Origin of the sequence: Streptomyces sp. NPDC008086 (genome assembly GCF_042957325.1) — a bacterium.
GTDB lineage: Bacteria > Actinomycetota > Actinomycetes > Streptomycetales > Streptomycetaceae > Streptomyces.
This window is the reverse complement of record NZ_JBIBIA010000014.1, coordinates 112839-168346: the sequence shown is the minus strand read 5'-3', so window position 1 is coordinate 168346 and position 55508 is coordinate 112839. Positions and strand designations below refer to the sequence as shown.

General features: G+C 69.9%; 51 protein-coding genes and 7 pseudogenes (2 of these 58 cut by a window edge). 21 read left to right on the top strand and 37 right to left on the bottom strand.

Going from position 1 to position 55508, the window contains the following annotated elements; translation table 11 throughout:
• From ACFZBP_RS38040 to ACFZBP_RS37965, 16 genes and pseudogenes are all read right to left on the bottom strand, one after another.
• On the bottom strand, positions 1–161 hold the beginning of the coding sequence (locus ACFZBP_RS38040) for a PQQ-dependent sugar dehydrogenase (protein ID WP_391420379.1). The gene continues 1960 nt to the left of window position 1, outside the view; 161 of the gene's 2121 nt are visible here — the first part of the coding sequence; the start codon lies at positions 159–161; its stop codon lies beyond the left edge, outside the window.
• Between the two features lie 143 nt (positions 162–304).
• Positions 305–1468, bottom strand: a complete 1164-nt coding sequence (locus ACFZBP_RS38035) for a TIM barrel protein (protein WP_391420377.1) — start codon at positions 1466–1468, stop codon at positions 305–307.
• A gap of 53 nt (positions 1469–1521) precedes the next feature.
• Positions 1522–1755 (bottom strand): annotated as a pseudogene (locus ACFZBP_RS38030) (alkaline phosphatase family protein); the annotation flags it as partial.
• Between the two features lie 4 nt (positions 1756–1759).
• A pseudogene (locus tag ACFZBP_RS38025) lies at positions 1760–2299 on the bottom strand (xylose isomerase); the annotation flags it as partial.
• 4 nt (positions 2300–2303) lie between these two features.
• Positions 2304–3152, bottom strand: coding sequence for a TatD family hydrolase (locus ACFZBP_RS38020; RefSeq protein WP_391420375.1), 849 nt, complete (start codon positions 3150–3152; stop codon positions 2304–2306).
• Positions 3152–3790 (bottom strand): EboA domain-containing protein, encoded by a 639-nt coding sequence (locus ACFZBP_RS38015; protein ID WP_391420373.1) that lies wholly within the window; start codon positions 3788–3790, stop codon positions 3152–3154. The genes ACFZBP_RS38020 and ACFZBP_RS38015 overlap by 1 nt, the downstream gene beginning before the upstream one ends.
• A complete protein-coding gene (locus ACFZBP_RS38010; RefSeq protein WP_391420371.1) occupies positions 3787–4662 on the bottom strand; it encodes a TIM barrel protein in 876 nt (291 codons plus the stop codon). The genes ACFZBP_RS38015 and ACFZBP_RS38010 overlap by 4 nt, the downstream gene beginning before the upstream one ends.
• Positions 4659–5795, bottom strand: coding sequence for an SCO3242 family prenyltransferase (locus ACFZBP_RS38005; RefSeq protein ID WP_391420369.1), 1137 nt, complete (start codon positions 5793–5795; stop codon positions 4659–4661). Before ACFZBP_RS38005 ends, ACFZBP_RS38010 begins: the two co-directional genes overlap by 4 nt.
• The gene (locus tag ACFZBP_RS38000) at positions 5792–6961 is read right to left on the bottom strand and encodes an inositol-3-phosphate synthase (RefSeq protein WP_391420367.1); all 1170 of its coding nucleotides are present in this window, start codon (positions 6959–6961) and stop codon (positions 5792–5794) included. The genes ACFZBP_RS38005 and ACFZBP_RS38000 overlap by 4 nt, the downstream gene beginning before the upstream one ends.
• Before the next feature lie 480 nt (positions 6962–7441).
• A complete protein-coding gene (locus ACFZBP_RS37995; protein WP_391420365.1) occupies positions 7442–8449 on the bottom strand; it encodes a TIM barrel protein in 1008 nt (335 codons plus the stop codon).
• A gap of 31 nt (positions 8450–8480) precedes the next feature.
• A complete protein-coding gene (locus ACFZBP_RS37990; protein WP_391420363.1) occupies positions 8481–9695 on the bottom strand; it encodes a Gfo/Idh/MocA family oxidoreductase in 1215 nt (404 codons plus the stop codon).
• Positions 9696–9763: 68 nt separating this feature from the next.
• On the bottom strand, positions 9764–10813 hold the full coding sequence (locus ACFZBP_RS37985; RefSeq protein ID WP_391420361.1) for a substrate-binding domain-containing protein: 1050 nt from the start codon (positions 10811–10813) through the stop codon (positions 9764–9766).
• Between the two features lie 102 nt (positions 10814–10915).
• Positions 10916–11944, bottom strand: coding sequence for an ABC transporter permease (locus ACFZBP_RS37980; protein WP_391420359.1), 1029 nt, complete (start codon positions 11942–11944; stop codon positions 10916–10918).
• Positions 11941–13464, bottom strand: a complete 1524-nt coding sequence (locus ACFZBP_RS37975; RefSeq protein WP_383460945.1) for a sugar ABC transporter ATP-binding protein — start codon at positions 13462–13464, stop codon at positions 11941–11943. The genes ACFZBP_RS37980 and ACFZBP_RS37975 overlap by 4 nt, the downstream gene beginning before the upstream one ends.
• 338 nt (positions 13465–13802) lie before the next feature.
• Positions 13803–14984 (bottom strand): ROK family protein, encoded by a 1182-nt coding sequence (locus tag ACFZBP_RS37970; RefSeq protein ID WP_391420356.1) that lies wholly within the window; start codon positions 14982–14984, stop codon positions 13803–13805.
• A gap of 1067 nt (positions 14985–16051) precedes the next feature.
• The gene (locus ACFZBP_RS37965; protein ID WP_391420354.1) at positions 16052–17542 is read right to left on the bottom strand and encodes a SulP family inorganic anion transporter; all 1491 of its coding nucleotides are present in this window, start codon (positions 17540–17542) and stop codon (positions 16052–16054) included.
• Between the two features lie 423 nt (positions 17543–17965).
• On the opposite strand from ACFZBP_RS37965, the gene ACFZBP_RS37960 reads away from it, so the two are divergent.
• Complete coding sequence (locus ACFZBP_RS37960; RefSeq protein WP_383460937.1) at positions 17966–18379, top strand: MerR family transcriptional regulator; 414 nt, start codon at positions 17966–17968, stop codon at positions 18377–18379.
• A gap of 422 nt (positions 18380–18801) precedes the next feature.
• Here the strand turns inward: ACFZBP_RS37960 and ACFZBP_RS37955 are convergent, their stop codons facing one another.
• Entirely contained in the window at positions 18802–19452 is a 651-nt protein-coding gene (locus ACFZBP_RS37955) for a redoxin domain-containing protein (protein ID WP_391420351.1), read from the bottom strand.
• A 260-nt stretch (positions 19453–19712) separates the two neighbouring features.
• On the opposite strand from ACFZBP_RS37955, the gene ACFZBP_RS37950 reads away from it, so the two are divergent.
• Together ACFZBP_RS37950 and ACFZBP_RS37945 are read left to right on the top strand one after the other, a co-directional pair.
• Positions 19713–20312 (top strand): TetR family transcriptional regulator C-terminal domain-containing protein, encoded by a 600-nt coding sequence (locus ACFZBP_RS37950; protein WP_391420348.1) that lies wholly within the window; start codon positions 19713–19715, stop codon positions 20310–20312.
• Between the two features lie 71 nt (positions 20313–20383).
• Positions 20384–20662 (top strand): hypothetical protein, encoded by a 279-nt coding sequence (locus ACFZBP_RS37945; RefSeq protein ID WP_391420346.1) that lies wholly within the window; start codon positions 20384–20386, stop codon positions 20660–20662.
• Positions 20663–20734: 72 nt separating this feature from the next.
• On the opposite strand, the pseudogene ACFZBP_RS37940 reads toward ACFZBP_RS37945, so the two are convergent.
• The 5 genes and pseudogenes from ACFZBP_RS37940 to ACFZBP_RS37920 form a co-directional block, all read right to left on the bottom strand.
• Positions 20735–20836: pseudogene (locus ACFZBP_RS37940) on the bottom strand (DUF6817 domain-containing protein); the annotation flags it as partial.
• A gap of 163 nt (positions 20837–20999) precedes the next feature.
• Positions 21000–21689 (bottom strand): annotated as a pseudogene (locus ACFZBP_RS37935) (NAD(P)/FAD-dependent oxidoreductase); the annotation flags it as partial.
• Positions 21690–21722: 33 nt separating this feature from the next.
• Positions 21723–21848 (bottom strand): hypothetical protein, encoded by a 126-nt coding sequence (locus tag ACFZBP_RS37930; protein WP_391420344.1) that lies wholly within the window; start codon positions 21846–21848, stop codon positions 21723–21725.
• A 55-nt stretch (positions 21849–21903) separates the two neighbouring features.
• Complete coding sequence (locus ACFZBP_RS37925) at positions 21904–22572, bottom strand: haloacid dehalogenase type II (RefSeq protein ID WP_391420342.1); 669 nt, start codon at positions 22570–22572, stop codon at positions 21904–21906.
• Between the two features lie 608 nt (positions 22573–23180).
• Complete coding sequence (locus ACFZBP_RS37920; RefSeq protein ID WP_391420339.1) at positions 23181–24398, bottom strand: helix-turn-helix domain-containing protein; 1218 nt, start codon at positions 24396–24398, stop codon at positions 23181–23183.
• A gap of 304 nt (positions 24399–24702) precedes the next feature.
• On the opposite strand from ACFZBP_RS37920, the gene ACFZBP_RS37915 reads away from it, so the two are divergent.
• The 3 genes from ACFZBP_RS37915 (at position 24703) to ACFZBP_RS37905 (ending at position 29530) form a co-directional block, all read left to right on the top strand.
• Positions 24703–24927 (top strand): hypothetical protein, encoded by a 225-nt coding sequence (locus ACFZBP_RS37915; RefSeq protein ID WP_391420337.1) that lies wholly within the window; start codon positions 24703–24705, stop codon positions 24925–24927.
• A 392-nt stretch (positions 24928–25319) separates the two neighbouring features.
• Entirely contained in the window at positions 25320–28346 is a 3027-nt protein-coding gene (locus tag ACFZBP_RS37910; protein ID WP_391420335.1) for an aminotransferase class III-fold pyridoxal phosphate-dependent enzyme, read from the top strand.
• 212 nt (positions 28347–28558) lie between these two features.
• Positions 28559–29530: a succinylglutamate desuccinylase/aspartoacylase family protein gene (locus ACFZBP_RS37905; RefSeq protein ID WP_391420333.1), complete on the top strand. Its 972-nt coding sequence runs from the start codon at positions 28559–28561 to the stop codon at positions 29528–29530.
• Between the two features lie 321 nt (positions 29531–29851).
• On the opposite strand, the gene ACFZBP_RS37900 is transcribed toward ACFZBP_RS37905, so the two are convergent.
• Complete coding sequence (locus tag ACFZBP_RS37900; RefSeq protein WP_391420331.1) at positions 29852–30025, bottom strand: hypothetical protein; 174 nt, start codon at positions 30023–30025, stop codon at positions 29852–29854.
• A gap of 173 nt (positions 30026–30198) precedes the next feature.
• Between ACFZBP_RS37900 and ACFZBP_RS37895 the strand changes: the two genes are divergently transcribed.
• Positions 30199–30672, top strand: coding sequence for a hypothetical protein (locus ACFZBP_RS37895; RefSeq protein ID WP_391420329.1), 474 nt, complete (start codon positions 30199–30201; stop codon positions 30670–30672).
• A 350-nt stretch (positions 30673–31022) separates the two neighbouring features.
• Positions 31023–31772, top strand: a complete 750-nt coding sequence (locus ACFZBP_RS37890; protein ID WP_391420327.1) for a hypothetical protein — start codon at positions 31023–31025, stop codon at positions 31770–31772.
• Positions 31773–32159: 387 nt separating this feature from the next.
• Here the strand turns inward: ACFZBP_RS37890 and ACFZBP_RS37885 are convergent, their stop codons facing one another.
• A complete protein-coding gene (locus ACFZBP_RS37885; RefSeq protein WP_391420325.1) occupies positions 32160–33653 on the bottom strand; it encodes a DUF1996 domain-containing protein in 1494 nt (497 codons plus the stop codon).
• A gap of 551 nt (positions 33654–34204) precedes the next feature.
• On the opposite strand from ACFZBP_RS37885, the gene ACFZBP_RS37880 reads away from it, so the two are divergent.
• Entirely contained in the window at positions 34205–34789 is a 585-nt protein-coding gene (locus ACFZBP_RS37880; protein ID WP_391420323.1) for a hypothetical protein, read from the top strand.
• A gap of 3 nt (positions 34790–34792) precedes the next feature.
• Here ACFZBP_RS37880 and ACFZBP_RS37875 read toward each other — a convergent pair whose 3' ends face one another.
• Positions 34793–34960, bottom strand: coding sequence for a WYL domain-containing protein (locus ACFZBP_RS37875; RefSeq protein ID WP_391420413.1), 168 nt, complete (start codon positions 34958–34960; stop codon positions 34793–34795).
• Positions 34914–35294 carry a hypothetical protein gene (locus ACFZBP_RS37870; protein ID WP_391420321.1) on the bottom strand — a complete coding sequence of 127 codons (381 nt, stop codon included), beginning with the start codon at positions 35292–35294 and terminating at the stop codon, positions 34914–34916. The genes ACFZBP_RS37875 and ACFZBP_RS37870 overlap by 47 nt, the downstream gene beginning before the upstream one ends.
• Positions 35295–35786: 492 nt before the next feature.
• On the opposite strand from ACFZBP_RS37870, the gene ACFZBP_RS37865 reads away from it, so the two are divergent.
• On the top strand, positions 35787–35963 hold the full coding sequence (locus ACFZBP_RS37865; RefSeq protein WP_391420318.1) for a LuxR C-terminal-related transcriptional regulator: 177 nt from the start codon (positions 35787–35789) through the stop codon (positions 35961–35963).
• An 11-nt stretch (positions 35964–35974) separates the two neighbouring features.
• Here ACFZBP_RS37865 and ACFZBP_RS37860 read toward each other — a convergent pair whose 3' ends face one another.
• The gene (locus tag ACFZBP_RS37860; protein ID WP_391420316.1) at positions 35975–36460 is read right to left on the bottom strand and encodes a hypothetical protein; all 486 of its coding nucleotides are present in this window, start codon (positions 36458–36460) and stop codon (positions 35975–35977) included.
• Positions 36461–36796: 336 nt separating this feature from the next.
• On the opposite strand from ACFZBP_RS37860, the gene ACFZBP_RS37855 reads away from it, so the two are divergent.
• Entirely contained in the window at positions 36797–37825 is a 1029-nt protein-coding gene (locus ACFZBP_RS37855; protein ID WP_391420314.1) for a terpene cyclase, read from the top strand.
• A gap of 330 nt (positions 37826–38155) precedes the next feature.
• Here ACFZBP_RS37855 and ACFZBP_RS37850 read toward each other — a convergent pair whose 3' ends face one another.
• Both ACFZBP_RS37850 and ACFZBP_RS37845 read right to left on the bottom strand, forming a co-directional pair.
• Entirely contained in the window at positions 38156–39469 is a 1314-nt protein-coding gene (locus ACFZBP_RS37850) for a salicylate synthase (RefSeq protein ID WP_391420311.1), read from the bottom strand.
• The gene (locus ACFZBP_RS37845; protein ID WP_391420309.1) at positions 39466–40281 is read right to left on the bottom strand and encodes a methyltransferase; all 816 of its coding nucleotides are present in this window, start codon (positions 40279–40281) and stop codon (positions 39466–39468) included. The genes ACFZBP_RS37850 and ACFZBP_RS37845 overlap by 4 nt, the downstream gene beginning before the upstream one ends.
• Positions 40282–41024: 743 nt before the next feature.
• Here ACFZBP_RS37845 and ACFZBP_RS37840 point away from each other — a divergent pair.
• Entirely contained in the window at positions 41025–41270 is a 246-nt protein-coding gene (locus ACFZBP_RS37840; RefSeq protein ID WP_391420307.1) for a glycoside hydrolase family 95-like protein, read from the top strand.
• 92 nt (positions 41271–41362) lie between these two features.
• On the opposite strand, the pseudogene ACFZBP_RS37835 reads toward ACFZBP_RS37840, so the two are convergent.
• Positions 41363–42612 (bottom strand): annotated as a pseudogene (locus tag ACFZBP_RS37835) (DUF418 domain-containing protein).
• Between the two features lie 215 nt (positions 42613–42827).
• On the opposite strand from ACFZBP_RS37835, the gene ACFZBP_RS37830 reads away from it, so the two are divergent.
• Positions 42828–43043 (top strand): hypothetical protein, encoded by a 216-nt coding sequence (locus ACFZBP_RS37830; RefSeq protein ID WP_391420304.1) that lies wholly within the window; start codon positions 42828–42830, stop codon positions 43041–43043.
• A 28-nt stretch (positions 43044–43071) separates the two neighbouring features.
• Positions 43072–43695, top strand: a pseudogene (locus ACFZBP_RS37825) (ABC transporter transmembrane domain-containing protein); the annotation flags it as partial.
• A gap of 46 nt (positions 43696–43741) precedes the next feature.
• Here ACFZBP_RS37825 and ACFZBP_RS37820 read toward each other — a convergent pair.
• The 3 genes from ACFZBP_RS37820 to ACFZBP_RS37810 all read right to left on the bottom strand — a co-directional run bounded on the left by ACFZBP_RS37820 (position 43742) and on the right by ACFZBP_RS37810 (position 45983).
• The gene (locus tag ACFZBP_RS37820; protein ID WP_391420302.1) at positions 43742–44860 is read right to left on the bottom strand and encodes a histidine kinase; all 1119 of its coding nucleotides are present in this window, start codon (positions 44858–44860) and stop codon (positions 43742–43744) included.
• Positions 44857–45552: a response regulator gene (locus ACFZBP_RS37815; RefSeq protein ID WP_391420299.1), complete on the bottom strand. Its 696-nt coding sequence runs from the start codon at positions 45550–45552 to the stop codon at positions 44857–44859. Before ACFZBP_RS37815 ends, ACFZBP_RS37820 begins: the two co-directional genes overlap by 4 nt.
• Before the next feature lie 110 nt (positions 45553–45662).
• A complete protein-coding gene (locus tag ACFZBP_RS37810; RefSeq protein WP_391420411.1) occupies positions 45663–45983 on the bottom strand; it encodes a hypothetical protein in 321 nt (106 codons plus the stop codon).
• 178 nt (positions 45984–46161) lie between these two features.
• Here ACFZBP_RS37810 and ACFZBP_RS37805 point away from each other — a divergent pair, with 178 nt between their 5' ends.
• The 3 genes and pseudogenes from ACFZBP_RS37805 to ACFZBP_RS37795 all read left to right on the top strand — a co-directional run.
• Complete coding sequence (locus tag ACFZBP_RS37805) at positions 46162–46272, top strand: putative leader peptide (protein WP_383458130.1); 111 nt, start codon at positions 46162–46164, stop codon at positions 46270–46272.
• Positions 46273–46358: 86 nt separating this feature from the next.
• Entirely contained in the window at positions 46359–47222 is an 864-nt protein-coding gene (locus tag ACFZBP_RS37800) for a glutathione S-transferase C-terminal domain-containing protein (protein WP_391420296.1), read from the top strand.
• 205 nt (positions 47223–47427) lie between these two features.
• Positions 47428–48006, top strand: a pseudogene (locus tag ACFZBP_RS37795) (LLM class flavin-dependent oxidoreductase); the annotation flags it as partial.
• Between the two features lie 50 nt (positions 48007–48056).
• Here ACFZBP_RS37795 and ACFZBP_RS37790 read toward each other — a convergent pair.
• From ACFZBP_RS37790 to ACFZBP_RS37775, 4 genes are all read right to left on the bottom strand, one after another.
• A complete protein-coding gene (locus ACFZBP_RS37790; protein WP_383458444.1) occupies positions 48057–48485 on the bottom strand; it encodes a nuclear transport factor 2 family protein in 429 nt (142 codons plus the stop codon).
• A 5-nt stretch (positions 48486–48490) separates the two neighbouring features.
• Positions 48491–49297, bottom strand: coding sequence for an MBL fold metallo-hydrolase (locus ACFZBP_RS37785; RefSeq protein WP_391420294.1), 807 nt, complete (start codon positions 49295–49297; stop codon positions 48491–48493).
• A 50-nt stretch (positions 49298–49347) separates the two neighbouring features.
• The gene (locus tag ACFZBP_RS37780) at positions 49348–49962 is read right to left on the bottom strand and encodes a DsbA family protein (RefSeq protein ID WP_391420292.1); all 615 of its coding nucleotides are present in this window, start codon (positions 49960–49962) and stop codon (positions 49348–49350) included.
• A 114-nt stretch (positions 49963–50076) separates the two neighbouring features.
• Positions 50077–50589, bottom strand: coding sequence for a MarR family winged helix-turn-helix transcriptional regulator (locus ACFZBP_RS37775; RefSeq protein WP_383458142.1), 513 nt, complete (start codon positions 50587–50589; stop codon positions 50077–50079).
• Positions 50590–50846: 257 nt separating this feature from the next.
• Between ACFZBP_RS37775 and ACFZBP_RS37770 the strand changes: the two genes are divergently transcribed.
• From ACFZBP_RS37770 to ACFZBP_RS37755, 4 genes are all read left to right on the top strand, one after another.
• Positions 50847–51974, top strand: coding sequence for a substrate-binding domain-containing protein (locus ACFZBP_RS37770; RefSeq protein ID WP_391420289.1), 1128 nt, complete (start codon positions 50847–50849; stop codon positions 51972–51974).
• 351 nt (positions 51975–52325) lie between these two features.
• Positions 52326–53714 (top strand): extracellular solute-binding protein, encoded by a 1389-nt coding sequence (locus ACFZBP_RS37765; protein ID WP_391420287.1) that lies wholly within the window; start codon positions 52326–52328, stop codon positions 53712–53714.
• A gap of 1 nt (position 53715) precedes the next feature.
• Positions 53716–54636 carry an ABC transporter permease subunit gene (locus ACFZBP_RS37760; protein WP_391420284.1) on the top strand — a complete coding sequence of 307 codons (921 nt, stop codon included), beginning with the start codon at positions 53716–53718 and terminating at the stop codon, positions 54634–54636.
• A protein-coding gene (locus ACFZBP_RS37755) for a carbohydrate ABC transporter permease (RefSeq protein WP_383458155.1) crosses the window boundary here: on the top strand, positions 54633–55508 show its 5' portion. It continues 57 nt past the right edge of the window; 876 of the gene's 933 nt are visible here — the first part of the coding sequence; it begins with the start codon at positions 54633–54635; the stop codon falls past the right edge of the window. The genes ACFZBP_RS37760 and ACFZBP_RS37755 overlap by 4 nt, the downstream gene beginning before the upstream one ends.

Sequence of the window (55508 nt, the reverse complement as noted above, 5' to 3'; positions counted from 1 at the left end):
GGCTCCCCCGGACGGTCGTTGAGGGTGACCTTCTGGAAGTCCGACGAAGCCGGCGGCAGGGGATCCGACGGGTGGGCTTGGGCCGCCGGGACGGGCAGGAGCCCGACGGCTCCGGCCAGGGCGGCCGCCCCGACAAGGCTGACGATCCGTCTGTTGCGCACTCAAACTCCTTCGGTCTGGTCGGCGGCTGCGAAGAGCGTCCGCGGTCGGCCGACCGCTGCGGGATGGAAGTGGGTGAACGGCCAGGCGCGCTCGGTACGTCGGGCACCGAAACACACCTGGCACAAAGGCAGATGACGTGTTGTCAGTTGCAGGCGCGCAGGGCCGCGAGGTTGTCGTGTCCGACCTTGGCGAACTCAAGGGACTGGCCGGGGACGGTGGCGCTGGGTGCGTTGTCCTGCTCGACCATCGGGTTGTGGTAGTTCTTCGCGCCCACCCGGGTGAAGAACTTCCGGTAGTCGATGTCGCCCGTGCCGAACGGCACCATGTCGTACCCCAGACCGCTCTGGAGGTTCACGACGCCGTCCTTCGCGTGGAAGAGCGGGAAGCGGTTGGTGTTGCGGACCACGAGTGCGGCCGGGTCGAAGACGTCCTCACGCTGCGAGCCGTCATGGGCGGTGTAGGTGTGGAACTTGTACTGGGCCACGTGTGCCCAGAAGACGTCCAGCTCCAGATAGACGTTCTTGCGGTCCGTCATCTTCAGGAAGTACTCCAGCTTGCGGACACCGGAGCTGCGGGTCGGCCGGCCCTGGGCGTCGAGCGGGCCGCCGTCGAGCAGGAAGTCGTAGGCCGCGTCGTGGTTGTGGGTGTAGAGCTTGATGCCCTCTCGGCGGGCGATGGCGCCCAGGGTGTTCCACTTCTCCGCGGCCACGTCCCAGTCGGCCCGGTAGCGGGTGTTGGTGGGGTCGGCGCCGGTGCCCATGTGCTCCATGCCGAGGATGTTGGCGATCTCCAGGAAGCGCTTGAAGGTGTCCAGGTCGGACGAGGTCAGCGGCCAGGACGGCGGGATGTAGCCGTGGCTGCCCTGCGCCCGCAGACCGTACTCGTCGAGCCAGGAGCGCAGCTGCTTGGCGCCCGCGACGGTGCCCAGGTCGGCGCCGCCGGGCGCGTTGGCGTGCTGGCCGTAGCCGGCGAACTCCACCTGGCGGTAGCCGAAGCGCGACAGCTGCCGGAACACCTCGCGGAAACCGGAGGGCAGGTCGGAGGCCAGCGGGTCGCGGCCGATCGCGTCACGGACGGTGTAGAGGATGATGCCTCGCTTGTGCGGCGGGACCAGGGCGGAACGGCCTCTGTCGTAGCCGGCGGCCTCCGTTCTGTCCTGCGCCAGGGCGGGCGTGGCGCCGAAGACCGGGGCGGCGACCGCCGCGGCGGCGGTCGCCGTGCAGGTGCTGAGGAAACGGCGGCGGCTGACGCCGAGCGTGCGGCGCAGGTCGTCGCCGGTGACGGCTTCGTCGTTGAACGCGGTCACAGTGGGGCTCTCTTTCGTTGTCACGGTGCTGCGGGTGCTGGACGTCCGCCGCCTCAGGAAAGGCCGGCGAGCCGCAGTAGAAGGGACTTCACTTCGGTGACCGCGACGCGGCCGGACACTGCGCGGGGGGTGGAGACCAGGACGAGCGGACCTTCGTCGTCGCTCGTGGGGCGGCGGCCGTGGCTGCCGCGGATGGGTGAGGGATCAAGGGGCACGACGGCGAGCCGGTAGCGCATGCCGAGCTTCTTGCGGGCCACCGCCTTGGCCGCCTTGAGCCGCACGTAGGGAGGCGATACGGATCGATTTGCCGGTCAGCTCCTCGAGCGCGTCGAGCCGCTCGGACAGTGTGGTCAGGGCCTCACCTGCGGTGGCGGTGGCGCGCTCGTCGAAGTCGGTGCGCCAGGCGAGCGGGAGCGTGGAGATGGTGCCCTCGGTGACGTCGTCCGGCAGGAGTGCGGTCAGCAGCCGGGCCAGGTCGGTGGTGTGCTCCAGGCGTTCGGTGCTTGCCCAATCGGGTTGGTAGACGCGGTACTTGACCTCCTCGGCGCCGAAACCCTCGTAGGGAAAACCGTTCAGGGTGACCACTTCGAGGCCGCGCCGGTCCAGCTCGGCGCGCAGTCCCCGCAGCGGCACCGGGGCGGTGATCAGCGCGCGGGCGGCATCCTCGGCGAGCCACAGGCCGATGCCGAGACGGTCGCGTCCCAGGCATCTGCGGACCGGCTCGCAGTGGTCGCGCAGCTGGGCGAGGACACCGTCGAGGGCTTCGGCGGGGTGGACGTTGGTGCAGTAGGCGAGGTGGACGGTGGACCCGTCGGGGTGCCGGAAGCGCATCGCTCTACTCGCCCCCGCGCAGGATGGAGTTGCCCTCGTGCAGGTCCTGCGCCTGCGGGACGTCGAGCCGCAGCCTGCCGCTGAGTCCGTAGAAGGCGACCGGGTTGCGCCACAGCACCTGGTCGACCTCGTCCTCGCCGAAGCCGGCCATGAGCATGGCGTCGCCGACCTTGCGGGTCTTGAGCGGGTCGCTCCTTCCCCAGTCGGCGGCCGAGTTGACGAGGATCTTCTCCGGGCCGTACTCCTTCAGGACGGCGACCATGCGGTCCTCGTCCATCTTGGTGTCCGGGCAGACGGAGAAGCCGAGCCAGCAGCCGCTGTCCTTGGCGTCTCGCACGGTCGTCTCGTTGAGGTGGTCGAGCAGCACCCGGTCGGTGGGCAGGCTCGACTCGCGGAGGACGTCCACGGTGCGGTGGAGCCCGGTGAGCTTGTCGCGGTGGGGCGTGTGGACGAGGGCGGGCAGGCCGTGGTCGGCGGCGAGCTGGAGCTGGGCGGCCAGCGCGGTGTCCTCGGCCGGTGTCATGGAGTCGTATCCGATCTCGCCGACGGCGACGACACCGTCCTTGACGAGATAGCGGGGCAGGGCGTCCAGGACCGGCGTGCAGCGTGGATCGTTGGCCTCTTTGGGGTTGAGCGCGATGGTGCAGTGGTGGGCGATGCCGTACTGGGCGGCGCGGAAGGGCTCCCAGCCGAGGAGGGCGTCGAAGTAGTCGAGGAAACTGGCCGGACCCGTGCGGGGCTGACCCAGCCAGAACGACGGTTCGACGACGGCGCGCACACCGGCGGCGTGCATCGCCTCGTAGTCGTCCGTGGTGCGGGACGTCATATGGATGTGCGGGTCGAAGATGCGCATCACAGCTCCTTGGGCTCTTCGCCCGTCAGGGTCAGCACGCGACGGAGGTCGTCGGGGACGTCGCGGCCGGCGGCGGAGCGCTCGGCGGCGAAGTCGGTGAGCATGCGGGCCAGTTCGCCGTCGCCGGCCGCCCGCTGCGCCAGGTTCGCGACCGCGTCGACGGGGACGCCGGTGAACAGGCACTTCAGGACGGCGTGACGCCAGGCGTGCGGATCGAGGTGGGCGGCGGCGTACGGGCCGACGGCGGCGGCGATGAGCCGGGTGTCGTTGCTGCGCAGAGCGTCCTCGACGAGGTGGACGGCGTGTGGACCGTCGACCAGGACCGGCAGCGCCCGAAGCACGGCGCGGCGTTCGGCGGCACTGCCGTGCTGGTAGAGCCGGGTCAGGGTCTCGGCTCCCGCCCGGGCCTCGGCCAGCAGCAGCGTACGGACTGCGTCCGCGTGGTCGTGGCCGCAGTGGCGTCCGGCGGCGGCGAAGCGGAGCTCCCAGCTGTGGGCGAGATACGGGGAGGGGGCCGTCGGCGGTGTCCGTGCGGCGGCCGCGGCCTCCGCCAGCGCTTCGTCGAACCAGGCGCGCGCGGTGTCGGCGGGCAGCGAGGCGGCGACGTCGTCACGGGTCCAGGGAGCGGTGTGCGTCATGCTGCCGTCGCTCCCTTCGTGGTGGCTGCCGCGGCGCGGAGGAACTCCATGGAGGTGCGGGCCAGTTCAGGCCCGGCGTGGGAGTGGCGGGGCAGTTCGACGACGGTCAGGCCCTGGTAGCCGGTGGCGGCGAGGGCGTCCAGCACGGGCGGGAAGTCGATCTCGCCGTCGCCGAACGGCAGATGCTCGTGCACCCCGCGACGCATGTCCTCGATCTGCACATGCCGTAGCCAGGGCGCGGCCGCGCGGACGCACTCGGCGGGCGGGTGCGGCTCCAGGCACTGGCAGTGGCCGATGTCGAGGGTCAGGCCGAGCGGAGGGGGACTGTCGAGCGAGGTGCGCAGGTGATGGAAGTCGGCGAGGGTGGCCAGGAGGTGGCCCGGTTCGGGTTCGATCGCCAGCGGTACGTCGGCGGCGGCCGCGGCGTCGAGGACGGGCGCGAGCGCCTCGCACAGGCGCTGCCACGCGATGTCGTCGTCGGTGCCGGGCGGCGTGATGCCGCTGAAGCAGTGCACGGCGTGCGCTCCGAGGTCGGCCGCGACCTTGACCGCCGTGATCAGCAGCCGGGTGCGGGCGGCACGACCCTCGGGGTCCGCGTCCAGCAGCGACGGACCGTGCTTGCGGCGCGGGTCGAGCACATAGCGGGCGCCGGTCTCGACGGTCGCGGCGAGACCCAGTTCGCCGAGCCGACGGGCGACCCGGGCGGTGCGGGCGGCGAGATCGGGGGCGAGGGGGTCGAGGTGCATGTGGTCGAGCGTGAGCCCGACGCCGTCGTAGCCCAGGTCCGCGAGCAGGCCGAGGGCGTCGTCGAGGCGGAGGTCGGTGAGGCCGTTGGTGCCGTAACCGAGGCGGAGTCGCTGTCGGCGGCTCATGTCAGGCTCACCTTCCGTGCGAGGGTGCGGGCCACGGGGACGAGTCCCAGCAGGGCGAGGGCGGTGCCGTTCGCCCCGGACCGGGCGGCGAGCGCGGCCTGGAGCGGGATCAGGGCGCGGATCCCGCCGCCGACGGCACGTTGTGTGAGGGGCGGGGACGGGTTGAGAGCGGCGTGCAGGAAGGGAACGGCGGCGGTCCGGACGTACGAGGCGGCCGTCAGCGTCGGTAGCACCCCCGGCGTCGTGCGTGTCCGTCCCAGCAGGGCACCGAGCGTGGTCGTCGCGCCGAGGGCGGCGAGGGGGGTGCGTGTGGAGCCCCCGTGCGTCTCGTGCCGCGAGACGGCGGTGACGGCGTAGGTGTGGGCGGCCAGCGCGAGGGCGGGGGCCACGGTGCGTAGGGCGGTAGGGGACGCGGTGGGGCGTCGCTGCCCGTTGGCCCGCCCCTGACGGGACATCGGGAGCTGCGGCTCCCCGCTCCCGGCCCCCGCCTCTCCCCGCGGCGGGCGGCGAGCGGGCACGGGTGGTGCCGTGGCGGCAGCTCCTCGCTGCGCCCGCGTCACGTCGGCCGCCGACATGGTGGCCGTGGCGCCGAGCAGGAGGTCCAGGGCGCGGGCCGCGGCCATCGCCGCCGGGGCCGCAGGAGTGTGCTTCAGCCGCAGGTCGTACGCCCACACGGTCGCGGCCAGTGCCGACGCCACCACGAGTGCGGGGCGGCCGGCTCGGGCGGCCGAGGTCAGGCCCGCCGCGGTCAGGAGTCCGGCCGCGCCCAGCGCCGCCGTCGGGGAGATACGGCCGGAGGGTACGGGGCGATGGGGGCGGTCGAGGGCGTCCTCGTCGCGGTCGGCCCAGTCGTTGAGTGCCATGCCCGCCTCGTACAGGCAGAGCGAGGCGCCCACGGCGTACGCCGTGCCCCGGTTGGGCCGCAGTCCGCCGGTCGCGGCACCGGCGAGGGCGTCGCCGGGCACGGTGAACAGGGCGGAGACGCGCAGCAGTTCGGCCCAGTCCCGCAGCCACGCGCGCAGCCCGCGCCCCGGTTCGGCGCCCACGGGGCCCTGGCCGTTGTGGGGCCGGGCGGGCTTCGGAGTACGCATCGGGTCGGGCGGGGCGAGGCGGGCCTGCTGAACGCGGATCACCGCGCCTCCCGCAGCCGGTCGGCGAACGACAGCAGTGCGTTGAACTGCTCCGACAGGCCGGAGGGACCCGCGTCGGGATCCTTGAAGTAGAAGCCCAGTTCCGGGAGCGGACCGGACAGGCCCGCGTCGTGGGCGCGGGCGACCAGCCGGGCCAGGTCCAGTACGAGCGGTGCGGCCAGGGCGGAGTCGCAGCCCTGCCAGATGGTCTGGAGGATCATGCGCGAGCCGAGGAAGCCTTCGAAGGCGACGTGGTCCCAGGCGGTCTTCCAGTCGCCGAGCACCGGTACGTCGTCGATGTGCACCTCGCCCTGGGGTGTGTGCCCGAGGGTTTCGGTCAGGACGCGTTCCTTGCCGGCGTTCTTCGCCGCGGCGGCGCCCGGGTCGGCCAGCGCCGCCCCGTCGCCTCCGCCCAGCAGATTGGTGCCGGACCAGGCCCGTACCTGCAGGGCGCGTTGGACGAACATCGGGGCGAGCACGGCCCGCAGCAGCGTCTGGCCGGTCTTGCCGTCACGGCCCGCGTGGGGAAGTCCGCCCGCTGCGGCGGCGTCGGTGAGGCCGGGGGTGCGCAACCCGGTGGACGGGGTGAAGTTGACGTAGGGGCAGCCGGCGCGCACGGCCGCGGCCGCGTAGAGGGAGCTGGGCGGGAGCCCTTCGACGTCGGGCGCGGGCAGGGGCTCGGTGGAGGAGACGTTGATGACGACCACTCGTGCCAGTGCGTTGCGCACGCGGAACGAGGTGAGGTCGGCGGCGAAGTCCGCGATGAGCTCCTCGTCGCTGCGAGGGTCGTCCGGGAACGGCCCGCCGGTCCGTATCTCCTCGTCGGCGGCCTGGAGTTCGGCGCGCACGACGGAGGCGAGGCCGTGCGGGAGGACGCCCGCGTCGGTGAGGTGTTCGGCCCGCTTGGGGAGCGGGCAGTGGGCGGTGTCGTGGCCGCCGAAGACGAGTGAGGGCAGGGGCGGCAGGCCGGTGCCGTCGAACGGTGGTGTCTCGGTGACCATGCCGGTGGGGGCATGCAGTCCGGCGGTGACGGCCGCGCATCCGGCGACGGCGGTGGTGGCCACCGATCCACGGGCTCCCACGAACCAGACACCGGTGCGTGCGGCCCGTCCGTCGATCTGGGGCTCCGATGCGTTCCCGTCGTTGTTCACGGGCTGCCTCCCTGCCATGTCGATGTTCCGATGTGGTGTGGAGGACGGTGGGTGGGGGCCCGGGGGCCTCCCGCCCACCGCCGGCATTTGGGCGGCTTTGGCCGCGGCCTTGGAGGGCTGGCTCCGTGGTTGGCGCGGTTACGGCGTGCGAGTGGGCGGCAATGGGGCCGCCGGTGAGAAGTGCGGGATACCTGAAGGCCTTGGCCCTGCGCTGTGCGGGGCCGTCCTCCGCAGGTCGGTCGAGCGGTGTGCCGCCCGATCTGGATGAGCCGTCAGTTTCGAACCGCTGCGTGGTTCCTGTGCACGAGGGGACCGTAGTCCCGTTCGTCCCTGACCGGAACCCCTTGTGCGCGAAGAGAGCGAACTTTCTCCCGGCCCAGGACAAAGAGGTGTTGGGGCAGCCCGGATCGGCCCGGTGGCTCGCCTGCCACCGGGCACGTGCGGTCACGGGAGCGCCGCCGCACACCTTCCGCATGCGGCGCTCCGGCGGCGTAGCAGCTAGTTGTCGTCGCCCCCGAACGCCGCGTCGAAGGAGGCCGACGGCGGCTCGAAGTCGTACGCCTTGAGACGGGTCAGTGCCTCCGGGGCGCCCTGCAGCCGGTCCATGCCGGCGTCCTCCCACTCCACGGAGATCGGGCCCTTGTAGTCGATGGAGCGCAGCATCCGGAAGACGTCCTCCCAGGGGACGTCGCCGTGCCCGGCGGAAACGAAGTCCCAGCCGCGGCGCGGGTCGCCCCACGGGAGGTGGGAGCCGAGGCGGCCGTTGCGGCCGTCGAGGCGCTTGCGGGCCTCCTTGCAGTCGACGTGGTAGATGCGGTCGCGGAAGTCCCACAGGAAGCCCACCGGGTCGAGGTCCTGCCAGACGAAGTGGGAGGGGTCGAAGTTGAGGCCGAAGGCCGGGCGACGGTCGACCGCATCCAGCGTGCGGACGGTCGTCCAGTAGTCGTAGGCGATCTCGCTCGGGTGGACCTCGTGTGCGAACCGCACGCCCTCCGCGTCGAAGACGTCGAGGATCGGGTTCCAGCGGGTCGCGAAGTCCTCGTAACCGCGCTCGATCATCGACTCGGGTGCGGGCGGGAACATGGCGACCAGGTGCCAGATGGAGGAGCCGGTGAAGCCGATGACGGTGTCGACGCCGAACGCGGCCGCGGCCCGCGCGGTGTCCTTCATCCGGTCCGCCGCGCGCTGTCGTACCCCTTCGGGATCCCCGTCGGCCCAGATCGCGGACGGCAGGATCGCCTGGTGGCGTTCGTCGATGATGGCGTCGCAGACGGCCTGGCCGACCAGGTGGTTGGAGATGGCCCAGCACTTCAGACCGTACTTGTCGAGCAGTGCCTTCCTGGAGTCGATGTACGCCGGGTCGGCGAGGGCCTTGCCGACCTCGAAGTGGTCGCCCCAACAGGCGAGTTCGAGGCCGTCATAGCCGAACTCGGCGGCCAGACGGCAGACCTCCTCCAACGGCAGATCGGCCCACTGACCGGTGAACAGGGTGAACGGGCGTGGCATGGTGCCTCCGAACGGGGTTCCTGACGGCTCTCTACCGGACTTGGGCCTCGACGGCCTGGACAGGGGTGTAGACGGAGTTCTTCTGCGCACTCTCCTCCACCGCGGCGAGCACCCGCTGCACCTGCAGACCGTCGGCGAACGACGGCATCGGATCGGTGCCGGAGGCGATGGCCTCTACCAGGTCGCGGGCCTGGTGGACGAAGGTGTGCTCGTAGCCGAGCGCATGGCCCGGCGGCCACCAGCCCTCCAGGTAGGGGTGCTCGGGCTCGGTGACGACGATCCTGCGGAACCCCGCCGTGGCGGCGGGCTCCCGGTGGTCGTGGAAGCACAGCTCGTTGAGCCGCTCCAGGTCGAAGGCGAGCGAACCGGACTCGCCGTTGATCTCCAGCCGCAGGGCGTTCTTGCGGCCCGACGCCATCCGGGTCGCCTCGAACGTGGCGAGCGCCCCCGAGGCGAGCCGGCCGGTGAACACGGCCGCGTCGTCGACCGTCACCGGACCGCGCCGGGTGCCGCCGGAAGCGCTCAGGCCCGAGGAGGCACCGTCCAGGCGGGGACGTTCCTTGACGAATGTCTCCATCTGGGCGGAGACCCCGACCAGCACCTCACCCGCCAGGTACTGCGCGAGGTCGACGATGTGCGCGCCGAGGTCGCCGAGCGCCCCCGACCCCGCGTGCTCCCGCTGCAGCCGCCACGTCAGCGGGAATTCGGGGTCGACCAGCCAGTCCTGGAGGTAGCTGACCCGCACATGGCGCAGCGTGCCGAGCCTGCCGTCGGCGATGAGCCGGCGGGCGAAGGTGAGGGCGGGCACACGCCGGTAGTTGAAGCCCACCATGGCCAACTGCCCGCGCGCACGGGCCGCTTCGGCGGCCGTGACCATGGCCTCGGCCTCGGCGACCGAATTGGCCAGCGGCTTCTCGCACAGCACGTGCTTGCCCGCCTCCAGCGCCGCGATCGCGATCTCCGCATGGCTGTCGCCCGGTGTACAGATGTCGACGAGCCGCACGTCGTCGCGGACTATGAGGGCACGCCAGTCGGTCTCCGCCGCGGCCCAGCCGTGCTTGTCGGCCGCCGCCCGCACGGCGTGCGCGTCGCGGCCGGCGATCGCTGCCAGGACCGGCCGCAGCGGCAGGTCGAACACGCGCCCTGCGGTGCGCCACCCTTGTGAGTGCGCGGCGCCCATGAACGCGTAGCCCACCATGCCCACGCCGAGTGCCGGCGGTGCGGTCCGACTGTCCCTGTGTTCCATACGGATTCCTCCTCGTCGGAGTGTCACTGACTCATCGCTGTCTTCGCGGGGCGCGCGGCCCGGACCGGTCAGATGAAGCCGGTCGGCAGGTACTGGTCGACGTTGTCCTTGGTGACCACGGCCGAGTAGAGGGTCAGCGAGGACGGGATCTCGAACTCGGCGAGGCCGCCGACGCCCTTGCCCTGGCCGAGCGCCCGGGCCAGATCGATGGCGGACGCGGCCATCGTCGGCGGGTACAGGACGGTCGCCTTGAGCACGCTGTTGTCGGCCTTGATGGCGTCCATCGCGGATTTGGCACCGGCACCTCCGACCATCAGGAAGTCGTCGCGGCCGGCCTGGTCGATGGCGCGCAGCGCGCCCACGCCCTGGTCGTCGTCGTGGTTCCACAGCGCGTCGAACTGCGACTGGGCCTGCAGGAGCTGGGCCATCTTGGCCTGCCCGGACTCCACCGTGAAGTCGGCCGCCTGCCGGGCCACCTTGCGGATGTTCGGGTAGTTCTTCAGGGCGTCGTCGAAGCCCTTGGTGCGCTGCTGGGTCAGTTCGAGGTTGTCGAGGCCGGCGAGTTCGACGACCTTGGCGTTCTTCTTGTCCCTGAGCTGTTCGCCGATGTAGTGGCCGGCGTTGAGGCCCATTCCGTAGTTGTCGCCGCCGATCCAGCAGCGGTAGGCCTGCGGGGAGGCGAAGACCCGGTCCAGGTTGATGACGGGGATGCTGGCCCGCATGGCCTGCAGGCCCACCTGGGTGAGCGCCTTGCCGTCGGCCGGCAGGATCACCAGGACGTCGACCTTCTTGTTGATCAGGGTCTGGATCTGCCCGATCTGCTGGGCGGTGTCGTTGGACCCCTCGGTGATCTCCAGCGTGACGTCGGAGTACTTCTTGGCGCGGTTCTTGGCGTTGTCGTTGATGGCGTTGAGCCAGCCGTGGTCGGCCTGCGGGCCGGCGAAGCCGATGGTCACGGCCTTGCCCGGCTTGTCGTCCGCGACCGGGGCGGCGTTGTCCGCGGCCGGTTCCTGGTCCTTGGGCTCGTTGCTGGTGCAGGCCGTCAGCAGCGCGCCGGCGGACATGGCTGCGGTGCCGAACAGCAGTGCTCTGCGGCTTGTGTTGGGGGTTCCGGCCATGGTGGATCGACCCTTCGACTGGGCGGTGTGCGTCAGATGGTGGAGGTGGGGGATGCCGGACGGCGGTGTCAGGGCCGCCGTCCGGGGGTGTGCGGTACGGCGTCAGGTGTCACCGTGCAGCGAGCGGCGCTGGACGAGGACGGCGGCGACGATGATGGCGCCCTTCGCGATCTGCTGGACGGCGGTCTCCAGGTTGTTCAGGGCGAAGATGTTGGTGATCGTGGTGAAGACCAGGACACCGAGGACGGAGCCGATGATGGTGCCGCGGCCGCCGCTGAGCAGGGTGCCGCCGATGATCGCCGCGGCGATGGCGTCCAGTTCGTAGAGGTTGCCGTTGGTGTTCTGGCCCGAGCCGGCGAGCACGATCAGCATGAACGCGGCGATACCGCAGCACAGTCCGGACAGCAGGTACAGGTACAGGCGCTGGCGGCGGACGTCGATGCCGGCGAGGCGGGCCGCCTCCGCGTTTCCACCGACCGCGACGGTGCGGCGGCCGAAGGTGGTGCGGTTGAGCAGCAGCCAGCCGATGACGGTGACCGCGGCGAAGATCAGGACCAGGGGCGGGACGCCGAGGACGTAGGAGTCCCTGGCGCCGAGATCGAGCACGGACTCGACGCTCACGACCTGGGTGCTGCCGTCCGTGATCTGCAACGCCAGGCCCCGGGCGGAGGCGAGCATGGCCAGCGTCGCGATGAACGGGACCATCCTGCCGTAGGCGATCAGCACACCGTTCACGAGGCCGCAGCCCACACCGACGACCACGGCGGTGAAGAGGATGCCGGCGAAGCCGAACTCCTGGGTCGCCACGGTCGTCGCCCACACCGACGCGAGCGCCACCATCGCGCCGACCGACAGGTCGATCCCGCCGCTGGTGATGACGAAGGTCATGCCGACGGTGACGACACCGATCACGGACGCCTGGGTGAGGACGAGTTGCAGATTGCTCGTCGCCAGGAACTCGTCCGGTGCAGTGATCCCGCCGACCGCGACGAGAACAGCGAGGACTCCGAGCAAGGACAGCGTGCGCACGTCCCACCGCCGACCGATTCGGCGTGAACTGTCCTGGTCCTCCGCGGACTTGGCGGCGGACGTCGGCGCTTCCTTCTGCGCCGCAGTGGCCGGCTGCGTCATGGCGTCGGGCTCCCTTCCATCACAAGATCGAGTACACGGTGCTCGTCGAGCTCCCGGGCGTCCGCGGTGTGCACGACGCTGCCCTCACGGAGCACCAGCACCCGGTCGGCGAGACCCAGGACCTCGGGCACCTCACTGGACACGAGAAGCACGGCCAGGCCCTCGTCGGCCAGCCGGCGAATCACGGCGTAGAGCTCCGCCCGGGCGCCTATGTCGACGCCCCTGGTCGGCTCGTCCAGCAGCAGCACCTTGCAGCCCCGCAACAGCCACCGTGCGAGGACCGCCTTCTGCTGGTTGCCGCCGGACAGGGTCCTGATCGCGGAATCGGGATTGTCCGGCCGCAGGGACAGTTCCCGAACCGCCTGGTGCGTCGCGGCTCGCTCGGCACGCCGGTCGATCCAGCCCGCGCGGGCGAACCGGGACAAGGTGGAGACCGAGACGTTGCTGCTGACGGATTCCAGCATCAGCAGGCCCTGCGCCTTGCGCTCCTCGGGCGCCAGGCCGATCCCGGCGCGGACGGCGGCACGGACGCTGCCAGGGCGCAGGGGAGTGCCGTCGACGAGGACGCGGCCGCCGTCGGGTCTGCGAGCCCCGTAGATCGTCTCCAGGATCTCGCTGCGCCCGGACCCGACGAGCCCGGCGAGGCCGACGATCTCTCCGGGCCGCAGTTCCAGATCGACGGGCGCGAACTCCCCTCGCCGGGTGAGCCCCTGGACCGTCAGCACCGGTTCCTTCCCCGTGGCGAACCCGGCCTCGGGCCGCTCGGGAAAGACGTACTCCACATTCCGCCCGGTCATCAGGGCGACGACTTCATGGGTCGGCGTCGACTTGGCAGGCAGACCGCCCGCGACCGACCGGCCCTCCTTGAGGACCGTGACCCGGTCGCCGATGCGCCGGATCTCCTCGAGGCGGTGGGAGATGTAGATGACGGCGACCCCCTCGGCCGTCAGATCGCCCACGATCCTGAAGAGGTTGTCCACCTCTTCGGGGTCGAGCGCCGCCGACGGCTCGTCCATCACGATCAACCGGACCTCGTGGGACAGGGCGCGGGCCATCGAGACGATCTGCTGCTGCGCCGCGGACAACTCGCCGACCAGCCGTGTCGGATCGATCTCCGAGTGACCCAGACGTTTCAGTAGCTCCCTGGTCGCCGTACGGGCGGCGGCGCCGCGCACGACGAACCCGGCGGAGGTGGGTTCGTGGCCGAGGTAGACGTTCTCCGCGACGGACAGCCCCTCGATCAGGTCGAGTTCCTGGTAGATCGTGGCGATGCCCAGACGCATGGCGGCGATCGGTGATCCCAGAGTCACGGGCTCGCCCTGCCAGGTGATCTCACCGCCGTCGGGCTGGTGGGCTCCGGCGATCACCTTGATCAAGGTGGACTTGCCGGCGCCGTTCTGGCCGAGCAGGCAATGGACTTCACCGGCCTGGACCTCCAGGTCCACACCGTCCAGGGCGCGGACGCCCGGGAACGACTTGGTGATGCCGGACATGGTGAGCAGGGGTGGTTGTGGTGCCATGAAGGATCCCCTCGGCGGGTGCGGTCCGTGAGTGGGCAGGCTGGACAGGGTGGTTCGGGTGCGTGGGCAGCTCTGTTGAGCCCCGTGGCGTCGTGTGCGCCGGGACGTGGTAGCGCAGGGCACGGCAAGGGAGGGACGGAGGCCTGATGGCCTGGCAACCATGAGGGGCCGTCAGCCGGCGGCGACATGCGCCGGCTACGGCGGTCCTGGAGATGTTGCCAGAGGTGTTTCCGGAGGTGTTTCTGGAGGATTTGCAACGGTGCCCTGGGGTGCCGGAGTGACACCACAGGTTGTCGTGGCGTGAGTCGCGGTCCGTTGCCGACGGGGTCGGGGAGCGGTCAGGCTGGTGAGAAGACGTGGTCGCTGATGAGGCGGGCCGCGCCGATGGCTCCGGCTGCCGGTCCCAACTCGCCCAGCACAATCGGTAGGTTGCCCGTGGCCAGCGGCAACGACTGCCGGTACACCTGGGTCCGAACACTGGCCAGCAAGGTGTGCCCGAGGCCGGTCACACCGCCGCCGATCACCACCAGTCCCGGATTGAAGAAGCTGACAAGCCCGGCGATGACCTGCCCCAGCCGCCTCCCGCCTTCCCGAATCAGCTCCAGAGCCACCGCGTCCCCTGCCGCCGCGGCAGCCGAGACGTCCGCGGCTGTCAGGCGCCCCGCTGTCTCGAGCCGGGAAGCAAGCTCCACCGACCGGCCCTCGCGTGCGGCCTGCTCCGCGTCAGCGGCCAAGGCGGCACCGCTGAAGTGGGCCTCCAGGCAGCCCCGGTTGCCGCACACACACGCGCGGCCTCCCGGTTCCACCTGGATATGTCCGATGTCACCGGCACTGCCGGTCGTCCCGCGGTAGACCTGGCCACCGACGACGATGCCGCAGCCGATGCCGGTGCCGATCTTGACGCAGAGGAAGTCGCCCACGGATCGGGCGACGCCCGCGTGCTGCTCTCCCATCGCCATCAGGTTCACGTCGTTGTCGACCATGACCGGGCAGCCGAGTTCCTGGCTGAGGGCCTCCCGCACGGGGAAGCCGTCCCAGCCCGGCATGATCGGTGGCGCGACCGGAACGCCCTCGGGGAAGCGGACCGGTCCCGGGACGCCGATCCCGGCGCCGTCGAAGCCCTCCAGGAGCCCCGTGGCCCTCAACTTGGCTGCCATGGCCAGGACTTGCTCGAAGACCGCGACCGGGCCCTCACGCACGTCCATGGGCTGGTTGAGATGGCCCAGGACCTCCAACTCGGCGTTCGTCACGGCGACATCGATCGATGTGGCGCCGATGTCGACACCGAGGAAGCGCAGCGTCGGCGCGAGCCGGACGTTGTGCGACCGCCGACCACCTCGGGAGGGGGCCAGCCCGTCCGCGACAACCAGCCCGGTCTCCAGCAGCCGGTCCACCTCCACGGCCAGCTTGGACCGTGACAGTTCGACCTGATCACCCAGCTGGGCACGAGAGTTGGACCCGTGGTCACGCAGCAGACGAAGCAGTCGTGCCTGATGCGCGTTCTCAGGTCGAGCAGTCATCCGTCGCACGATCCCTCCTCTCCCTCACCCATGTTCTGGAGACTCAGCACCTGTTTGCGCCTGTCTGCACTGTCTGCGTCATCAGGCTGTCGGGGAGGAACGTAACAACGATTTTCCAGAGTGGGAAGGACTTACGCGCGAGTAGCGTGCAACTTTTTCCACGTTCAGGACAAAGTCTGAGTGGGTGGACTCCGGAAGCCCCTGGGCCCGGTACGACGGCCAGGCCAGGACCAAGCCAGGCAATCTCCCAGGTCGGAGCAGGTGAGTGGTCTCATGGCCGCAGTCGGGTTCGACGGTGCCGGTTCGAGCGACTCGCTGTACCAGTTCCGGCCCGAGGGCCTCCGCAGCCATCAGGGCCACCGACCCCGCCGCCAAGGGCCGCGCCTCGCTGACCTTCCGGGTCGGAAGCGAGACGAGCCAGAGCACCCCCGATCGACGTCGGCGCCCGCTGACCGCCACCCGTGCGCGATGGGCCGCCGTACGTGCTGCGGCCCTGGGGGAGTAGTTCGGTGTCCCCGGTCTCCTGGACATCGAAGAGATCAAGTAGGCAGGTCGGTCGGCCGCGGCAGCGAGAGCACGGAGCCTCCGACGGCGGGCACGGCGCCGCGGTTCTCCGAAGTGCAGCCGCCCCTCGTGCGGCGCGACGAGCTCCCGTCCAGCGCAGGCGCCTCACTCAACACAGGTGGTGGCGGCGGATCAGCGCGGCGGGATCGGGCATGCCGAACTGCGCTGGCCTGGTGGGTGGTGCGCTGGTGTTCGGTGCGACCCGGCATACGGACGGCGTGCATGGACGGATGTGGGCGGGAACCACGGCGGTCTACGTGGTGAGCGGCGACGTGGGCGCGGTGGCCGCCGGGTGGTCGCCGCCGGCGGCGAGGTCCTCGAAGCGCCGCACGAGGCCCGGTTCGGGTTGGGCGCGGCCGTATTCGTGTGCATGTGCAGGATCCGGAGGCCAACTTGTGGACCTTCGGCACCTACCGCGGCCCTTCGCCCGCGCAGGGCTTTTGGGTGGAGCCGACAGGGCCCCGGCCGGTTGGCCGGGGTCTCGGTGAACGCGGTGCTGGAGGTCAGTGGCTGCCGGTGAGTTCACCGCTGAGCTTCTGGTGGATCTGGGCACTGGGCTGGTTCAGACCGACGATCTCGACTTCCTTGCCGCGCTGGGCGTACTTGGTCTCGATCGAGTCCAGGGCGGCGACGGAGGAGGCGTCCCAGATGTGGGTGTCGGACAGGTCGATGACGACCTTGTCCGGGTCGGTGGCGTAGTTGAACTGCGTGACCAGGTCGTTGGAGGAGGCGAAGAACAGCTCACCCGTGACCCGGTAGACAACCGTGCTGCCGTCGGGGTCGACGACCGCGGTGACCTCGGCGAGGTGCGCGACACGCTTGGCGAAGATCACCATGGCGGTGATGGTGCCGACGACGACGCCGATGGCGAGGTTGTGCGTGGCGACCACGACGGCAACGGTGAGCGCCATGACGGTGATCTCCCCGGCCGGCATGCGCTTGAGCGTCTTGGGGGCGATGGAGTGCCAGTCGAAGGTCGCGAAGGACACCATCACCATCACGGCGACGAGCGCGGCCATGGGAATGTCGGAGACGACCGGGCCGAAGGCGATGCACAGCACCATCAGGAAGGCGCCGGCGAGGAAGGTCGAGAGCCGGGTGCGGGCTCCGGACACCCGTACGTTGATCATCGTCTGTCCGATCATGGCGCAGCCGCCCATGCCGCCGAAGAAGCCGGTGACGATGTTGGCGATGCCCTGACCGATGGACTCACGGGTCTTGTTGGATCGGGTGTCGGTGATCTCGTCGACCAGCTTGGCGGTCATCAGCGACTCCATCAGGCCGACCAGCGCCATGGCGAGGGCGTAGGGTGCGACGGTGGTGAGGGTGTCGAGGGTGAACGGCACGTCCGGCAGGCCGGGGGTGGGCAGCGAGGACGGCAGGGCCCCCTTGTCGCCGACGGTCGGCACCGAGATCCCGGCCGCCACCGTGATCACGGTGAGGATGATGATGGAGACGAGCGGCGCCGGGATCACCTTGGTGACCCTCGGGAAGAACACCATCAGCCCGAGCCCGCCGGCGATCAGCGGGTAGACGGCCCACGGCACGTCGTGCATCTCCGGCACCTGCGCCATGAAGATCAGGACGGCGAGCGCGTTGACGAAGCCGACCATCACACTGCGCGGCACGAACCGCATCAGCTTGGCGACCCCGAGCGTGCCGAGGACGACCTGGAAGACGCCGGCCAGGATGACGGCGGCCACCAGGTAGCCGAAGCCGTGTTCCCGGTTCAGCGGCGCGATGACGAGGGCAACGGCACCCGTCGCGGCGGAGATCATGGCGCGTCGGCCGCCGACGATGGAGATCGTCACGGCCATGGTGAACGACGCGAACAGTCCGATCGCCGGGTCGACCCCAGCGATGATCGAGAACGAGATCGCCTCGGGAATCAGCGCGAGGGCGACGACCAGGCCGGCCAGGACTTCGGTGCGCCAGATCTTCGGGTTGTTCAACCAGTCGGGACGCAGACCGCGCAACCGCGCGGCAGGAGACACAGCAGCAGAAGACAAGGAGATGCGTACCTGTCGTGCTCGGGCACACCCGTCGGCAACGGCCGGGGGTGTGCGGGACGCGCGGAGGCCGGGTCGGCGCTCCGCTGGCAGCCCGGGAAACGGGCCGGAAGTCACATGGGGTGCAAGCGTGTGAGGTGGGCGGTGCGCACGAGGCGGCCGGGCGACTCACGCAGGGGGCGAAGGCTCACGGCGGGCAGGCGGCGGCGATCAGCGTCATGGGATCACGCACGCTCTCTCCTGCAAGAATCGGATCATCGCCGGGGGCGCCGTCGGCCCCGGAACGGCAGTAGCGGGACGGCCGGGCCGCCCTCCGCATCAGCAACTCTACCCTAACGTTAGAGTAGAGTTCGGAGGGGTCGCGCAGGACGTGACCCGTCCCGAGGAGAAGGGCCAGGAACCGCGGGCGTGGACGGCAAGCACATGCAGATCGGCGAGGTCGCCGCGCGGACGGAGCTCTCCTTGCGGACCATCCGGCACTACGAGGAAACCGGCCTGGTCATCCCCTCTGCCCGTTCCCAGGGCGGCTTCCGCCTCTACACCGAGACCGACGTCGCCCGGCTCATGGTCATCCGCCGGATGAAACCCCTCGGCTTCACCCTGGAGGAGATGCGCGACCTGCTGGACGCCACTGACCGCCTGGACAGCGACGAGGCACTCGACGACAGCGAACGCGGGGCCCTGCTCGAGCGCATCCGCACCTACCAGCAGGCAGCCGCCGAACAGGTGGAGAAGCTGCGCGTCCAACTGGCCCGCGCCGAAGACTTCGCCGCCACCCTGGACGCCCGCTTGGAGCGGGGCTCACCGGCCGCCCACATCTAGAACAGGGGCGTCACGGAGGGCTGTATTTCGGTGAGTTGCAGTGCCGATCCCGCCGCCGAAGCCGTAGCGCCGCCGAAGCCATAACGCCGTCGAGGCCGCAGTCGACCGCCCGCGTACCTGATCGTTTTCGACGTCCTTGAGAGGGACGGTGCCGAGCTGCTCGCCCGGCCGCATCGTGAGCGGCCGGGCGATCCTGGAGCTCCTCCTCGCCCGTGGCGTGCTCGTCGCCCCGTTCACGCCGTGTCCCGTCATCTGCGACCGGGCTACGGCGCTGGACTGGCTGGCCCCTGCTTGGGGCGTGGTCGGAGCGACGGCTGTGGCATCCCTGGGGAGTTGGGATACGACCCGTACGGCCTGACCTGGTTGCGGAGTTCCTGGCTGGCGCGGCGGTTGACGAGGGCCGATACCGTCGCCCCGTCGGCTCAGTTCAGGGCGTCGAGGGCGGCGAGGATGTCGGCCGGTTCGGCGCGGGTGGTGTAGTCGGCGGTGACGAAGGCCCAGCGGATCAGGCCGTCGCGGTCGATGACGTAGGTGGCGGGTAGCGGAAGGGTGCGTGGGTGGCCGTCGTTGACGCGCTGGAGGTCGAAGCCGAGCTTGTCGTAGACGGCGGCGAGGTCGTCGGGGAGGTCGAAGGCGAGGCCGTAGCTCTTGGCGGTGTCGGAGCCGATGTCGCTGAGGACGTCGAAGGCCAGCTCGTGCTTCTCGGTCAGGGTGAGGGACTCGTCGGGGATCTGCGGGGAGACGGCCACCAGGTGGGCGCCGCGGGCGGTGATCGCCTCGTGGTGCTGCTGGAGGGAGCGCAGGGCGATGTTGCAGTACGGGCACCAGGCGCCGCGGTAGAAGGTGAGCACGACCGGTCCGCCGGTGAGCAGGTCGTCCAGGACCACGGTCTGCCCGGTCGCGGTCGGCAGGCGGAAGCGCGGGGCCTGGGCGCCGACGGTCAGGGCGCGGTCGGCCTGGCCGGAGTCGGCGAGTTCCTGGCCGGCGCGCCGCATGATCTGTCGGACCTCGGCGGGAATCTGCTGTTGGCGGGCTGCGTAGAAGGTGCGCAGTTCGGAGTTGAGGGTGGTCATGGGGTTGGTGCCTCCTGGTCGGTGACTGGAGCGGACCCATCAAATCTTGAAATGACCGTTCCAAGATAGGGGCATGAGTGGTTCCGCGCCAGTCGTGCGGAGGTGCCGGTGGGTCAGAGGCTCGTGAGCGGGCGGTGGAAGAAGCTGGATGCCTTCATGCTGGGGGGCCTGTCCCGCTCGCTCTGTACCTGTCGGCGCCTTCGCGGCGGGCTGAACCGGGAGTATCTTGGAATCCTCATTTCAGGATGGTGGAGTGAACCATGCCGGACATCAAGCACTTCGATCCGGACGCCACCCTGGAGACCGTGGTGCGGCTGTTCTGGCGGCAGGGCGTGGCCTCGACCGGGATCCAGGACGTGGTGACCGCGACCGGTCTCAACCGCTCCAGCCTGTACGCCACGTTCGGCGGCAAGCAGGAGCTCTACCTCGCCGCGCTGCGCCGCTATCTGCAGCAGCGCTCGCAGCCGATGTTCCGGCGCCTGGCCGAGGATGAGCGGGGCCTGCCGGCCGTCTTCGAGTTCTTCGACGGCCTGATCGAGGCCCGCTGCTCGGGGGAGTACGCCCGCTGGGGCTGCATGGTCTCCAACGCGCACGCCGGGGTGGAGAACAGCGACCCTGAGGTGCGCGCCGTCCTTGACCAGCACCACCAGGAGTTGCGTGACGCGCTGCATGCCGCCCTCGTCACCGCCGACGGCCAGGACCAGCTGTCGCCCGGTGCCGATCCGGGAGCGTCCGCGGATCTGCTGTCGCTGCTCGCCTACGGCGTCAACCTGCGCTCCCGCGCCGGTGCGGATGCCTCGACCCTGCGCAAGACGGTGACCGCCGCCCTGGACTCGATCGGAGCCCGGGCCGAGGCCTAGACGTGGGGGGGATCCGGCTCTCAACTGGGGTTGGGGGCAGGTGATGTGCCCGGACATATGGCGTGGTCTCCATGAGACTGCCTGTTCTCTTCAAGCTCTGCGGATGGCTGCGAGGTAAGAACGGCATCGCAGGACGACCAGGCAGGCTGGCTGAGCAGAGGGCGAAAGCGGGTGAACAGGGAGAGGAGTTCGCCTCCCCACTGTTCCCGGAAGGACGGGTCGATGCAGGCGAGGTCGAGTTCGTCGGCGGCCGCGAGCTCGGCGATGTCGTGACACCGTTGAGGTTCGGGGAGGCCGGCGTGACCGGTGAACCGGTCATGGACGTAGCCATCGGCATCCGTCAGTGCTGAATAGGTGGGTTTCCGGTCGCACGAGCCGTAGAGATCCACGATGGCTTCGGCCTCGGCTCCGATCACCGCCGCGAGTTCGGCACGGCGGTCCAGGGACAGCAGCGCGGTGGGGAAGCCGTCGGTGCCGTAGTACGCGTGGCACAGGCCCGCGAGCCGGAGGGCTGGGCGGTCGCCCCACGCCGCGAACTGCTCCTGGACACGCTGGAGGTGCGCGAGGAAGGCTCCCCTCCGGGACGGACGAGCTCCGCCGCACCGAGATCGCGCAGGAGGGGGCGAAGCGGGCCCGGCCGCCGAAGGCGAGGCGGTTGTCCGGGGTGAGGCGGATGTAGTGGCCGATGTTCTTGGAGTCCACGACCACGCGGTTGTTGGGGATGAGCTGCCGGGCCCGCTCCTCGCCCAGCGGCTCGGTGACGATGACGAAGCTGCCGACGTTGATCAGCCACTTGCGGAACCAGGGCATGGCCTTGTCGCTGTAGGCGTCGGTGGCCGCCATGACCTGCGTGGCGCGGATGGTGCCGTGCAGGGTCTCGACGAGGAAACCGCCCTCGGGCATGCGGTGCAGCGCGCTGCCGGCGTTGCGTTCGTGGATCTCAGCCCCGGCGCGTTCGGCGGCCCCGGCCAGGCCATGGACGTATTTGCCGACGTGAAGGTGCGTGCTGAGCGGGTCGAGCAGGGCTCCGTGGTAGTAGTCGGAGCCCAGCTCGGCACGCAGATCGCTCTTGCTCAGTAGCGTGGTGTCGTGGCCGAAGTTGTCGGCCAGGTCGCGCTGCTTGGCTCGCATGTTCTCGAAGTGCTGCGGCTTGAACGCGACTCCCAGACGCCCTACGCGGTGGAAGTCGCAGTCGATCTGCTCCTTGACCGTCAGCTCCTCCACAACATCCACCGCCGTGCGGAAGGCGTCGTACAGTTCCCGGGCCCGCGGCTGCCCGTAGCGCTTGCGCGCCTCGGCGGGACTGATGGTGATGCCCTGGGTACACATGCTGCCGTTGCGCCCGGAGGCGCCCGAGCCGACCTTGTCCTTCTCCACGAGGACGACGGGGGCGCCGTTGCGTGCCGCGTGCTAGGCGGTGGACAGGCCGGTGAGGCCGCCGCCGATGACCACCAGGTCCGCCTGCTCGGGCAGGGGCTTGCCGGTCCGGTCGGGGACGGCAGGAGCTGTGTCGAGCCGGTAGGGGATCTGCTTCATGACGTACGTCCTCGGGTCTTCCTGGTCGTCCAGGGTTCTTCTCTGAGGCCCGGCCTCAGCAGCCGAGCAGGGCCGGCAGGCCGGAGAGGTTGGGCAGCTCGTCGTAGGGCTGGTAGTCGGCGCTGCCGCTGTGGAATTCGTAGCGGTTGATCCACACGCGGCGTGCGAGGCCGAGGTCGCGGGTGGGGATGAGGTCGTACTCCCAGCCCTGGGCGACGTGGATGACCTGGGCGGGGTCGATATCCATGGTCTGGAAGGCGTACTCGAAGGTCTGGCGGGACGGCTTGTACGCCTTGGCCTGCTGGGCGGTGATGACATGGTCGAACTCGACGCCGATGTTGGTCAGGTTCTGGGCGATGAGGTCGTCGTCCGTGTTGGAGATGATGGCGATCTCGTACCGGGACTTCAGCGCCCGTAGGGCGGCCGGGACCTCGGGGTGGGGGCCGAAGGTGGGCACGGCCGCGACCAGGGCCTCGCCGTCGGACTTCCGGTACTCCAGGCCGTGGAGACGCATGGCTGCCTCCAGGCTCGAGTGCAGCACCTCGCGGAAGGGGCGGTAGGCCTCCAGGATGGCCTGGAACCGCATGACGCGGAAGTCGTCGAGGAACTCGTCGACGTTCAGGCCGTCCAGGTCCAGCCGGTCGGCCAGTACCTTCAGGGTGGTGGGGCCGAGCTGGAAGTCAACCAGGGTGCCGTAGGCATCGAAGGTGACGATCTGACGCATGGTATTCAACCTCTTTCCAGGCATATCGGACACTCCATTCCATGGGAGTCACGATCTCGTCGAGTGCGGCCAGGTCCGCCGCATCGGGAGTTCAGGCGGCTGCTGCGGCGTTGGCGGCGACCTGTTCAGGGGGCAGGGGGGGCTTGAGGGGGTGCCCGAGGGGTCGCCGCTGGAGGACGAGCCCCCGGACAGGGCCGGGGACGGTGAATGCTGCTCAGGTAGTCGGCGGCAGCAGCATTACTGCTCCGAGTGCGATGAGCCTTTCTCCGACCCGAGGTGATGCGTCAGTGAAGCACCGTGAACAATCCGGCAACAAGGGACGTGAGGCTGCGAGATCGACCGCGTATTTTGTGCCTGTGCACAATTTCCTGTCAGGAACCTGGTGCGGTCCCCGCCCGAACCGGCTGAGTCTCTGGGAGGCACCGCGAGCGGCTCCGGCACGAACTGCCGCCGCTTCGCGCTGCCGCCCGGCGGCGTGACCGGGCTGTCGGCCGCCAAGGCCGCCGTCCTCATGAGGGGCCTTTGGCCTCTGACCGCCGCGCTTCGGCTCCGGCTCTCTCGGTCGTCGTCCCCGGCCGGTTTCCGCAACCCGTCCAGCCATCGGTGGATCAGGACACCGTCGCCCGGAAGCGGGCGCCCGCGTCCGTATCCAGCCAGGCCAGGGCGAGGACCAGCCGGGCGGCGTCGTTCGGTCTGGACAGCTTCAGCCCGGTCGCCTCTTCCGCGGCCTGCAGGCGGTTGCCCACCGTGTTCCGGTGACGGTAGGTGCGTGCGGCCACCTCGGCGACCGAGCCCAGGTCGAGGTACCAGCGCAGGGTCTCGACGATGTTGTCGCTGTCGCGCAGCCCGAGGAGTGGGCGCAGCACGCCGGTGGCCATCGCACCGGTGAGCTCCTCCTGCGCCGACATGATCGCCCCGACCCAGTGGCCCTCCACATGCCGCACTCCGGGCTGCGCGGAGCTGCGGATCGCGGCACGCGCGAACCGGATGCCCCGTGCCGTCAGCGCCAGCCCGGGGACTTCCGCGACGCCGCAGCGCCACGGAGCGAACGGCCGCAGCATGGCAAGCACGGTCTCTTGATCGCACCGTCCGTGACGGATGATGCCGAGGAGCTCGTCACCCATCCATCCGAAGTGACGCAGCAGGCCGCCCCGACGCAGCGCATCGTCGACCTGGGACAGAGCCGGGTCCCCGGTAGGAACGGATTCGACCACGACCACGGTCAAGGCGACGTGCTCGGAGAAGCCCAGCAACGTCGAGGCCTCGGCGACCGTCGCGGGATCCTGCTCCCCTTCCAGGACGAGGCGGCTGAAGGCGCGGTTGCGCACCTCCGTACGACGGCTCGCCAGGTCGCGCTCGGTGCGGCGGTAGGCGTCGACGACCTCGACGCTGTTGGCGTCCGTCGCCTCCCAGACGCGGATCAACCCGTCGAGGAAGTCGGGATCGGCGCTGATGCCACGTGCCCGCCCTTCCGCGAGCACGGCCTCCCACAGGGTCCTGAGGTCCAGCTGGAAGGAGTGCATCAGAGCGGTCAGGGGGAACGCCTGTTCCGCTCGCTCGCGTCCCACGTCCTCGGTGGCGCGCGAGACCGTCCGGGGCACAGGACCGCCGGCCAGCCGGGTCAGGGCGAGTTCGAGGGTTCGTCGCATCCCCTCCCGTTTCTGGACCGGGTCCCAGTCCGCCGACGCGTAGGCGGCCTCCTCGGCTTCCAGCTGTGCGAGAGCACGAGAGGTCAGTTCGTCGAGTCGTTCCTCGAGGAGCTGGCGCGCGATCGCCTGCACGGCGTCGTGCCGGGCCCCACCCTGGCGGCGTCCCGGGCCGCTCATGAGGACCGCCCCTCGCGACGACAGCCGTCACCGGACGGATACGGGGCCGTCTCCGGGAAAAGTCGCTGACATGCCGGTGGGGCTTCCTGCCAGAAATTGTGCACAGGCACAAAATACAGGGCCGATGTCGCGGCCTCGCGTCCCTTGTTGCCGGATTCTCCGCGGTGTTTCACTGACGCATCACCTCGGGCTGGAGAGGGCTCGTGAATGACCACCCACTTGGAGCAGCAATGGCGCTTCCGTAAGCACCTGATCCCCAGTCCGTCACCTTGAGTAGGCGCTGCTGAGAGGCACCGCGTCCCCCGTGCAGGACCGGCTGCACTTCGCCGCCACCGCGTCCCTCGAGTCAGTCTCGGCCTTCCGCCACGGGGCCCACCAGGGGGGCGATGACCAAGGCGGCCGAGCCAACCGGTTCGCCAGGCAGAGCGGGATCGAGATCACCCAGGATTCCCCCAGAGGCTACGCCGAGCTCAAGGCGAGGGTCGAGGACCAGAACGTCACCTGGGACGTCATGACGGCCGCCGCGTGAGCTGATGACCGGTCCCGATGAACGCTCCGCCTTGACGCACGGCCCACCTCGGACCTGATCGCCGGCCAGGTGTCGAAGCGCGTCCTGGTCCGGGCCCCTGCAGCCGTGGCACTGGGGCATCGAAGTACCGAACGGGGGAGTGCGCCTGGACCTGTCGGTCGCCGACCTGGTCGAGATCTGTGCAGCCCGTGAAGCGATCGAGACCACAGCCGCGGCCGCCCTTCCCGCTTCCTCCCCGGGAACCGCGTCGATCGGACCGTCCGGGAGCCGACTGACAGGGTCGGCCCAGGGCCGACCCAAGTGGCGGCGGGGGACCGGCCACGGCCCGAGCGTCGTGACGCAGGCCCGCGGTGAGTGATGAGCGACCTGACGACGAGAGAGAGAACGCACCGATGACCTCAGCGACCACCACCGGCCAGGACGGAACGACCATCCCCGGTCACACCGGCGAACTGCCGGGCTCGCTTCTCGATCACGTGCTGCGGCAGTCCTTCGGACTCGAAGGATATGTCCAGCACCCACTGGGCGGGGAGATCGACCAGAACGTTCGGATCACCGGCGATGACGGCATGCGCTACTTCGTACGGGTCACCCGCGCGGAGCCGGACTCAGCCGACGTCCTCTGGCAGAACTCACTCCTCCAGCATCTGGCCTCCACCGTTCCCGACCTTCCGGTGCCACGACTGGTCCCGACACGCGACGGGAAGTGCCTCGCCGGCGTCGTCCACGAGGGCCGAACGCACGTGGTCCGCGTGATGAGCTGGCTTGAGGGCCGGGTCCTGGCGGATCTCGACGACCATCCCGCGGCGCTTCTGCGTCAGTTGGGAGAAGCCGCTGGGCGGCTGAGCCTCGGACTCTCCAGCATGGAGCCACCGGTGGGCTTGGAACCGCACGACTGGGACCTGCGCCGGGCCGCTGAGATCGTCGAGGCGTCGCTGCACGCTGTCCAGGACGCGGACCGGCGGGAGTCGGTGCGCACGATCATGGGCTGGTACGACGATCTCCTGCCGGCCTTGGACCGACTGCCGCGGAGCGTCCTGCACCAGGATCTCAACGACGCCAACGTCCTGGCCGACGCCGACGAGGACGGGGTGCTGCGGATCTCGGGCATCGTCGACCTGGGCGACTCGCTCTACGGGGTGCGCGCGGCGGAGGTGGCGATCGCGGCGGGCTACGCCATGGTCCGCAAGGCCGACCCGCTCGCCGCGGCGGCCGAAGTCGTGGCCGGCTTCCACTCGGTGCTCCCCCTCACGGCTGAGGAACTGGCGGCTGTCTATCCGTTGGCGGCCGCCCGGCTGTGCATGAACGCCGTGACGTGGACGCGCCGGGTCGCCGAGAGCGACACGCCGTACGGGCGGACCCGCGTGCAACACACCTGGCCGACGATCGCACAGGTGGCCGAGGTCTGCCCCGACGTTGCCGAGGCGACGTTCCGGGTCGCGTGTGGGCTCCCCCCGACGCGGGAGCAGGGGCGGTTGGACGAGGTCTTGGCGAAGGCGGCCCGAGAGGGCGCCCCACACGCACCGGCTCCGCGGCAGCTCGACCTGCGACCGGACAGTGATCTCTACGACGAGGTCGACTGGCACGACACGAGGGCGGTCCGCGCGCGCGTCGACGACATCCTCGACGTACGGCGACGGCGCGGCTACGTGCCCCACCTCAGCGCCTCGCTGCTCCTGGGGGGCCGGCGCCGCCCAGGAGCCGACGAGCCCGCGACGGTTCAGGTCGGCGGCACGCTGATCCTGGCGGAAGCCGAGGAGGTCGCCAGCCCGTTGTCCGGCGTCGTCGAGTCCCACGGTGGTCGCGGTGAGCCGTTGGTGCTGCGACACGCGGTCGAGGGTGAGGAGTTCTGGACGTGCTGGTGGGGGCTGACCGACTCGCCGCCCGTCGCGGCGAGGGTCCCGGCCGGGGCGCCGTTGGGACGCGCCGGCGCGAGCGAGGAGACGGACCCGCTCGGGTCCTGCGTCCAGGTGCAGGTCCACCGCACCGCGCGGATGGCCACGTGGCCGCCGCCTCGTGTCGTGCCGCCTTCCGCACGGCAGGTGTGGAGCCACCTGTCACCCGACCCCGCCCGGCTCCTCGGGTTCACCGAATCCCCCGCCGCGGTCCCCACCATCGACGACGTCGTCTCAGTGCGCCGTCGCCACATCGCCCGCTCCCAGCGCAACTACTACCGCACCCCGATGAACCTCGTTCGTGGGCGGGACGTGTGGTTCCACGACGAGGACGGTCTGGCCTATCTGGACTCGCTGAACAACGTCACCCACGTCGGCCATGCCGAGCCACGGGTGACGGCCGCCGCCACCCGACAGCTGCGGAAGCTCAACACCAACAGCCGTTTCGTCTACCCGCAGATCGCCAGTTACGTGCAGAAGCTGGTAGCGACGCTGCCCGACCCGCTCGAGGTCGTCTTCCTCGTGTGCACCGGCAGCGAGGCGAACGACCTGGCGCTACGGATCGCCCGCCAGGTGACAGGTCGTCAGCACATCGTCAACATCGACGGCGCGTACCACGGAAACACCGGCGTGGTGACCGGGATCAGCCCGAACCGTTACAAGGGCCCCGGCGGCGCCGGTGCACCCGCCACCACCCACGAGGTCGTCATCCCGGACCGCTACCGCAGCACCTACGGGTACGACGACGCGGACGCCGGAGCCAAGTACGCGCGCGACGCCGCGGCTGTCATCGACCGGATCACGGCCGACGGACGACCCCCGGCCGCCTTCATCGCCGAGTCCCTGATGGGGTCAGGCGGGAACATCGTGTTCCCCGACGGCTACCTCGATGGCGTGTTCACCGCTGCCAGGCGGGCGGGCGCCCTGTGCATCTCCGACGAGGTCCAGGTCGGCGTCGGACGACTCGGGCCCTGGTGGGGGTTCGAGCTCCAGGGGGTGGTCCCGGACATCGTCACGATGGGCAAGCCGCTCGGGAACGGGCACCCCCTCGCGGCGGTGGTCACGACTCGGGAGATCGCCGACGCGTTCGACACGGGCATGAAGTACTTCAACACCTTCGGCGGCAACCCGGTCTCCTGCGCGATCGGCGAGGCCGTGCTCGACATTGTCGAGCAGGACGGGCTGAGGGAGAACGCCGTGAGCGTGGGCGGGTACTTCGCCCAGTCGCTGCGCGAACTCCAGCAGCGCCAACCGCTCATCGGCGACGTGCGGGCGGAAGGGCTCTACCTCGGCGTCGAACTGGTCCGCAACCGCACCACCAAGATGCCGGCCACTGAGCAGGCCTTCACGGTCACCGAGCTCATGAAGGAGCGAGGCGTCATCGTCTTCCCCAATGGCGTGCACGACAACGTACTGAAGATCAAACCGCCCATGACCTTCCGCCGCGAGCACGTGGACCTCTACGTCGACGCGCTGGACGAGGTCCTGACCCTGCCCGAACTGCGCTCGGCCGTTCAGCCCTGAGACGGGCAACCGTCCACTCAGGCAATGAACGAGAGCGGCCCGCGAAACGCGAGAAGTACCCTGCGGGCCGGCTTGTCCCGCCAGATCTTCAACTCTCGCCCTCCATGGGCGACATCGCCGCGGACCTCGCGCTGGAGGGCCGCACCTCCCAGCCGATCGACTTCATCACCACGAACGGCCGTACCGCGGCCTGAGTCCGAACGAGGTAAGACATGACCCTGACCATCGGCGCGCTGCGGGCCGAGCCCGGCCAGAAGAAGCGCGGGGTGCTGCCCGCCGACCTCGGCTCCACGACGGCGGAGGTTCCCCTGATCCTCGTCAACGGCTCCCGTCCCGGCCCGCGAGTCGTGATCACCGGTGGTGTCCACGGCGGCGAGTTCGTCGGCGTCGACGTCGCCACCCGCCTGGCCGGGCTGCTGGAGCCGGACGATGTCGCCGGCCAGGTGGTGATCTGCCCCGTGGCCAACCCCCCGGCCCTGTACGGGGGCAGGCTCAACATCTCCCCGCTGGACGGCGTCAACATCAACCGCGTCTTCCCCGGCGACAAGGACGGCGGCCCCACCGACCGCATGGCGGCCTGGCTGTTCGAGCACCTGATCGATGGTGCCGACGCCTACGTGGACCTGCACAGCGGCGGCATCGACCAGCGTCTGCTCGACTTCGTCGGCTACCGCCTGACCGGTGACGACGAACTGGACGCGAAGAACAGGGCGATGGCCCACGCGGTCGGATACGAGCGGGTCATCTTCAGCACCAGCGCGGACGGCGGCAACAGCCACGCCGCCGCGAACCGGCAGGGCGTCCCCGCGATCCTCGTCGAGACCGGGCAACTCGGCGACCGCGACCCCGTCACCGTGCGCAGGCTGCTCGACGCCCTGTACCGGCTGCTGCACCACCTCGGTGTCATCGAGGCGTCGCAGCACGTCAAGCCGCCAACCGTGCCGCCGCGCGAGTGGATCTGGACGGGCGAGGTCGCGTCCAAGGTCACCGGTCTGTGGTACCCGGCCGCGGTCACTGGTGACAAGGTGACCGAGGGGCAGACCATCGGCCGCATCATCGACCCGATCGACGGCACCGAGCACAAGGTCACCGCCACTGCCACCGGAACGATCATCTACGGCATGAACGGGCTCTCTGTCCGCCCCGGCACGGAACTCGCCGCCATCGCCGCCCCGCACCACTGACGGGCCGCATGCCCGCTCACTGATTCCACCCCCTACCCCACCACTTCCAGGAGACTTGTCATGACGCGCCGTCGGCCAGGTGCACGTTATGGGGCTTCGACGCCGAGACCGGCGACGAACCACCGAACGGTCTGATCGCTGCCCGCTCTCGCCCACGGAAGCAGCCGAGCGAGCGAGGCGGCCTGGTCGTAGGCGAGGAGGTCGGGGCTGGTCCGGAGTGGTCGTCATGACTGGCCCCCTTCGAGAAGCCGGGCTTCGAGGTCGGCAGCGGGGTTGTTCAGCTGACCCGGAGAATCTCGTCGCGCAGTGTGCCCAGCAGGGTCAGGGCGCGGATCCGGGATCGCCGCACTGCGCCGCGCCGTCGATGACCTCGCCGCCAGTACGTACGCGATCGGCGAGCTGATGTTGGAAGTCGCCCCGGCCCATCTGTCCGACACCGACGCGGCCGACGTCCTGGCGCTGCTGCGCGAGGAAATCGGTGAGCCCTTCAAGCATGGCCTCTCCGCCCGCCGCTACGATGTCCGGCGACCAGCGACGCGCAAGGTGCGAGTGCGTGATCGGCCCTGTGGTTGGTCAAGCCGACTCTGCACTTCCGTCGGCCCTGACGCTGGGGCTCGATGTAGAGAAGCGTCGTCTACCGGTGGTTGGTATCCACCATCCTGACGTCCATGGACCTGTGGCCGAACATCATCTCAGCGGCGAGTGCTCTGCTCGGCGCGACAGTAGGAGTCGTGGCGACTCTCCTCGGCGAACGTTGGCGCACGCGTTTGAGCGTGCTCCAGGAGCAGCGCTTGGCCGATGCCCGGCTCCGTGATGAGCGTAAGGACGTTCTACTGCGATTCTTCGCCGCTGTGCGTCCCGTTGAGCGACTTGCGGAGCAGCGGTGGGACGGACAGGAGCTGCATCCCGACGAGGCCTCCGAATTGACCAGCACGTTGTGGTTGTGTCGGCTGGAGGTGGAACTGCTTTGCTCGCCGCCCGTGTGGGAGGCCGCCCACAGTCTCACCCTCGTGGTCACAGATGCTGTGTGGGTGCCACCATCAGACCGCACCCACCTTCACTTCTCGGACAAGCGCAATGCGGTCATCGCGGCGGCTCGTGTTGAGTTGGGCGCCGAAGCGGGAGTCGTCAGTCCTGCCTGACCTTCACAGTCGTGAGACCGGCCGGCCAGGCGTTCAGCGCCTCGGCCCCAGGCAAGATCCAATTGAACTGTGCAGCGACTGATCAAGGTCAATCTGAGAGGTACAAAGTCATGTAGCGCAGCATTTTCATGGGCCGGGTGGCACACGGGTGTCGCGGCCGCTGCTGTTGCGGGCTACCGACGGAATTCGTTGACCTGCGGCAACATGGTCCGTGAGGTGGGGATCTCCCGTGCTGAGGTTTGAAGGTTCCCGAGTGAACTTCCGTCCGATGGGGGGACGGCAGGCCTGAGCGGGAGCCCTGGCTGGAAGGTCCGCGTATGCCGCCAGAGGAACCCGTCTACCCTGACCGAATGATTGACGAGGGGGACTTCCGGGTCGGTGACGTGCTGTCGGTTGCTTGCCCCTTCACTGTGACCAGGGTCGAGCAGGGTCTCACGTGGGATCACGTGTCGGTGCGATGGCCGTGGTGGGAAATCGACACCCAGAATGAGTTCGCGCACTGGAACGGGGTCGTTGCCCTCGGCGTGAACAGCGGCGGGAGCGTCTCGCCCGAGGTGGAGGCCGAGCTCTTTCGAACGGACCCCCCGCCCGAACAATTGAAGGCGGGAGACATCTGCCGGGTCGGCGTTCCACCCACCGTCGTGCACGTGACAGACGTCGAACACCATGACCCTCCGCTGGAGACGGCCTGGCTGCCACATCCCACCCAGACGGTGACGGTGCTGCCCCGAGGTCTGTCCTATCGCGAGTTCCCGGACGAGAGCCACCTTGACGGCTCCGGTTACACCATCCACCCTGGCGACGGGATCCCCTTCACCTTCGAGCTGTTGATGCGCCCATACGCATCCCTCCAGGTGGGCGACGAGGTCGCCGATGCCGTCGGCCGCGCATGGCGGTTCGACGGGCCCTGGAACTGGACCGCGTTCGACGGGGAGCCGCCCGGCGCGGGCCCTGCGTGGCCGCTCGTCCTGCTCACCCGAGCAGGAACGCCGTGCTCAGTTGAGGACGCCGAAGCGGTGGCTGCGAGTACGGCGAAAGGATCGCATCAGGAGACGATCCGAGAGTGGATGGCACTCACCGAAGCCTCGCCCACACCCTGACCCATCCGGACGCCTGCGGAATCTCTGCCCGTGGGTGAGCGAGGAGGTGAGCGAGGACCGGGGCCACGGGCCGACTATCGTGCACCGTCACAACGGACCTGGCCGCCCAGACGGCTGACCCGCGACATTCCGTCACCTAACGAGCCGCATTTCGTCGGTAGCTCAAGGAGGCGAGCAAGCTCGCCGCCCGCGAACCCGCCGCGGATGAGCACGTTTTCGCCGACTTGAGGACCCGTGACACGGCGAAGCCCCGCCGGGAATGCGGCGGGGCTCTTGCGCGCGGTGTGTGATGAGGGCGGTGCGGCGGCTGTACTGCCTGTGCGGTGTGGGCCTGCGCAGGCCGGCCCAAGGGTCGGCTTCCAGGGGCTTAGTATCCCGGAAACGCGATCATCGGCACTGTCGACCGGTGTTGATGCACTGGACCATCCGGTTCATGAGGCTCTCGTCGAAGACGTTGATGAAGTCGCCGTGGTCCGTGATCGGCTTGTGCATCTGCTCCGGGAAGCCGTCCACCGCGTAGAACGGGTTGGCCTTGCCGTTGTCGTCGAGGCTGGGGGCGTCCACGTCGTAGACGAGGCGCTGGACCAGCTGTGGGATGGCCTTGAAGCCGTTCGGGCAGGCACCGGTCTTCGGGTCGGCGAACGCGACGTGCGCGCGGTGGTTGGCGCTGTCGGTGCTCCGGCCGTCCCAGCAGCTCTGGAACTTGGACGTACGGACCAGCTTGCTGCCTTCGGGGCAGATCGGATACTTGTCCGTCAGCTGCCGGTCCTCGAAGCCGGTGCAGCTCCAGGCCGCGTTGGCGTTCGCTGTGCCGTTGGTGAACGCTTTGGCGTCGCCGGTGATGATACGCAGGAACTTGGGCATCGCCACGACCTTGCCGCGCGGGCTGCCGACGAAGTTCAGGGTGACCTGCGAGGCGGTCAGAATCCGGCCGGTGTTGCCCTCGGCCCCGCCCCCGAGCTGCTCGGCGTCGAACTCCTGGGTGCCGTCCTGCAGTCGCAGCACGGGCCAGTAGTAAGTGGACTTGTCGCCCTGGTTGCGGCAACTTGTCGCGGCGGCGGCGAACTCCTCGTTCGTGGTGAACGCGTCGTTGTCCTGGTTGCCGACGTAGTCATGTGTGTGGTGCGCGCCGTTACTCACACCGGGGGCCACGATGATGTTGTCGGAGTTGTACAGCTTGTTGGCGTTGACGCCGCAGCGAGTCGTGAAGAGGCCCTTGGAAGCGCCGCGCGATGTACGGGGCCGCTGCACATTCGGCTGGACGGTGGTGATGTCCACGAAGTCGGAGGCAACCGGACCATTGCCCGCAGGGCCGCCGTTTCCGTTCTGGCCGGCGTCGTTGCCCTGCCCCTGCCCCTGCCCCTGCCCCTGCCCCTGGCCGGTGCCCTGCTGGTTGCCGACGGTGCGCAGCGAACAGGCGGCGAGGGGTTCAAGGCCCTGCGGCCTGGGGCCCGACCTGCCGATGGCGATCGCGATCCGGTCGATCGTCGCGACCCGCTTGTCCTTGAGCGGTCCCATGATCGCGTTGTTGGCGAAGTCGCTGTCCTGCTGGATGGCACGGGCCGAGGTTTGCAGCCGCCGGTATGCCTCGGCCACCTGCTGGTCGAGGAGCGCGAGCTCCCTGTCGACCAGCGCCCTGGCCCCGTCAGGGACCGAGCTCAGCTTCGCCCCGACATCCGGGCAGCTGATCGTCGTGGCTCCGGCCGCCAGGACTTGGTTCGCCTCCTGGGATGCGCGCCTGGTCGAGGCGCTGTCGCCGTTCTCGTGGGCGGAGGCGTACACGTTGACCGCTATCAGCCCGCCCGCTCCCAGAGCCAGGCCTGCTACCGCGGCGATGGCTCGGCGAGCCGTCTTCGATCGCTTGCGCATGTTGCGTCGCATGGGATTCCTCTGAAGGTTCGAATCAAGTGGGGTCTTGCGAGCTTCGGATCACACCGCGGTAGGCATTCGCCGTCAGGCGCGGTGAGGCTGGTTGCGCCCATGGTTACGGGCGGGATCAACGGCAGCGTCGGGAATCCGACGGCGCGTCATGCCTCCGTAAGAACTTGGCTCGCCGGGGATTTGCTTCTGCTCCCGGCCCTCCTGGAGGGGGCCAATCCTGTGGTCGGCCACCCGGCGGTGGTGGCTGCCCCGACAGGTCCGACCGACCTCGTGTCTCATTTGTGGGATCCCGTCGCCCCCGCCCGCCGACGGCAACACCCGCATGACGGGCCTGGACTTCCGGGGTGCTGCCGGTGCGTGAGCGGGGCGCTGCCGGTGCTGCTCCGGCCTGGCTGTGCGGAGGGCCTGGAGCGGTCGTCGTCGGCATGTCAGGTGAGTTCTTCACTCTCGCCGACGGGCCTGCCGTCTTACGGAGGTCTTACGCGTGGTGAGCGGGGACGGCGGAGCAGTGGGCGGCCGCCTAGCGTGACGGGATGCGATCCTTCCGTACCGTGCGCGTGACAGTTCTGGTCACTGCGGCTCCGCTGCTGTTGGCCGCCGCTGGTCTGATGCATCCCCGGCATCTGACGGCATCGACGGCCGGCCACTGGGCCGGGATGCACATCGCCCTGCTGCCCGTCTTCCCTCTCCTCGTCCTCGGCCTGGTGGCCCCCCTGTGGGGGAGGCCCCGCCGGGATGCGGAGGGGGCGCTGACGGTTCTCGCCTGGGCCGGGTGCCTCTGGTTCGCCGCGTACTACTCCGGTCTGGACGCGGTGGCCGGCATATCCGCCGGCACCGTGGTCGACCACGGCGTCCGGGGTGCGGCCGGACCGTTGTTCGTCGTCGGAGACGAACTGGGCCGGGCCGGTGTCTACGGACTCGCCGTGGCCTCGTTCGCCACGTGTGCGGTGCTCTGGCGCCGGCACGGCGTGCGGGTGTTGCCGGGCGCCGCCGTCCTGTTCGCCGCCTGCTGGTCGTTCGTCGACAGCCACATCTTCTGGCCCAAGGGGGTCTTCACCATGCTCGGCTTCGCCGCCGCCTTCGCTCTCCTGACGGTGGCGGCGGCCCGGCCCACCGAGGCCGCGCCGACGCGGTAACGCTTACGAACCCCTGATGCCGAACTCCTGACGGACAGACCCGCGTACGCCAGTCGCCGCGATGGTGTCCCACGCGACGAGATACCAGCGGCGGACGAAGCTGACCAGGCTGTACGGATCGACATCACGGACGGTGGGGCCGGTGTGCGGGCTGGCGTAGTCGAAGCGCAGGCGTTCGTGGCGGCGGCATGCCTTGGCGGGCCGTGACCTGGCTTGCGTTGGAGTAGACCTTCACTTCGGTGGTGGCGTCGGTGCGCTGGGTCCAGCGGCGGCTGGTGATGTAGAGGGTGGGAGTGGTCGCCCAGTTGGCCTTGTACCAGTAGAAGGCGTGCTTGCGGATCTGTCGGTCGCGGGTGACCAGGCCCTTGTCGTTGAGCCCGGGCTGGCTCCCTTCGCTGCGGCCGTCGGAGGCGAAGTCGAACATGGCCCAGACGGACGCGCCCCAGATGTACGGACGGGTGGCGAGTTGCTTCCAGTACGCCAAGCAGATCCAGACGACCGTCATCGTCTCCACCCCCGCCGAGCCCACCTACTCCGTATCGGGCCCCGTGCAACGCAACAACTTGCGCACCTACTTCGTGACCGTGCCCCGAGGGCGCCACCTCCCTGGAGATCACGCGCACCCAGACCGACGACCACACCTCCTCCTTCTCCGGCATGGACCCGTACGCCGTCCCCCGCCCTTTCGAGGACGACGTCAACCCGGCGCCGGACGTGATCGAGTACCCCCGCCCGACCCCTGGCGTCTGGGAGATCGTGACCCGGGGCCCTACAACGCGAAACTCCTCGACAACTCCTACGACCTCCACGTCACCGTCGCCGGCACGGCCGTCGGCCCGCAGACCGTGGCCGTACCCGAGTCCGGCGACCTGGTCGAAGCCCTGTCGAGCACCGCTGGAGGGATCGGCGTGCTGCATCCGCTGGTGCCGACCGACTCGTACGGCTGCGAAGGCTGGCCGCCGACTCGACCTCCTCCGCCGACTCCGACTCCGCTTCGATGGGGAAGTCCGACGACGTATACGGGCTTTCGCCACGGGAATGCACCACCCTGGACCTGCTGTCCGCGGGCCGCACGGTCGCGGAAACCGCCGAACACCTTTCGGTGAGCGAGAAGACAGCTCCGCCCTTCACCCGCGTTCAGCTCCGAGTCGAAGGCAGGCGCCCCCGGCTGTGACCCCGCGTGATCTACCACCAGGCGGAGCACTTGGCCGGGGGATCCGTGACCAGCGAGCCGCAGACCCGGAACTGGTACGCGGGGTCGGTGCTGGTCCTCCGGAAGGGCGTGGTCAGGCTCTGTCCCGCGGACCGGACGGTGAAGGGACCGCACTGGAGCCAGGGGGACACGGAGTCGGCGTTGTCCCAGCCGCCTGCCCGCCAGTCCATCCAGACCTTGTCGCCGGGCCGGGTCTGACCGCTGATCTTGCCGAAGCCGATCTGTGTGCTGCCGTAGACGCCCTTCTCGAGCGTGAAGTGGACGTTGCCGACCCAGAACTCCCGCGGCTTCCTGGTGTCGCCCGAGGCGTTGTCCGGGTGGTCGCGGAAGCCGCGCTTGCCTCCCACGCAGTCGGAGGCCGCGGCCGCGGCGGGCTGCGGGGGCTGGGCGAGGACGACACCGGTGGCGACCGTGCACAGTGCCGCGACCGTGGCGAGGGTGGAACGGAGCAGGCGCATGAGAGTCGTCTCTTCCTGTCTGTGGAAGGACCCCGTGATGAGGCCGGGGTCTGGAGGACGACTCGAACCGTAGGGAGGAGGGGGAGCCGACGGTACCTGAGGATTGTCAGGGTGGCCGTACGCCGCGCAGCGGTGAACAGCCCAGGCGTGAGGCAATTGGAGGGGGCGGCTGTCCGCCAGGCCCCTCCTCTCGTTTCTTCTCGCCACTGGAGCGGGTAAGCATTCAGGGGTGTTTGGCGCCCGGCTGCGGATCGAGTGCGGACGGAATCTGTCCGTTTCTCGCGAATCTCGATGATCACTTTCTCAGGCGTCATCCCTCTTGGAAAAGGAGCTCCCGTGCCGGCACCCCATGTCCCGGTGTTTTACATGCCTTACCCGGTAGAGCCACCGAACCCCTTTCTGGAAGAAGCGAGGCAGCGACTGCAGGACTGGCTGGTCCACCACCAGCTGGTGACGACGCGAGAGGCGTGGGCTCAGGTGGAACGGACCCGTCCCGATCTGATGGCTGCCCGGTACTACCCAAAAGCTGATCGTGACGCTCTTGTACGCCATATGCAATGGCTGGCATGGGGGTTCGTAGTCGACGACGAATTCGACGACGGCCCCGCCGGCCGCGACCCGCAGCAGTGCCAGGCAGTGATCAGGGAACTGTCCGATGCGGTCGCTGGTGGGCCTGTGCGGGAGCCTTACGCGCGTGCACTGGTGGATCTGTGGCAGGCAACTGTGCGAGATCGGTCCAGGGAATGGAAACGTGTCCATCTCCACGATTTCTGCACGGTCCTGTGGACCTACCACACCGAGACCATCGGAAGAGTGACCGGGACGCAGTTCACCAGCCTGGCGGAGTACATTCCGTTCCGGTGTCAGTCGGTCGCTATTCTCTTCTACTGCGCCGATCACGCCGAGGCCGCCCTGGGTATCGACCTGCCTGACTTTGTCCGGCACCTGCCTGCTCTGGCAGCGATCCGACGTCTGGTCTGTGAGCACATCGGGCTGCTCAACGACATCTTCTCCGTAGCCAAGGACCGTGCCCTGAACAACAGCAACGCGGTCGACATCGTCATGGCCGAGCGAGACTGTGACCAGGCCGCGGCCCTTGACCATCTCAACGCACTACTGACGCAGAAGATCAACGACATTGCTGCCCACGAAGCGGTGTTGGCCGGGCAACTCATCGCTGCCGGCGCCGACGGCCCGACCCAGGAGCAGGTCGCGGCTTGCGTGGCGGCCTACAAAGCGCTGACCCGCGGCAACCACGACTGGCACTTCGAAGTCGGCCGCTACACCGCTCCGGAAGCGATCCACAACGGCATCCCGCTTTACACCCAGGACCTGTTCGCCCGCCCACCTGTCTCTGATCGATGACACCGCCAAGGCTGGCCCGGTAGGTCCGATGGGTCGTGTGAGAGGTCCGTTGCACCCGGATGGTGGCGACGAAGTTCGCTGGGCACGCCCTCGTCGACGGCCCTGAGCCCTCCCACAACGAGCTCGCTGCTTCAGGTCAGGACGACGACCATCACCCTGTCCTCGGCGGACCCAGGTCGTGCTCACACCCACCTCGACCCCGGCCGACAACTGCGCGTGATGCGCGGCCAACCGGTCGGTCAGGGCGTCAGACGCATCGGTGGGAGTCTGCCTCGGCCAGGAGGTTCGTGCCACGCTGGCTCCCCGACCAGTTGGCGCCCGCCCCCCTCGTCACCGCAGCGGCGGAGAGCCGGGCGTCTGGTCCTTGGCGAGCGGACGGTTGGCGGGGACGAGGTGGTGGGCGACGCCGCGTAGCTTCTCGCAGGTTTCCTCGTGTTCCCGTTCGGGCCGGGAGTGCTGGACGATTCCGGCTCCGGCCTGGAGCCAGGACCGGCCGTCCTGTTGGAACACGCTGCGCAGGACGAGGGCGGCGTCGAGAACGCCGGAGGCGTCGCAGGTCAGTACGGCGCCTGCGTACAGGCCCCGGGGCCTGCCTTCGAGGGCGCGGATGAGGGGGTAGGCGGGCGCTTTGGGGATGCCGGTGGCGGTGACCGCGGGGAAGAGAGCCGCGAACGCCTGCCAGGGACCGCAGCCGGGGCGGAGCCGTCCGGTGACCGTGGAAGCCAGATGCTGGACGCTGCCGCGGTCCAGGACCGTCATGTACTGGCTGACCGCGGTCTCGTCGCAGACTGCGGCGAGGTCCTGCAGCGCGAGTCTGACGGAGATGGCGTGTTCATGGATCTCCTTCGGGTCGCCAAGGAGGTCGGTCCGCAACCCGGCGTCCACGTCCGCGGATCCCGTGCGGGCCCTGGTGCCGGCCAACGGGCGGGTGGTGACACGGCCGTCACCGGTGATCTCGGCGACCGTCTCGGGACTGAACCCGGCCGCCCGGATACCGCCGAGGTCGAGCAGGAAGGAGCGAGCCGGGGTGTTGGCCTGCCGACCCGCGACGTAGGTGGCCACAAGATCGACCTCGGCCGGTACGGCGACCCGGCGGGAGAGGACCACCTTCTGAAGCGGGCCGCCGCCGCGCAGTTCGACGAGGGCTGCCGCGACTGCGGACCGGTAGTTGCCCGTGTCCTCCAGCGGCAGGCGGATCCGGGCGGCGGGCTCCTGGGCCGTGGCGTCGTCCCGGGTGCCCGCGAGCCGGACCAGCAGCTCCAGCCGCTCCCGGTCCAGGCAGCGCACCACCACACCGTCCCCCGAGGCGCGTACCTCGTCGGACGGGACGAGCAGGTGCAGCAGGGTTTCGTCCGCCTCCAGGCAGGCGCCGGCGAGCGCGGGCCCCAGCTCGAACGCCGCCCAGCCGTACGCCCGCCAGTCGGACACGGGCGTCTCGGCCAGGAGCCCGGGGACCTGTTCCAGATCCCGCGTCTGCCCAGCGTGGAGCCGGACGCAGGTCAAGGCGCCCCCGGCCAACGACCACTCGTCACCGTTCTCGTACACCATGTACGGGGCGAACAGGCCGCTGCGCACCAGACGGGCCATCAGGAGCAAGGGCTCCTCGGTGAGGGGGAGGTGTGCCTGAAGATAGCGGCGTGTCATCGGATGCCTTCCTGCCCGTCGTTCTCAGAGGGGCGGCGTCCGCGGACGCTGATCAGCGGGTAGGAGTTGACGACGAACGCCGGGTCGGTCAGCAGGTGGCGGAAGGCGCTCAGTTCCTCGTCGGTGATCCCGGCCTGCGTGAGGCGGTCGGCGACCTGGTCGGTATTGCTGCGGTGCAGGCTGATTCCGGTGCTTCCGCCACGCCATGCTTCGGCGTACGTGGTTGCGGTGACGTCGCTCAGTCGGACCGACATCATCGCCGCGAGCACCCGCCTGCCCCACAGCGGGTCTGCCCCGGCTTCTGCCAGCAGTCCCATCAGCGCCGTGTGCACCCGGTGGAAGAGGACCTCCGCTTCCGCGGATGCTGCCAGGACGGGCGTCCATCCGCAGTCGAACTCCTCCAGCACCAGCCAGCCTCCCGGCCGTAGGGCCCCTACCAGCCGCTGCAGGACCTGGAGCCGTTCCGGCAGGTGCAGCAGTACCAGCCGGGCATGGACGAGGTCGTAGTCCTGGCCGGGCATCGGGTCATGGACGATGTCGTGCCGCAGCAGGCGGACGTGAGGCGGGCGTCGAGTCGAGGAGGCCCACCGAGGATCGAGGTCGGTGACAGTCACCTGACCACCTGGGCCGACCCGTTCACCCATCCAGTCGGCCAACGAAGCATTGCCGCCGCCGACTTCAAGACATCTCCATTCGGCCGTGAGCCCGGCCCGAGCCAACTGCTGTCGGGAGAACTGGTCGTAGCACGACTCCAGAACGGTGAACCGGTCGATTGTCTGGACTGCGCTGTTGTCGAACAGGTAGCGGGACATTGATCCTCCGAACGCGGCGTTGCGCAGGGGGGCCGGAACGTCCGGGCGCGCGCAACCCGCAAGCGGGCCGTGACCGTGGGAGTGGATGCTGATCATGGGACCGCGCGCCGACGGGACCACGCCACCCTCTGCCGGCAGGAAGCGCAGGCACACAGCGCACCTTTTGTGCCCTGGTGAACCGCGCGTCAGGGTGATGAACGGTGCTGTCCCACACAACGCCTCCCGGCCCGAGGAATCAACCCTGGTCAGAGGGCGCGTGACGGCGAGTCCGGAAACCGCTCGCAGACAGGCGCGTCCATGGCATCCCGGGCGCGCAACGCATACGCCGGGGCGGCCAACGAGGGTCGGAGCCGAAGGCACGCCCGAGCGTGCACTTCCAGCGCGCCCAGTAGCCCTGCGCTCCGGTGATGAAGCGGAAGGACTTGCCCGCGCGGGGCGCTTGCTCGGTGTGTACGGGAAGGGCGGCCGCGTTCTGCCCCCCTCGCCGGCCCACTTCGCAGCAGGATGTACCGCACGCTCCCTGGATGTTCCTTGTTCGCCCCGCCAGGTCCGGACTGAATTGTGAGGAGTGCAAACGTCCCGCTACCAGTGATGGGGGAGCGTATGGAAGGTGGCGAGCGCATCATCGCTCTGCTGTGGGACATGGGCGTGCCTGCTATGCAGGGGCACCGGTGGCAGTGTCCTGAATCTGACCACGAGACTTGAGCCGTCTCCCGCACCCGGCAGAGGGCCTCATCTGCGCCGTGGCAGAGATCCTGCTGCAGAGCCACGACGGCGTCATCCATCTGCTGCCGACCCTGCCCGACGCCTGGAAGGCCAGGGGCTCCTTCACCGGCCTTCTCGCCCGTGGCGGCTACGAGGTCAGCTGTGAGGGGCGCGACAGGAGGGGCAGGACCTACAGGATCGTGGCCGACCGGGCACGGAACCAGGGGAATGTCACCGTGCGGGTCGACGGCGTCGAAAGGAAGGTGAAGCCGATCAAGCCCTGACGGCGGCGCCGACCCAAGTTCACACCGCATGTGCTGGATCCATGAGCGGCCCAGGCCGGGGTGGGGGAGAGGCGTCCCACCCCGGCCCGGTGTCATCGGATGTGCTTCGCCGGCTTGGTGGCGGCGTTGAGCAGATACTCCAGGGGGCCACGCCGGAAGAAGCGGGACCAGATCGCGGCGAACACGATCGCACCGAGGACGTACAGGAGCAGCGGCGTCCAGGACTGCTGGGTGCCGGTCCCTGCGGGCGTGGCCAGCACCGACTGGGCCACGAAGTGGCCGACGTAGGCGGTCAGGGACATGGTGCCCACGGCGATGACCGGTTTCGCCAGACGGCGCAGTCGCGTCAAGCGGTCCATCGCCACTGTGGCGCCCACGATCACGAGTATCGCGACTCCGACGCTGCCGATGATGTCGAACGTCGTGCCGCTGTGCGGCCCGGCCGTCAAGAGCATCGACGCCGGCATATCGGGGAACGATCCACCGTCGGGGGGCATCGAACCGGAACCGCTCGACGACGACCCGCTTTCCGCGAGGCTGTTCAACGCGTCCTTGCCGGCCAGCAGCAGGACATGCCGTAGGCGGTCACGGCGAGGGTGGCACCGAGCGCTGCCAGGCGCCGCTGGACAGTGCCGGAGGACAGGTCGAAGCGGGCCAGCGCCATGCCGGCGATCACGAACGACATCCACGTGATCGCCGGGTAGAAGCCGGTGAGCAGCAGATCGAGCGCTCCGACGCCGCTGAGGCGGTGGAACGGGTCGTAGGCGTTGATGCCTTGCCGGACCGACTCGCTCAACAGCGAGTTCAGGGCGAACGCCAGCTGCGGTGTGACGAGGGCGAGCGCGGCCGCCATGATCGCGAGGGTCTTGGCACGCAGGCGTACCAGGGGCAGGGCGAGCAGGAAGTAGACACCGTAGAAGCCGAGGATGATCACGCCCCCGTACTCCATCGCCATCACGGTGCCCAGCGCCAGCAGGACCACGGCGCGGATCGCGATACGGGCCTTCGCCTGCCGGCCGGCCAGGCCGGTCTTCGGCTCGCGGCGGCCGGCGAGCAGCATCAGGGAGAACCCGGCGAGGGTGGCGAACAGGACCGACGAGTGACCGTCCGACATGTACCGGATCCAGCTGGCGACGCCGCTCGTCGCGGACAGCGGGGGACCGATGTGCACGACATACATGCCGAACACCGCCAACGCGCGGGCAAGGTCCACCCCGACCAGGCGTCCCATTGAAGGACCGGGCGGGGCCGGCACGGCGGGCTCGGGGGAGGTGGTGCCGGGCTGCGGAGGGGAGTTCTCCTGCGGAGCTGATGTCTCCCGCAGCGGTTGTGACTTAGTCATACGGAGAACCTCGCGTGGACGTCGGAGGGCGGGCCATCCGGCAGGCTTCGGTAACGCCCCCGCCGATCGGCGGGTTGCGCCCTGCCGACCGGCGAAGTCCCGTCCTGACCGGCCTCCGGCGCGACCGGGGCGGCGGTCTTCTCCAGCCACTCGGCGGGGGTGGAGAAGACAGTTGCCGGATGGGCGCGAGGCAGCCCGGCTTCCAGGCTGGAGGCATGACTCACCGTGCACGACACAAGGAGACCGAGGACTGCCTCGGATCATCGGCCGATGTATCGGGCCGTGACGCCGTCCCGGGCAGGGGCGAGTTCCTGGAGTTCCTCGGCCTGACGCTGGCGGCGGCCGCCTTCGTCCTGTTCGTCGTGCGTCCTGAGGTCTCCGAAGCGTTGGTGCAGGCCCTCGCCGCGAGGACAGCCGCATTCGTCCACTGAGCCGACACCCGCTCAAGAAAGGAATTTCGTGAACACCGCATCCGTCCCGACGACGGATGAAACCTCCCTGTCCGCCCGAGAGACGGTCAGGGCACTGTCCGCCTATGTCCGGCCGCACCGGTGGGCCGTCGCTCTCGGCCTGTTGTGCGCCCTGGTCGGGGCCGCCGGGGGACTGTTGCAGCCGCTGGCCACCAAGACACTGGTGGACCGGCTCGCGACAGGTGGGACCATCACCGGGATCCTGAACGCGCTCACCGTGCTGGTGCTGCTGGGCGCCGCGGTCGAGGCGTTCGGCGCGTATGTGCTGGAGCGGACGGCCGAGTCGGTGGTCCTGGCCGCGCGGCGCAGCCTGGTGGGGCGGCTGCTGCGGCTGCGCATCGCGGAATGGGAGCGGGTCCCGCCGGGTGACCTGATGTCCCGGGTCAACACGGACACCACGCTGCTGCGGGCCGTCAGCACCCAGGCGGTCGTCTTCGCGGCCACCGGCATGGTGGCCTTCGTGGCGGCGATCGTGATGATGGCGATTCTCGACGTCGTGCTTCTGGGGGTGACGCTCGGCGTGGTCCTGCTGATCGGCGGGGCCACCGCACTGGTGACGCCGAAGATCGCCCGCGCCACCGAGCCCTCTTCGGTGCCGACCGCGGACGCGAGTGGGCCTCGTGAGTCGACGCGAGCCGACGGAACTCCTGCGGGGTCGGTCAGTCCGCGCTGAGGGGAAGCCGCAGCCGCACCCGGTAGCCGCCCTCCGTGGTCGGCCCCGCCTCCAGGGTGCCGTGCAGGATCTCGGCGCGTTCCCGCAGACCGACCAAGCCCTGCTGCGAACCGGGGAGGGAGAGGGAGGGACGTGTGGGAGGGGTGTTGGTGACGGTCACTCCGATGTCGTCGCCGTTCTGCCACAGCTCGACGCAAGCGGTGGCGCCGGGGGCGTGCTTGCGGACGTTGGTCAGCGCCTCCTGGACCGTACGGTAGAGGGCCCGTTGGGCCGGTGTGCCCACGGCGGGCGGCAGCTCACCCGACAACTCCACGTGAGTGCCGCTCGATTCCACCAGTTTGCGCAGGTCGGCCAGGGTGGGCTGAGGAGTCAGCTCGGTGGCGTGGCCGCCGGAGGCGCGCAGCAGCGTGACCATGGTGCGCAGTTCGTCGAGCGTGGTCACGCTCAGCGAACGGATCGTGCGGGCGGCGTCCTTGGCGTCCGCGTCCTTGGTGGCGACCTGCAGGGCCCCGGCCCGTACGGCGATCAGGCTGACCTGGTGGGAGACCACATCGTGCATCTCGCGGGCCAGTTGGGCGCGTTCGCGGGCGAGCACGGCCTGGGCGTGCAGTGCCCGCTCGTGTTCCCTTGCCTCCTCGATCTCGACAAGGCGCCGCGCCAAGTCCCGGTGTGCCTGGAGGAGTTGCGCGATGAGGACCGGTGCCGCGGCGGTCGCCAGGCCGTACACGAAGGTGACCAGCGTCATCGTCCGGCCGACCTCGGTGAGACCGGCCAGGGGCCACGGAGTGCTGTTCGCGACGGCGGTCAGTGCGACGCACACCGCGAGGAGCCGGCGATTGCGGGAGCGTTCGGCCAGCGTGAACAGCGCCGCGAGCGGAGCAATGGCGACCGGCTGCGTCAGCGCGATGGGCAGGGTGAGCAGGAACACGCCGAGCGGAAAGCGGCGCCGGAAGGCCAACGCGGCGCAGCCGAGCGTGGCCAGCGCGACACCGAGGTGTGTGTCGTCCCACAGGTTCAGCCACACGTCCACGGCCGCCGCCACCACCAGGACGAGGTCGACGACCGGCGCGGGCACACGCTCCCACAGAGCGCGGGCGCGATTCACCGCCCGGCCTTCGACCGCGGGTGCTCGGCGAGCAGGCCCGCCCGCTGCGCCAAGAGCGCGGCCTGCACCCGGCTGGTCACCCGCAGTTTGGTGAGGATGGCGCTGACATGGTCCTTGACCGTGCCGACACCCAGGTGGATGCGCGCACCGATGTCGGCGTTCGACAGGCCCTCCGCCACCAGGACGAGCACGTCACGCTCGCGAGCGGTGAGCAGCCGGACGCGGGCCGCCTCCTCGTCGACGGCCGCCTCGACGCCGGGGTGGCTGTGCAGCAGCGTCCTGGACGCCTTGGGGGACAACACCACGCCGCCCGCGGCCAGCGTGCGCACCAGGTGGGCGAGCTGGTCCGGTTCGGTGTCCTTGAGCAGGAAACCGGCCGCGCCGGAGTGCAGCGCGGTCAGGATGTACTCGTCGGCGTCGAATGTCGTCAGCATCGCCACCACCGGCGGGTCGGGCGCCGTCCGCAGCTCGCGCAGAACGGTGAGCCCGTCGACGTCCGGCATCCGGATGTCCAGCAGAACGACGTCGGGCCGCTCCCGGCGGACCGTGCCGACGGCGTCGCCGCCGCTCGCGGTCGCGACGACCTCGATGTCCTGCGAGGCGCCCAGAATGAGTTCGAAGCCCGAGCGGACCAGCGCCTCGTCGTCCACCACCACTACCCGGATCACGCGCTCCGCCTCACCTTCGTTCATGCCGTCCGACCCATGCCACCTCGACCCTAAAGCCACGCGGAGCCCCGGCCGCCCGACGAACGGCAGCTCCAGCCACACGGCGGGGTAGCACCCACCGGTCGGCAGGGACATCACAGCCGCCCGCCCGATACTCCATGATCGGCTCGGTCGCCAGCCTGAGGGGCACGGCCTGGGCGGCGGCGCCCAGGAAGAAGCCCAGCCTTGAGGTCGCCCTCGCAGTCCTGGGACGATTTCCAGCCGCCGCGCATGCCGAGCGCGATCCAGCGCATGCCGTGCTGCGACGCCAGGGCCGTGAAAAGCAGGCGGCACAGCCAGTGCCCGCTGCGGGCGGTGACGAACGGCTGGTCGGCGACGTCGCCGATGGCCACCCAGCTGCGGCCGGCCAGCGGATGATCGAGGGGGAAGGCCGCCCCCGCCTCCTCCTCGAGCAGGGCCGTCCCCTCCAGCCCCTCGGCGTGGAGTCAGCCATGTGTACATGGCCCGGCGCGGGGATCCAGCTCGGCAAGGACGTGGCCCGGTACGTCCTGCGGAACGCGGGACGGCCCTCTTGACGCCGATGCCGGTCGGATCGACACTCACTGGGGAATCCTAGTGAATGGGTAGGGAAACATGAGGCGCCTTGAACCGGTCACCGTCCGAGTGAGCCGTTCGCCTCTTCTGACCTCCCGACGTCACATCGACCTGCTCCGCGTCTGCAGCGCGATCAGCCCCAGGGGCTGACCCCAAGGTCCTGTCGCCAGATACCCAGGACCAGCCCGACGTCGCTTCCGCCGCGCGTACGTCCGCGCCCGCTTTCGGGGAGAGTCATGACTGTCACACCGCTGGCCGCACACGCGGCCGACCGTCCCGTACCGGCCTTCCGGGGCCGGATCGGCAGGGACGCCCGTAGTGGCCACTACGCCGTTCCCGGCCGCTACCGCCTGCACCTGTCGACCGCCTGTCCCGACGGCCTGCGCATCGCCGTCACGCACAGCCTGCTCGGCCTGGACGCCGTCTGCCCGGCGACCTTCCTGCCGGCCGTGCCCGACGGCCCCGAGGGCGGTCACTCGGCTCTGCTTCCGCTGTACGAGGCGAGCGCCCACCGGTACACCGGGCCGGCCGTCGCTCCGGTGCTCAGCGACGACTGGTCCGGACGGATCGTCAGCACCCACGCCCCGGACATCATGCGCGACCTCGCCCGCCGCTTCGGCGCCGGCGGCCCCTCGCTGTACCCGTGCGGCGCCCAGTCGGAGATCGAGGCCGTCGAGCGGATGTGCGCTCAGGGCATCGAACAGGCGGCGCAGCACACGGGATCGGCCGACGGCGGGCCGGCCGACCGCGAGGCGGCGCTCGACACGCTGCTGGAAACGCTGGGCGCGCTGGAGCGCTGGCTGGCCGGGCGGACGTACCTGATCCGCGACGAAGTCACAGCCGCCGACGTCGAGTTGTGGGTCGCCCTGGTCCAGCTCGACACCGTGCACGGCCATCACCTCGACGCCTGTGCCGTCCAGCGCATCGCCGACCACCCCACCCTGTGGGCCTACGCCCGCCGCCTGGCCGCCCACCCGGCCTTCGGCACCCACCTCGACCTCGACGGCATCGACCGCCGCCACCACGCCCGATGCCATGGCCTGGAGGCGGCCGGAGCAGCCGTCCGGATCCTGGACTGGGCGGCACACGCGGCCCGTTAGCCGTTCGACGTCGCGGACCGGCGTTGGCGTTCGCTCGGGCAACTGTCCTGACTACGGCCCAGAACGGTCGCTTCCGGGATCTCCCCATCCAGCCGGAGCCCACCATGAGTGAACCCCCTGGCGCCACTGTCACCCTCCCCGAGGCGCCGGCCTTGCCGTCGCCCTCGACGGCACCGGCTGGCACCCCGCCTCGTGGCGCGAGCAAGTGGTGCGCCCCCGGGGCCTGTTCACCGCCGGATACTGGGCGGACCTCGTCGCCGAGGCCGAGCGCGGTCTGCTCGACTTCGTCAGGGACGACGCCGAGATCCGCGACGCCGCCACCGGCCGCTTCATCGACCGCGAGAAGCTGCACTACATCGACTTCGAGGGCAGGCACTTCAGCGTCAAGGGCCCGTCCATCACCTCGCGCCCGCCGCAGGGCCAGCCGCTGGTCACCTCCCTCGCCCACCAGGCCGTCCCTACCGGCTGGTGGCCCGCGAGGCCGACGTCGGCTACGTCACCCCGCACGACGCCGAGCAGCCCGCGCGATCGTCGCCGAGATCCGCGCCGAGCAGGGGGCGGCCGGGCGGGCCGGTGAACTCCTGCACATCTTCGGCGACCTCGTGGTCTTCCTGGACGACGAGCAGGCCGCCGCGGAGGACCGCCGCGCACGCCTCGACGCCCTGGCGGGGGAGCCGTACACCAGCGACGCCCGCACCTTCACCGGAGTGCCCGACCAACTCGCATATCTGCTCCAGGAGTTGGTGGCGCAGGGGCGCTGAGCGGATTCCGGCTGCGGCCCGCCGGCACGTCCCCCCCCGGCGCACCGGTGCGGTGTGCCAGTCGTCTCTGCGCTCACGCGTCGTGGGGCATCGCCTCGCGTACTTTGGCCGTGTCCACGAACTGCTCGAAGCGAACGATCAGTCCGCCGCGTACGACGAAGTGGTGCGCGACACGGACGTCGATCGGTTTGCCGGTCGCCTTGTTGGCGGCCGTGTAGCGGGCCAGGACGACGACGTTCTCGCCGTCGACGACGTAGGTGTCGTCGTGGGCGGTCCAGTTGTCCCACTCCTTGCCCAGCTGTTCCATGACGTTGGAGGTCACGCCCTCGGGAGTGCGGTAGGTGCCGGCCAGCGGGAAGCCGGCCGCCTCCTTCCACTCCACGTCGGGGGCGAGGGTGGCGCGCAGCGCTGCCAGGTCTCCGGCGGCGGACGCCAGGTACTGGCGGCGTACGACGTCGGCCGGGGCGGTGGACGTGGCGAAGTCCGTGCTGTCGGGGGTCATCGCGGTCAGCCCCACTTCATCTCGCCCTTGGCGACCTTGGCGCCGATCTGGGCGGCGATCAGCATGCCGTGGTCCGGGTAGCGGGCGACCAGGGCCTCGGTCAGCGCGGCGCCGTCGGCGGCCTTCGCCAGCTCCTCCTCGAAGGCCACCAGGTACGCGCGGGTGGCAGTGATGGCGGAGGCGTCGGCGGCGGTGTCGGGCAGGCGGTGGCCGGGGACGACCAGCCGCGGGTCGAGGGCGGCCATCTCGTCGAGGAGCTTGATCCAGGCGGCGCGCGACTCGGGGGTCCGGGTGTCGGCGACCCAGACGTGCTCCTGCTGGAACAGCAGCACGCCGCCGAGGATCGCGCGCTGCTCGGCCTGCCACAGGTAGTGGCGGTCGGACAGTTCGGCCGGGCCGCCCTTCAGCTCGAAGCGGTGGCCCTCCAGGGAGAGGTCCCCGGTGAGCGGATCGATGTCGACGAGGCGGGTGGGGAGATTCATGCCGAGCGCCGCCCACGCCTGGAGCTTGCCCTCGTAGGAGTGCTTGATGTGCTCGATGACGATCGGCGTGGCGACGAACCTCGCCTCGGGGAACGCGTCGGCGAGGACTTCGGCGCCGAAGTAGAAGTCGGGGTCGCCGTGGCTGATGAAGACGGTGGCCAGCTTCTTGCCGGAGTCGACGATCTCGGCGGCCAGACGGTGACCGTCCGCCCGGGTGAAACCGGCGTCCACCAGCAGGGCCTCGCTCTCGCCGGTGACGAGGGTGGCGGTCTTGTTCTTGCTGCCGGCGGGGAAGTCGAGGTCGAGGACCTTGAAGTCGAGGGCGCTCATGGAAGGGCTCCTAGCTCTCGGAGAAGGGGAAATCGGGGAGGGGCGACGGGTCAGGAGACGGGTGCGGACAGCCGCCGGTCGACTTCGTCGGCGGTGGCGTGTCCGCGGGCCAGGGTGGTGACGCGGCCGTCGCCGAGGGCGAGGAGCGTCGGGAAGCCGTTCACGCCCAGCTCGGCGCAGCGGCGGAAGTCGGCCAGGGCCTGCGCCTGTGTCTCGGCTCCTTCGAACGCGGTGACGACCGCTTCGGCGTCCAGCCCCGCGTCCTCGGCGAGCTGTCGGTAGGTCGCCGCGTCGGACAGACTCCGCCCGTCGACGTAGAAGGCGCTCTGCAGGGCGACGGCCAGTTCCGCCGCTCGGCCGGGAGCCGCCAGTCGAAGCGCCGCCATGCCGCGGGCGGCGGCCTCGGAGTCCATCACGAAGGATCCGTCGGCGATCAGCCGCTCGTAGCCCTCGCCGAACTCGGCCCCGGTCCGCTCGGCGATCTGGGCGTTCGCCCCATGGATGTACCCGAACTCGCGGATCGGCACCTGGCGATGCCCGGTGAACAGGCCTCCGGAGACGACCTCCACCGGCAGTTCGGGATGCCTGGAGGTGATCTCGCCCAACGTCGCGGAGAAACCGTGCGACCAGCCGCAATAGGCATCGAAGACGTAGATGAGCTTCATCGGGGACCTCGGGAGGATGTGGCACCCGCCTTGTGCGGACACTCACCCGGGCAACATTATCTGACGCGTCAGATATTTCAACGCGGGGGAGCCCGGCTCTGGCGGCGCGCTCGGTCAGGGCAGCTGCGGGAGGGAGTTTCGGGCCGCGTGGCTGAGGATCCGCAGGTCCTCGGCGAAGCGCTGCCGGTGTGACGGGGGCAGGGGCTCCAGGAAGTAGCGCTTGATGTTCTCCACGTGGAGTCGGGAGGCGCGCACGGCGGTTTCCTCGCCCAGTGGTGTCAGCCGCACCAGACGCCCTCGCCCGTCCGCCGGATCCGCCACGCGTTGCACCAGGCCGGCCGCCGCCATCCGGTCCACCAGCCGCGTCGCCCCGCCCGTGGTGAGCACCTGTTCCTGGCCGATCGCCCGCATCGACAACCCGGGTTCGCCGGCCCGTCCCAGGATCAGCAGCACCTCGTACATCAGGTGGCTGATCCCGCACTCCTCCTCTATGCGCCGCCCCAGGATGTACTCCAGCCGGTTCGCGGCCCCCTGCAACCGCCCGAACGCCAGGACCAGGTCGTCGTCGGCAGCCTCCTTCGCGGTCGTGATCTCCCGCTGTCCGTCCTGCTGGTCCTGCTCGCCCACGGCACCTCCGTATGTTCGTCCAGGCGGGAACCTACCGCGCCTGGTCGCACGATGACTCGGCGCCGGTCAGGTGGCGCGGGCCGGGCCTCGTACCTTGCCGCCGGATTGCCGTGATGTTGCGTGAAGCCTTGACACGCTCTGTTCGACTGCGTAGATATGACACCGCAGTCATGACAGCGCAGTCATACGAGGCGTCGCTCCTGGCGACTGGCTCCGACTCGCTAGGATCTGAGCCGCCGGACATCAGGGAGACACCAATGACGCGAGTGGGAGGACAGGGCGCAAGCCCCGTCGCGCCGCGTGCCGTGGACGTGGCCCGGCGGGCCGGCGTCTCGCAGAAGACGGTCTCCCGGGTCTTCAACGGTGAGCGGTACGTCTCCGAGGACGTGCGCCGGAGGGTGCTCGAAGCCGCCGAGGCACTCGGCTACCGGATGAACAGCGCGGCCCGGGCGCTGGCCTCGGGGCGCACCCGCTCCATCGGCGTGGTCACGCTGGGGACGGCCCTGTACGGGCCGGCCTCGCTGCTCATCGGCATCGAACGGGCCGCCCGGGACGCGGGCTATGCGCTCCGGGTGTGCAACACGCTGGAGGGCGACCCGGGAGGCGTCGCCGGAGCCGTGGAGTCGCTGCTCGAACAGGGCGTGGACGGCATCGTCGTCTCCGAACCCATCGACGAGGGAACGGCCTCCCTCAACGTCGACGTGCCGGTCCTCGTCCTCGGGGCGCCCGCGACGTTCGGCGGCCCCCGGGCCGTGGCCGCGGGGGTCGGGGCCGAGTCGCTGGCTCGGGCGGCCACCGAACACCTCCTGGACCTCGGGCATGTGACGGTTCATCATCTCGCGGGCCCGCAGCGATGGTTCGCCGCCCGGGATCGTCTTGCGGGCTGGCGGGCGGCGCTGTCGGCACGCGGCCGACGGCAGCCGCCCGTCCTCGTGGGCGACTGGTCGGCCGCTTCCGGCTACGCCGCGGGCCGCGAACTCGCCTCGGCTGGTGACGTCACCGCGGTGTTCGCCGCCAACGACGACATGGCCATCGGTCTGGTCCGCGCGCTGACGGAAGCCGGCCTGCGCGTGCCGGGCGATGTCAGTGTCGTCGGCTTCGACGACATCCCGGTCTCCGCCTATGTCACGCCTCCGCTGACCACGGTGCGTCAGCCGTTCGACGCCGTGGCGTACGAGGCGCTACGGCTTCTGGTGCAGGCCATCGAGAAACCGGACGCGGAACCGGCGCCGGCCCACGATCCGCCGGTCGAACTGGTCGTCCGCGCCTCGACCGCGCCCCCGACGGAGCGGAAGACCTCGGCAAGCGGGCACCGCTCGGCTTCCCGCGCGACCGACCCGGCACACGTACCACCGGCCGAGCACGAACCGCCCGGCACGGTCTGAAGCCCTACCCCCGGCTTCCGCAGCATCCCCGGCCCCAGTGCCACGTCCGCGCCGCCGCAGCGGTACCCGCTCGCCGCCGGCCGGTGAGTCCTCCCGGGCCGGCCGCAATCCCGCAAAGCCCTTCCACGACCGTGGACTTCCGCCGTACGGCACGTGACGCGCGTGTCGTCCACAGTCGGCGCGACGCACACCCGAGCATGGCGACCCCGATGCCCCGGTAGCCACACCCGCGCCTCACCCTCCCCTCTCACTCCTCCCCTCTCACTCCTCTCTTCGCACTCCTCTCTTCCCACCCGTGCGACGCGCCCTCGCCAGGCGTGCCGTCCCTATGCCCACCGGCGGGAGTTCACCATGCCCCGATCCTTCGTTCCCACGTCCGCCATGAGCCGCCGGCGCTTCCTCGCCGCGACCGGAGCGGTGTCCCTCGGTGCCGCGCTCGCCGCGTGCAGCGGTGACAGCGACTCCGGCGGCTCCGCCACCTCCACCAAGCCGGTCAGCCAGGCCGACATCGACAAGGCGATGAAGACGCCCACCCAACTGACGTTCTGGACCTGGGCCCCGGACATCCAGCAGGAGGTCGCGCTCTTCGAGAAGAAGTACCCGGCGATCAAGGTCAAGGTCGTCAACGCCGGCCAGGGCGTCGAGCACTACACCAAGCTGCGCACCGCCCTCAAGGCCGGCACGGGCGCACCCGACCTGGCGCAGATCGAGTACCAGGCCATCCCCACCTTCACGATCACCGACAGCCTGCTGAACCTGAGCCCGTACGGCGCCGCCGCGCTGAAGGACCAGTTCGTCGACTGGACGTGGGGGCAGGTCAGCGGCCCCGGCGGCGAGATCTGGGCGATCCCGCAGGACACCGGCCCGATGGGCATGCTGTACCGCAAGGACATCTTCGACAAGCACGGCATTCAAGTGCCGAAGACCTGGGACGAGTTCGCGGCCGCGGCCCGCCAGCTCCACAAGGCCGACCCGGACGTCTACCTCACCAACCTCGCGGCGAACGAACACGCGGCCTGGCACGGCCTGCTCTGGCAGGCGGGCGCGCAGCCGTACGCCACCTCCGGCAAGAGCGACCTCACGATCAGCGTCGACGACGCGGTCTCCAAGAGGCTCGCCGGGTACTGGGGCGGGCTCGCGAAGGAAGGCGTCATCGGCACCGACCCGGACTTCACCGACGGGTGGTACGCCGGATTCAACAAGGGCAAGTACGCCACCTGGCTCACCGCGGCCTGGGGCCCGGCGTTCCTGTCCGGTTCGGCCAAGTCCACCGCGGGCAAGTGGCGGGCGGCGCCGCTGCCGCAATGGGACGCCGCCAAGCCGGTCTCGGGCAACTGGGGCGGCTCCACGACCGCAGCCATCCGCTCCACCAAGAACCCCATCGCGGCAGCCCAGTTCGCGCAGTTCCTCAACAGCGACCCGGCGAGCGCCAAGATGTTCGCCACCAAGCAGCTCTTCTTCCCGGCGACCAAGGCCCTGCTCGCGGACCCGGATTTCACCGGCGACACCCCTGCCTTCTACGGCGGCCAGAAGGTCAACCAGATCTTCGCCGACATCAGCGCCACGGTCCCGACCTCGTTCCAGTGGCCGCCGTTCCTGGACCAGGCGGCCAAGGACTGGACCGAGACCGTCGGCAAGTCCCTCGCCGACCGGGCCGACACCGTCGCCGCCCTCGGCACCTGGCAGTCACGGCTGACGACGTACGCCAAGAACCAGGGCTTCACGGTCAAGGGGGCCTGAGATGGCAGCCACCGCCGCCTACGCCGGCAAGTCGCGCCGAGCCGCCCCGCCCCGCCGTCGGCGCGGCGGGCCGGGCCCCCTGTTCGTGGCCCCGTTCCTGATCCTCTTCCTCCTGCTGTTCCTTGCGCCGCTCGGCTACGCCGCCTACCTCAGCCTGTTCCAGCAACGCCTCATCGGCGGCAACGTCTTCGTCGGCCTCGACAACTACGTCACCGCCCTCAAGGACCCGCTCCTCCTGCACGGCGTCGGCCGTGTGGCCCTGTTCTTCGTGATCCAGGTCCCGCTGATGCTGCTGCTGGCCCTGGTGTTCGCCCTCGCCCTGGACAGCGGCCTGCTGCGGCTGGCACGCGTGATCCGGCTGGGCATCTTCGTGCCGTACGCGGTCCCGAGCGTGGTCGCCGCGCTCATGTGGGGCTATCTGTACGGCCCCGACTTCGGCCCGTTCGCCCAGCTGAGCCGGGAACTGGACATCCCCGCCCCGCACTTCCTCAGCGAGGGCTGGATGCTGGGCAGCCTCGCGAACATCGTGACCTGGGAGTTCGTCGGCTACAACATGATCATCCTGTACGCGGCCCTGCGCACCGTCCCACAGGACCTGTACGAGGCGGCCGCGATGGACGGGGCGGGCGCCTGGCGGACCGCATGGTCGGTCAAGCTGCCCGCGCTGCGGCCGGCGCTCCTGCTGACGCTGCTGTTCTCGGTGATCGGCAGCTTCCAGCTCTTCAACGAACCGAACCTGCTGATGAAGATCGCCCCGGACGTCATCAGCAGCTCCTACACCGCCAACCTCTACTCCTACTCCCTCGCCTTCACCGGAAACCAGCTCAACTACGCGGCCACGGTCTCCTTCCTCCTCGGACTGGTCATCGTCATCGCCTCGTACGTCGGGCTGCTCACCGCGAACCGCAGGAGGGCGAAGTGACGACCACGATGCCGAAGGCCACGCTCGCCCCGGCCGAACCCGCCCCCACCGCCGCGACGACCGGGCGCCGGCCCTCGTCCCGGCGCCGCAGCACCCCGCTCACCATCGTCATGCTGGCGGCGCTCGCCTACTTCCTCCTGCCGCTGTTCTGGCTGCTGGTCGCCTCGACCAAGGGCACACAGGACCTGATCAACAGCTTCGGCCTGTGGTTCTCCGACGCCCCGCAGCTCCTGGCGAACATCAAGGCCACCTTCGCCCAGGACGACGGCGTCTTCGTGGACTGGCTGCTCAACACCGCCCTGTACGCCGTCGTCAGCGCGGTCGGCGCCGCCTTGCTCGCGGCCGCCGCGGGGTACGGGTTCGCCAAGTTCCGCTTCCGCGGCGACCGGGCAGCGTTCAACCTGGTCCTCGGCGCCATCATGGTCCCCGCCACCGCGCTGGCGATCCCGACCTACCTGCTGTTCGCGAAGGTCGGCCTGGTCAACACCCCCTGGGCGATCATCCTGCCCTCCCTCGTCAACCCCTTCGGCCTCTACCTCATGCGCATCTACGCGGCCGACGCCGTCCCGGACAGCCTCCTGGAGGCCGCCCGCATCGACGGGGCGGGGGAGGCCCGGATCTTCTTCCGGATCGCGCTCAGGCTGTTGGCCCCCGGCCTGGTGACCGTCCTGCTCTTCACCCTCGTGGCGACCTGGAACAACTACTTCCTGCCGCTGATCATGCTCAACGACCCGAAGCTCTACCCCATCACGGTCGGCCTCTCCTCCTGGGCCGCGCAGGCGCAGAACGGCGGGGCCGGCGCCAGCAGCGACATGCTCCCCCTCGTCGTGACCGGCTCCCTGATCTCCATCGTGCCGCTCGTCATCGCCTTC

Excerpts from the sequence above, each read along its gene's own strand:
- ACFZBP_RS38010 (WP_391420371.1), bottom strand. The coding sequence starts at position 4,662 with ATGAGCCGCCGACAGCGACTCCGCCTCGGTTACGGCACCAACGGCCTC.
- ACFZBP_RS37865 (WP_391420318.1), top strand. The coding sequence starts at position 35,787 with ATGGGGAAGTCCGACGACGTATACGGGCTTTCGCCACGGGAATGCACC.
- ACFZBP_RS37860 (WP_391420316.1), bottom strand. The coding sequence starts at position 36,460 with ATGCGCCTGCTCCGTTCCACCCTCGCCACGGTCGCGGCACTGTGCACG.
- ACFZBP_RS38000 (WP_391420367.1), bottom strand. The coding sequence starts at position 6,961 with ATGGCAGGGAGGCAGCCCGTGAACAACGACGGGAACGCATCGGAGCCC.
- ACFZBP_RS37945 (WP_391420346.1), top strand. The coding sequence starts at position 20,384 with ATGAGACTGCCTGTTCTCTTCAAGCTCTGCGGATGGCTGCGAGGTAAG.
- ACFZBP_RS37800 (WP_391420296.1), top strand. The coding sequence starts at position 46,359 with ATGACTGTCACACCGCTGGCCGCACACGCGGCCGACCGTCCCGTACCG.
- ACFZBP_RS37815 (WP_391420299.1), bottom strand. The coding sequence starts at position 45,552 with ATGAACGAAGGTGAGGCGGAGCGCGTGATCCGGGTAGTGGTGGTGGAC.
- ACFZBP_RS37790 (WP_383458444.1), bottom strand. The coding sequence starts at position 48,485 with ATGACCCCCGACAGCACGGACTTCGCCACGTCCACCGCCCCGGCCGAC.
- ACFZBP_RS37920 (WP_391420339.1), bottom strand. The coding sequence starts at position 24,398 with ATGAGCGGCCCGGGACGCCGCCAGGGTGGGGCCCGGCACGACGCCGTG.
- ACFZBP_RS37765 (WP_391420287.1), top strand. The coding sequence starts at position 52,326 with ATGCCCCGATCCTTCGTTCCCACGTCCGCCATGAGCCGCCGGCGCTTC.
- ACFZBP_RS37885 (WP_391420325.1), bottom strand. The coding sequence starts at position 33,653 with ATGCGACGCAACATGCGCAAGCGATCGAAGACGGCTCGCCGAGCCATC.
- ACFZBP_RS38015 (WP_391420373.1), bottom strand. The coding sequence starts at position 3,790 with ATGACGCACACCGCTCCCTGGACCCGTGACGACGTCGCCGCCTCGCTG.
- ACFZBP_RS37975 (WP_383460945.1), bottom strand. The coding sequence starts at position 13,464 with ATGGCACCACAACCACCCCTGCTCACCATGTCCGGCATCACCAAGTCG.
- ACFZBP_RS37900 (WP_391420331.1), bottom strand. The coding sequence starts at position 30,025 with ATGCTTGAAGGGCTCACCGATTTCCTCGCGCAGCAGCGCCAGGACGTC.
- ACFZBP_RS37930 (WP_391420344.1), bottom strand. The coding sequence starts at position 21,848 with ATGAAGCAGATCCCCTACCGGCTCGACACAGCTCCTGCCGTCCCCGAC.
- ACFZBP_RS38020 (WP_391420375.1), bottom strand. The coding sequence starts at position 3,152 with ATGCGCATCTTCGACCCGCACATCCATATGACGTCCCGCACCACGGAC.
- ACFZBP_RS37925 (WP_391420342.1), bottom strand. The coding sequence starts at position 22,572 with ATGCGTCAGATCGTCACCTTCGATGCCTACGGCACCCTGGTTGACTTC.
- ACFZBP_RS37950 (WP_391420348.1), top strand. The coding sequence starts at position 19,713 with ATGCCGGACATCAAGCACTTCGATCCGGACGCCACCCTGGAGACCGTG.
- ACFZBP_RS37850 (WP_391420311.1), bottom strand. The coding sequence starts at position 39,469 with ATGACACGCCGCTATCTTCAGGCACACCTCCCCCTCACCGAGGAGCCC.
- ACFZBP_RS37785 (WP_391420294.1), bottom strand. The coding sequence starts at position 49,297 with ATGAGCGCCCTCGACTTCAAGGTCCTCGACCTCGACTTCCCCGCCGGC.
- ACFZBP_RS37990 (WP_391420363.1), bottom strand. The coding sequence starts at position 9,695 with ATGGAACACAGGGACAGTCGGACCGCACCGCCGGCACTCGGCGTGGGC.
- ACFZBP_RS37995 (WP_391420365.1), bottom strand. The coding sequence starts at position 8,449 with ATGCCACGCCCGTTCACCCTGTTCACCGGTCAGTGGGCCGATCTGCCG.
- ACFZBP_RS37780 (WP_391420292.1), bottom strand. The coding sequence starts at position 49,962 with ATGAAGCTCATCTACGTCTTCGATGCCTATTGCGGCTGGTCGCACGGT.
- ACFZBP_RS37870 (WP_391420321.1), bottom strand. The coding sequence starts at position 35,294 with ATGACGGTCGTCTGGATCTGCTTGGCGTACTGGAAGCAACTCGCCACC.
- ACFZBP_RS37955 (WP_391420351.1), bottom strand. The coding sequence starts at position 19,452 with ATGACCACCCTCAACTCCGAACTGCGCACCTTCTACGCAGCCCGCCAA.
- ACFZBP_RS37760 (WP_391420284.1), top strand. The coding sequence starts at position 53,716 with ATGGCAGCCACCGCCGCCTACGCCGGCAAGTCGCGCCGAGCCGCCCCG.
- ACFZBP_RS37980 (WP_391420359.1), bottom strand. The coding sequence starts at position 11,944 with ATGACGCAGCCGGCCACTGCGGCGCAGAAGGAAGCGCCGACGTCCGCC.
- ACFZBP_RS37830 (WP_391420304.1), top strand. The coding sequence starts at position 42,828 with ATGACTCACCGTGCACGACACAAGGAGACCGAGGACTGCCTCGGATCA.
- ACFZBP_RS37890 (WP_391420327.1), top strand. The coding sequence starts at position 31,023 with ATGATTGACGAGGGGGACTTCCGGGTCGGTGACGTGCTGTCGGTTGCT.
- ACFZBP_RS37970 (WP_391420356.1), bottom strand. The coding sequence starts at position 14,984 with ATGACTGCTCGACCTGAGAACGCGCATCAGGCACGACTGCTTCGTCTG.
- ACFZBP_RS37985 (WP_391420361.1), bottom strand. The coding sequence starts at position 10,813 with ATGGCCGGAACCCCCAACACAAGCCGCAGAGCACTGCTGTTCGGCACC.
- ACFZBP_RS37770 (WP_391420289.1), top strand. The coding sequence starts at position 50,847 with ATGACGCGAGTGGGAGGACAGGGCGCAAGCCCCGTCGCGCCGCGTGCC.
- ACFZBP_RS37805 (WP_383458130.1), top strand. The coding sequence starts at position 46,162 with ATGAGGCGCCTTGAACCGGTCACCGTCCGAGTGAGCCGTTCGCCTCTT.
- ACFZBP_RS37895 (WP_391420329.1), top strand. The coding sequence starts at position 30,199 with ATGGACCTGTGGCCGAACATCATCTCAGCGGCGAGTGCTCTGCTCGGC.
- ACFZBP_RS37910 (WP_391420335.1), top strand. The coding sequence starts at position 25,320 with ATGACCTCAGCGACCACCACCGGCCAGGACGGAACGACCATCCCCGGT.
- ACFZBP_RS37905 (WP_391420333.1), top strand. The coding sequence starts at position 28,559 with ATGACCCTGACCATCGGCGCGCTGCGGGCCGAGCCCGGCCAGAAGAAG.
- ACFZBP_RS37845 (WP_391420309.1), bottom strand. The coding sequence starts at position 40,281 with ATGTCCCGCTACCTGTTCGACAACAGCGCAGTCCAGACAATCGACCGG.